We start from the raw sequence: 57,671 nt of genomic DNA, 5'->3' as shown, positions 1-57,671 counted from the left end.
TTGAGTACGTGCCATTGCAATGGTGCCTACATCGTTGCTTAAACCGTTGTCAGCTTCGTTTTCAATCGCATCACGTGTTGCTTTTTCTTTGAAGTTTTCATCCATGCCGCCGCCCTGGATCATGAAACCATCAATAACGCGGTGGAAAATTACGCCGTCATAAAAACCGTCACGTACATATTGCAAGAAGTTAGCTACTGTTTTAGGTGCTTTTTCAGCGTTTAATTCAAGAACAATACGACCTTTATTGGTGTTTAATTCGACTTGAGGAAAACTCATTGTGTAATCTCCTAATCATGGACTAATGCCATGGTTTTTTCTGAATGAAGGAAGCATAAGCAAACTACAATCGACAAGGCAAGCAAAAACATAATTTTCTTTGTTAAAAACATAAAAATCGTATCTTATTTATGCATTGATTTACAAAGTCATTTCTTCTAGATCATGCGTCTTCATAAAGCTTGTCTGACCCTAAGAGCATGCACTGATCTGCTGGCTCAGTCAAAAGCGGATATTTTACGATTTGGTAAGCTATTGTATTTTCCAATTTGAAAATGAACGAATTGAAATCAAATACCTAAGTTAACGGTTGAGAGATCATTCACCTATAGTTAAACTAAAGAACCTTTATTTAGTGAATACAGTTAGACCGCGTGAGCTACTGCATATTCATTAATCCCTTTTTAACTTTAGAAGTGAATGATTAATCATGAAGCCAAATGATGTTGTGACGTCTCTGCCCGACAACCCGACCCAAAATAAGAATGCAGTCGATTCAGCGCAGCAGCAGGAACAACAACCAGGCTTAGACTTTGTACGTCAGGTGATTACTGATGATCTAGCAGCTGGCCGTACCCAGCAAGTGGTCACCCGTTTCCCGCCTGAACCAAATGGTTATTTGCATATTGGTCATGTTAAAGCGATCTGCCTGAATTTCGGTATTGCTGAAGAATTTGGTGGCCTGTGCAACCTGCGTTTTGATGATACCAACCCCGATGCAGAAGAGCAGGAATATGTGGATGGTATTGCCAATGATGTGAAATGGCTGGGCTTCCAGTGGAATGGTGAACCACGCTATGCATCAAGCTATTTTGACCAGTTATATGCATGGGCAATTCAACTGATTGAACAGGGCGATGCCTATGTGGATCTACAAACTCCGGAAGAGATCAAGTTAAACCGCGGTAACTTTGTAGAGCCAGGTAAAAACTCGCCACAACGCGATGCGACGATGGAAGAAAACCTTGAGCGTTTCGAAAAAATGCGTACGGGTGAATATGCTGAAGGCGAAGCGGTATTGCGTGCCAAGATAGATATGAACTCGCCAAATGTGCATATGCGTGATCCGATTCTGTATCGTATTCTGCATTCTGCACATCACCAGACTGGCGATAAATGGAAAATTTATCCAATGTACGACTATGCGCATCCATTATCAGATGCGATTGAAGGCATTACACACTCACTTTGTACACTGGAATTCCAAGATCATCGTCCATTCTATGACTGGGTGGTGGAAAAAGTTAAATCGCCATCTGTGCCACGTCAGTACGAATCTAGCCGCCTGAATGTTGATTACACCATCACTTCTAAACGTAAGCTGCGTAAGCTGGTTGAAGGCGGTTATGTCAATGGGTGGGATGATCCACGTATGCCGACTGTTGTAGGTATGCGCCGTCGCGGTTTCACGCCTGAAGGTCTGCGTGATTTCTGTAAGCGTGTAGGTGTATCTAAAGTCGATGGCAGTATCGTTGATGTAGCAATGCTTGAATATTGCATCCGTCAATCTTTAGAAAATACTGCAGCTCGCGGTATGGCAGTATTGAATCCACTGAAAGTGACTTTAACCAATCTGCCAGCTGATATGGATCTGACTCATTCACGCCATCCAAACGTGGATATGGGCGAACGTATTATTCCGCTCACTTCAGAAATCTATATCGACCGTAAAGACTTTGAGGAAGAGCCACCTAAAGGCTTCAAACGTCTGATTCCGGGCGGTGAAGTGCGTCTTCGTCATGCTTATGTCATCAAATGTGATGAAGTGATTAAAGATGCGAACGGTGAAGTAGTTGAACTGAAGTGCTCAATCGATCCTGAAACTTTAGGTAAAAATCCTGAGGGCCGTAAGGTAAAAGGTGTGGTTCACTGGGTATCTGCATGTAAAGGTGTTCCTGCTGAAGTTCGCATTTACGATCGTCTGTTCACTGAATCTGATCCAGAAACTGGTGATGACTTCCTGGCGAATCTGAATCCTGAATCATTGAAAGTGGTTCAAGCAGTTATTGAGCCTGCACTGGCTCAGGCAAAACCGGAAGATCGTTTCCAATTTGAACGTGAAGGCTATTTTGTAGCGGATCAATATGATCATACAAGCGACAAACCAGTATTCAACCGTATTCTGGATCTGAAAGACAGCTTTAAACCTGGCAAATAATTTAAGCTAAATCTCTAAAAAGCCCAACTCCGGTTGGGCTTTTTCAATCGTGGCAGGGAAGAATGAATGATTGTTCGTGATAAAAGTAATAGCTTTAGTCTACTGTTTGCATGGCATGGCACAATTTTGCCTAAAGTTTTGCCTGCCTTGGGGCTGGTAATTTTTCTTTCAGGCTTGCTAGTTTATCTGCGTCAGGCGCATTTTTTTAGCTTTCCTGCAGTGCCAGCCATTGGCTTTACCATCTTCGGGGTGATTCTGTCGATCTTTCTCAGCTTTCGTAATACCGCCTGTTATGACCGCTGGTGGGAAGGACGCAAGCTGTGGGGAGCGCTGATTGCTACGACACGTCATTTATGTCGTGATAGTTACGTCCTTGATGATCAGTCACGTGAAATCCTGTTGTATCGAATGATGCTGTTCACTCATTTATTACGTGACCGTTTGAGACAGCAACAGCAAAGTATTCAGCATTACCAGACCCACACTGGTTTTGAAGCTGCTACATATGAACAATTGCCCACGCATATCAATGCATCACAATGGGTACTGGAACAGATCCAGAAAGATTTGGTTCTGCTCTATAAACAGGGCAAAATCACAGATATTATTTATAACAACCTGAATCAGCATACAGTGGCTTTAGGCGATATACAGGCGGGTTGTGACCGGATCCTGTCGACGCCGTTACCATTTTCCTATTCGGTGCTGTTGCATCGTGCTGTTTATTCTTTCTGTTTTATCCTGCCATTTAGTCTGGAAGCCAGTCTTGGTTTATGGACTCCGATTCTAGTCGGCCTGATTGCTTATATGCTGTTAGGGTTAGATGAGCTGAGTGCGGAACTGGAAGAGCCTTTTGGGCTTCAGGATAATGATCTGCCTTTAGACTCTATTGTGAGATTGATCGAACGTGAAACCCTGAGTTCTTTAGGACAAGAACTACCTGAAGCGATTAAAGTCCAAAAAGCTTATTTAACTTAGGTTTAAACTGATTTTATTGAAAGGCTAATCATTAAATAAATCAAATGAAAGTCATCTTATTTTTAAATTATTTTTGAATAGCTATCTTAAAAACTTTAATAGCAAGAAACTAAAACCTTAACGATGTTTTAAATGATTACCAAGATCTGGGCTATTGTTTTTGACCTGCTCATGTAGCTCACGATATTGCTCTAAACGTTGTTTGGCCTTGTCACGAAGCTTTTTCTTGATATAGAGGGCTAGAGCGAAACAGGTAGTCGTCAAGGTCAGGAAAAGGCTATTCATAAAGCTCATCATGGAGCTGATATAACCGATCGTCGTTAGGCGATTCATCATCTGAATGACTTGAGGGCTGCTTTCTACGCCAGTGATTGCCCAAGTACAGAGGTGTTCACAATTATTAATAATCAGGTGATAGTTATTTTCATGCATTCTGGAACGCATACGACGCACGACTTTACGGCCTTTATATTTTGCTGAGGCATAATACTGGATCTGAATCAGTTTGCCGTTGCTGAATTTCTCAATTGAGGTGATTTCAATTGGATGCTTCTTAAATAAATGTGCAAAACCGGAATAGTGGATGACACGACCACGCCCGGCATAAATCCCGTGATGAGTATAACCGAAATGTTTAACCATAAGATGCGCACCTATGGGAAACCGTTTAGTTCGCTGCATGTAAAGATTAAGCCATTTAATAACAAGTGTATTTTAAACAGCAAGTGTACTGTTTTTTTGTGAATTAATCGATGTTTTAGGGCTTAATTCTATCCAGAATTCGTTGTCTAGACAGTCATCTTTAAATTTCTCGAACCTTATAAATGTTGTATGTGAACTGATTAAGGCAAATCTAAAATTATAATGTCTAAATAGCCTAAGCAAATATGAAAAGTCATTTATCTGCATATTTGAAAAGAAGTAAAGATATAGACACATAGACACTTAGGTTTAGATATAAGGAGTAGGTTCCATTTGATTGAAAGCAAAGAGGGGTAGGCAAAAATCCAAATGATAGATATAAAAAAAGCATTTGCGTATGCAAATGCTTTTTATCAAGACCTAAGCTGCTTATTGCAGCGGCAGGTGCTGAAGTTCATTGAGTTCTTTACGGCTGTAACCGCGAGAAGCTAGAACTTTTTTGATTCCGATAATGATATCTTCATCAGTTGCTTTAGACAGTGCTTCAAGGAGCTGTTCATTTGTCTTGCAAGAGCAATCATTTTCAACACAAGCAATCTGGTTCTTGTGTTCATTTTGTTGTTCATCTGAAAACAACTTCTGCCAGAAACTCATAGAGCCTTCATACACAACCTAACATAGAGTGAAATATATCCAATTTAATAAATAAAGCAATAGGCCCTATGTGATAAAAGCAGCAGTCAGTATTTTAAATTTTCGATTGTAGAAGAGATTTTGAACGATATTATTTGATTGAAACAAGATAATTCATGGATAAGTTACTAATTTTATGTATAAAAAATGGAGCTAACAAAAGCTCCATTTATGTAACAAAAAAATAAATTGAAACAATATTTTTAGCGTTTTTCCAGCAGTACTCCGGACTCTACATGATGGGTATAAGGGAACTGATCGAATAGGGCAAACTTGGTAATTTTATGGGTTTGGGATAGTTGTTTCAGATTGTCATGTAATGTGTCCGGATTGCAAGAAATGTAGATGATTCGTTCAAAGCGCTGTAGCAGTTTCAGTGTTTCATCATTGATCCCTGCACGTGGGGGATCGACGAATACCGTATCGAAGTCATAAGTTGACAGGTCAATATTGGCTTCTTGTAGACGGCGGAAAGTACGATCACCATTAAACGCTTGTGTAAATTCTTCCGCAGATAGACGTGCTACCTGAATATTGTCGATACCGTTCTGCTCGATATTCCATTCAGCCGCATACACAGATGACTTGGCCAACTCAGTTGCCAATGCACGACGGAAACGGGTAGACAATGGCAGGGTAAAGTTACCATTGCCACAGTAAAGCTCTAACAGGTCTTTATCAGACTGCTGCGCGGCATTACATGCCCATTCCAGCATTTTCTGGCAGACTTGTGCATTCGGCTGGGTGAAGCTACTTTCGATCTGTTTGTACTGATATTTGCGGTCAAATACACTGAGTTCCTCTACGACAAACTCATCGCTCAAGACAAATTTCTGGCCACGGCTACGACCAATCAGCTTGATCTTTAATTTTTCAGCTAGTGCTTTAGCTGCAGGTTCCCAGCTTTCATCCAGCTTGCGGTGATAGATCAGGGAAACCAGTACTTCACCTTTGAGTGTTGCCAGGAAATGCACTTCAAATAGGCGGTGACCCAGAGTTGCATCGGCTTTGAAGGCTTCTAGTAATTGCGGCATTAAGTCATTAATACTGCGGTCAGCCACAGGGAATTCATTAATACGGATCACTTTCTTATTATTGTTCTCATCACGCTCAAACATGGCATAGAACAGGTCATCTTCAGTATGCCAGATCCGGAATTCAGCACGCATGCGATAGTACTGTTCAGGCGACTCAAATACTTCAAGGGCAGGTGGTTGATATTCGGCAAATTGCGCGCTAATGCGTTCAACTTTGGCATCCAGTTGTTGCTGATAAGATGAGGTCATATGCAGTAAAAAATCGCAAATATTTTGAAAGCCAAGATGGTAGCAAAAATTTGCTGTTCTGCCTAAGACTATTCAGGGAAACAGGCTGGAAAAGCAGTTAAAAAAAGGCCAAATCTTCAAAGGGGAGAGATTTGGCCATAAGAGGAAAGGGATTAAAATAATCTCAGTACTAAAGCTTTTTACAGACCTGACATGGTCATGAGACTGGCATTACCACCTGCAGCTGCGGTATTGATACTGATTGCACGTTCAATCACGAAACGCTCCACTGGAATCTCATAATTTCCTGAGCTTAAATGCGTGATACCTACAATAGCTCCTTGTCGTCTTGCAATACGTTGCTGCAAATCCATCAATGCAGAGGTCTCGCCATGATGCAGTACAGCTTCAAAATCACCTGATTCAATATCCTTGATAACTTTAATAGCTTTCACCACACTCGCGGGCATGCTTTGCAGATACTTGAGTATAAAAGTATTGTCTGCGAGTACGGCCGGGCGGCTACCAACCGATAAGATCGCCAAGATTTGCTGAATCTGATCCATATCATTTTCTGCTAGAGAGAGCACACTCTCACGCGGCAGGATCATGTACTGGTTTTCCTCACCCGTTGGACCTTGCAGGCTAAAGCTATGTCCCGTTGCAATCTGAGCAGGAGATTGCAAAGAAACCCGTGGAAAAGTCTTGCTTACCCAATCCTTAAAATCTTGCGACACCGAATTTTTAAGTAGTGCCTGAGCAGACTGCATCGCATAAGGCTGAGCCAGTTTCTTCTCAGACACCTGATGCATTAAACGGTAGATATAAAGTGGACCACCGGCTTTCGGACCAGTCCCAGACAGACCTTCACCACCAAAGGGCTGTACACCCACCACAGCACCGACAATATTGCGGTTGATATACAAGTTCCCGACATGTGCTTTTGAAATTACAGTCTGCATGGTTTCATCGATCCGGGTATGTAGGCCCATAGTCAGGCCATATCCTTTGCTGTTGATCTGATCTAGTAGTTGTGGCAGCTCGCCGGCTTTATAGCTAATCAGATGTAGTACTGGACCAAAGATTTCACGCTCAAGATCATTTAAATTCGGCAGTTCAATCAAGGTCGGTGGAATAAAAGTCCCTTGAGCCAGATCAGAAGCATCTTGATTAAACATCAGCTGATGAACTTGATGACCTTTACTACGCATTTGATCAATATGTTTTTGGATGTTCAGCCGTGCTTCGGCATCAATCACTGGACCAATATCAGTTTTGAGTAGAACCGGATTGCCGACTCGCAATTGCTGCATTGCACCTTTTAGCATCTTACGTACAGTATCCAGATTGTCTTCCTGTACACAGAGCACACGCAGGGCAGAACAGCGCTGACCGGCACTATCAAAGGCTGAGTTAACTACATCCAGTACAACCTGTTCGGTAAGTGCTGATGAATCTACAATCATGGCATTCTGACCGCCAGTTTCGGCAATCAGCGTTACGCTTTCGCCAAACTGATTCAGTCGTTCTGCTACGGTCTTCTGTAGAATTTTCGCTACTTCAGTGGAACCGGTAAACATGATGCCTTGGATACGGGAATCTTGGCTGAGCTGAGCACCAATGGTTTCACCACGACCCGGCAATAGCTGAAGGACATCCTGCGGAATACCTGCTTCCCAGAGAATTTGCACGGCTTGCGCGGCAATTAACGGGGTTTGTTCAGCTGGTTTGGCGATGACTGTATTACCAGCAACCAATGCCGCCGAAATCTGTCCGGTAAAGATCGCTAACGGGAAGTTCCAAGGACTAATGCAGAGTACAGTTCCTAAAGGCTGAATATGTACATCATTAGACAGGTCCAGCATCTGGCCAGCATAGTAGCGTAGGAAGTCAATCGCTTCACGGACTTCCGCAATCGCATTTGCATAAGTTTTACCGGCTTCACGAGACAGTAGAACCATCAGTGGTAACAGACGTTCCTGCATCAGGTCAGCGGCTTTATTGAGACAGGCAGCACGTTCATTCTTTGGCAAGTTGCTCCATAAACTTTGTGCATTTACGGCCTGAGTCAGGGCTATTTCAGCCTGTTCAGTGGTGGCTTCATATACGGTGCCGACCACATCTTGATGTTGGGCAGGATTGATAACCTGTATAGCGTTGCTAGTATTTAGTTCTGAAAATGCAGTACCCATCGCCGCAGCCTGGAATTGGCTATTCGCCAAGTCAGTTGCAACTTCATTTAAGGCTTGCAGGTCTGCGTCATTGGCCAGATCCAAACCAGACGAATTTGATCGTAAAGTACCATATAAATCTTTTGGGTAAGGGATTTGCGGATGTTTAGCACCTAAGGCATTTTCCTGTTGAGCTGCTTTTAAAATGGTTTGACGCGGATTCTCAATCAGGTCTTCGACTTTTAAATTCTTGTCAGCAATGCGATTGACGAAAGAGGTATTCGCGCCATTTTCCAGTAGTCGACGCACTAGATAAGCTAACAGGGTTTCATGGTTCCCGACCGGTGCATAGATCCGGCATGGAATACCAAGTTTACCAGCCGCTTTATCACCTACCACATTTTCATATAGCGGTTCACCCATGCCATGCAGACACTGGAATTCATATTGACCAGCATAATAGCGGTCTGGATTAGCGAGCTGATAAATCGTGGCAACAGTCTGCGCATTATGTGTCGCAAATTGTGGGTAAATATAGTCCGGCTCTGCCAGTAGTTTACGTGCGCAGGCAATATAGGATAGGTCAGTATGCACTTTACGGGTAAATACCGGATAATCAGACATACCTTCGATCTGGGCTTTCTTGATCTCGCTATCCCAATACGCACCTTTCACCAGACGAATCATCAGGCGTTTCTGGCTGCGTTTAGCCAGATCAATGATGTAATCCACGACATAGAAGCAGCGTTTCTGGTAGGCCTGAATCACAAAACCAATGCCTTTCCAGTTATTGAGTTCAGGTTCAAAACAAAGACGTTCTAAAAGCTCTAAGGAAATTTCCAGACGCTCAGTTTCTTCGGCATCAATATTCAGGCCGATATTATAGTTTTTCGCCAGAACTGCCAGATTCAGAACTTTGCTATACAGTTCATCATTGACGCGGTCCATTTGCGAGCGCTGATAACGTGGATGCAGTGCAGACAGTTTGATGGAAATACCGGGACCGTTATAAACATCCTTATCTGTTGATGCCTTGCCGATAGCATGAATGGCGTCTTGATAGTCCTGATAATAACGCTCCGCATCTGGATCGGTCAGCGCTGCTTCACCAAGCATGTCATAAGAATATTGGAAACCTTTATCTTCTAGTCGTTCTGCATTTTTCAGGGCTTCATCAATGGTTTCGCCAGTGACAAACTGCTCACCCATCATGCGCATTGCGACGTCCACCGCTTTACGGATGATGCTACGGCCACTACGTGCTAAAAGACCGGTTAATAAACTCGACAAGCTTTTCTGCTGTGGTGTTTCCATCAGTTTGCCGGTCAGCATCAAACCCCAGGCTGCAGCATTCACGAACATCAGTTGGCTTTGGCCGAGATGTTCTTTCCAGTTGCCCTGATTGATCTTGTCGCGGATCAGCAGGTCACGGGTTGCTGTATCTGGAATACGCAGTAAGGCTTCTGCCAGACACATCAAGGCAATCCCTTCCTGAGAAGAGAGCGAAAATTCCTGAAGCAATCCTTGTACGATACCGGCTTTACCACCAGAGCCTTTACGCTCGCGTAGGGAATGTGCCAGATCAAACGCCAGGCACTGAATTTTATCTGTCAGTTCTGAAGAAATTTCACTATGTTCCAGCAGCGTTTCCATGCACTCGGACTCGGCACGTCGCCATGCGGTATTGATGCGCTGTTCATATTGGTTTTTATCCTTAAATTCAGCAATGTAATTCGATTGCTTCACTGCATTCGAGTGCGAATTCGGGCGTATTGTGGTGGACATAGTGACTTCCTGTACTGCGTCAATCGGTTCTTTGAGTTGAATGAGTTTTAATCTATAATCCCAAAATAATTGACAAATATCTCACTATAGTTTGTATCATTTTTAGAGAATAATTCTAATGAATAGCCCATATTTAAGCCTTGACCGAATAGATATTCGCATCCTTGATTTGCTGCAGTCTGAATCGAAAATTTCCAATATTAAACTGGCAGAGATGGTGAATCTTTCACCAACTGCGGTACTGGCGCGTGTGCAAAAACTGACTAAGGAGGGATTTATTCTCGGTTATGAAGCGCGACTTAATCCAATTATGCTGAATAACGGTTTTGTGGTCTTTGTCGAAATTCTGCTGGATAAAACCACACCGAATGTGTTGGAAGAATTTTCCGAGGCGGTACAGCATATTCCCGATATCGTGGAATGTCATATGATTAGTGGCGGTTTTGATTTTGTGGTGAAAATCCGCTGTGCCAATATGGATGAATTCCGAAAAATCTCCGGTGATATTTTGTGGCAATTACCGGGGGTAAAAGAAACCCGTAGTTATCCAGTAATGGAAGTGATCAAGGAAACCCAGCAGATCAAGCTGAAAATGCCGGCTAAAGCTAAGGTATAAATTCAGACAAAACAAAAGGGACACGAAGTCCCTTTTTAATTTGAAATAGAAAGATTATTTATTCATTTCAGCCATTTCTTTCTGATATTCGGCTTTTGCCAGTTCAAAACGATTAACGACATCGTGACTTGGCGCTTTATCCAATAGGCTCACAATCACGATACTTAGCGCTGCCAGAATAAAGCCCGGGATGATCTCGTACAGACTAGTATCACCCATATAATTTTTCCAGGCAATTACAGTCACGGCGCCCATCACCATTCCGACAATCGCGCCGTTGAGGGTCATACGTTTCCAGAACAGTGAGAAAATGATCAAAGGACCAAAGGCAGCGCCAAAGCCAGCCCAGGCATAAGCCACCAGACCCAGAACTTTACTGTTTGGATTGATGGCCAATGAAATTGCAATCAAGGCAATCACAATCACCATGCCACGACCGACCCAGATCAGTTCTTTTTGTGAAGCATTTTTACGCAGGAAGCCTTTGTATAAATCTTCAGTCAGGGTGGTCGAGCAAACCAGTAACTGACAGCTCAATGTACTCATAATCGCAGCCAGAATTGCCGCTAATATGATGCCTGCAATCCAAGGGTTAAACAGGATTTTGGTCAATTCCATAAACACGGTTTCAGGATTCTGGTTGACGATTGCAGCAGCAGGAAGGTCAGGATTTGCTGCAAAATAAGCAATCCCGATATAGCCCGCCGACATTGCACCCACCAGACACAGAATCATCCAGGTCATGCCGATCCGGCGTGCAGTAGGAATAGTTTTGACCGAATCTGCCGCCATAAAGCGCACCAGAATATGTGGCTGACCAAAATAGCCTAAGCCCCAAGCCAAGCTAGAAATAATCGCGACAAAACTTAGGCCTTCCAGCATATTGGATGCATGTGGACGGGCAGTTTCCAGTAGGGTGCCCACCTGTTGAGCGTTATCACCCAATGCCAGATAGGTAATGATGGGTGTAATAAGCAACGCAAAGATCATTAAGCCAGCCTGAAAGGTATCGGTCCAACTGATTGCCAGGAAGCCGCCAATACACACATACAGAATCGTGGCCACTGCACCGAGCCAAAGTGCTGTCGTGTAATCCCAGCCAAACAGGCTTTCGAACAGACGCGCACCTGCGACCATGCCGGAAGCACAGTAAATTGCAAAGAACACCAGAATCACAATGGCTGATAGTAAGCGTAAGATTCGTTTCTTATCCGCAAAACGGCTGGTGAAATAATCAGGCAGGGTCAGAGCATTGTTCTGAAATTCAGTATGGGCACGCAGACGGCCAGCTACCAGTAACCAGTTCAGCCAGGCGCCAATAATCAGGCCAATCGCAATCCAGACTTCTGACAGACCGGAAAAATAGATGGCTCCGGGTAAGCCCATCAGCAGCCAGCCACTCATGTCGGATGCACCTGCGGAAAGCGCAGTCACTACACTGCCCAGACTTCGCCCACCCAGAATATATTCATCAAAATTGGACGTCGCACGATAGGCATATAAACCGATCCCAATCATGGCGACGATATAAAACATAAAAGTAATCAGTGTTGGGTTAAGCGAGCTCATAGGCAGAGTATCCTTAAATTTTGAACATCATCATCCGGGATGATTTTTGAACTGCATTCACAGGGCAGTGATTCAAACATGGTTTAAAAATTACACTCTGTAACAGTTGAGCAGCTTTTGTGTATATTTTATGTAAATTAAGAATTTTCTCGTATAAATGAAGAATTAGTAGAGGGTTATAAAATACAAAGTTACACATGGTTTTGAAGAAAAATAAATAATTTTAATAAACAGTTAAATTCATTGAACTTTTGTATTTTAATTACACAATTTTACAAAACTAACAACAATCTCGAATTAGACATATTTTGTTTCAAATCCTGCTTAAATCACTTCTATTTGTTTTTAGGGCCTCTCTTCATAGTGAAGGAACACCATTCTGAATGGTGCATCATTGCTTAGAGTAATATGACATGGACAATATGTTGCAAATAGAATCAAGTCGAATTGAACAGGATTTATTGGGGAAAAAACAAATTCCCCAGCACAGCTATTATGGTATTCATACCTTGCGTGCGATTGAGAATTTTCAGATCTCAGGTCTGGCAGTAGGTCAGCAAGCACACTTTATTCGTGCATTGGCGCAAGTTAAAAAAGCAGCAGCACAAACGAATTTACATTTTCAGAAAATATCAGAACAACAAAGTATTGCTATTCAACAAGCATGTGATGAATTGATTCATCAACCTCAGGACTGGCAGGAGGCATTTCCGCTTGATCCTTATCAGGGTGGAGCTGGTACTTCTATCAATATGAATGCGAATGAGGTTATTGCAAATCGGGCGCTAGAATTGCTCGGGCATCGTAAAGGCGATTACCATATCCTGCATCCAAATGATCATGTGAATACTTCACAATCAACCAATGATGTCTATCCCACGGCACTACGTCTAGCGACTTATACACGTCTGGATGAACTGCTTCATGTACAAAAATCGTTGATTGATACTTTATATAGCAAGGCATCAGAGTTTCAGTATGTGATCAAGATGGCGCGTACCCAGTTACAGGATGCGGTTCCAATGACCCTGGAACAGGAATTCCGTGCTTTCGCAACCTTATTAAAAGAAGACCTGAAGCTGATTGAGCAAATGCGTCAGTTATTGCTGGAAGTGAATCTGGGTGCAACCGCCATTGGAACCGGCGTGAATACTCCAGATGGTTATGCCAAACATGCAGTACAAACTTTAACGAAAATTACTGGCCTACCTTTAAAAGGCGCGGAAGATTATGTCGAAGCGACCAGCGATTGTGGCGTGTTTATTATTCTGTCCAGTAGTCTGAAACGTCTGGCTGTTAAGTTGTCCAAAATCTGTAATGACTTGCGTCTTTTAAGTTCTGGCCCGCGTACCGGTCTGGCGGAAATCCGTTTGCCAGAATTACAGGCGGGTTCTTCTATCATGCCAGCTAAGGTCAATCCGGTTATTCCAGAAGTAGTCAATCAGATTGCGTTTCGTGTGATTGGTAATGACCTGACTGTGACAATGGCAGCAGAAGCAGGGCAATTACAGCTTAATGTTATGGAGCCGGTCATTGCAGTATCCTTAAATGAATCCATCCAATTATTAACTCAAGGTATGCAGACCCTACAACAAAAATGTATTGCCGGGATTCAGGCCAATGAACAGAACTGTTTAAATGCAGTGATGCGCAGTATCGGGATTATCACCTTACTGGAACCACTTTTAGGTCATGCCACTTGTGATGAAATTGGCAAGCAATGTATTCGTGAAAATAAAACTGTACCCGAAGTGGTGCTGGAACTGGGTTTGTTAAGTGAAATTCAGCTGGATGAAATTTTTGCCTTTGAAAATCTGGTTTCAGAAGTCCCAATGATGAATCAATGGGAACAGGTATCCTGAAAGTTTAAGGATGAGTCCAATATAGACCTGTACTGATTTTAACCATTTGCCTCAAATCCCGTCTGTGGGTTTCGGGCATTTTCATCTAGACTATATCGATGACACAATGAATTGAGTGCATAGCATGTTTGATAAAATCAGTAACTTATTTAAATCAAATAAACCTGATCCGGCTCAGATTTTTCTGGAAGAGAATCATATCCAATATGTAGAAGGGATCGGCTATATTGTGGATGGGATTAATTTAAATCAGGAGCTGGGTGAGCGACTGGAATATTTGTCTAACCGACGGATGAAAACTTTTGATGATTTAAAAGCGCTATATTCAACTGCAATGATCATTAATGAAAAAATTGATCTGGAAATTGCCAATCAGCGTTTTAATGCAAAATTAGGAAATACTGAAGAAAACCTGCTGCAATTTAAAATGATTGTGAAAAAGTTAAATGACAATTATCGTAACTTTTTACGCGACAAAAAATAACGGAATCATAGGCTGATTTTATCCTGTGCAGTCAATCTGTAACGACTGCATAAAAATAACGAAATAGCACCAGATCATCGTGATAGTATAAGCTTCATGTTGTTTAGACTTTAAAGCTATATACATGTTCCAACAAGAAATTTCCCAACTTAATTTACCCAAGCTCAAGGCAGGCGAGAAACGCTGGTTAGGCAATCTGCAAGGCTCGTCTACTGCATTATTGCTGAAAGAAATTATCAAGCAGCAACAATCGCGTCTATTTGTTATTGTTGCGCGTAATAACCAGCATTTGGGTCAACTGGAAAGTGAACTGGAATTTTATGGGATTAAACCGACCATATTTCCAGATTGGGAAATTTTGCCTTATGACCGTCTGTCACCGCATCAGGATATCGTCTCCGAACGTCTGGCAATTTTATCTAATATGCCCCAAAGCGGCGTATTGTTGCTGGCAGCTTCTACATTGGCACAGCGTGTTGCACCTACTTCATGGGTGCTGGGTGAACACTTCGATATTCGAGTCGGGCAAAAGCTGGATCTGGAACAGCAAAAGAAAAAACTGATTCAGGCTGGTTATCATCTGGTCGACACCGTTTATGATCATGGTGAATTTGCAGTTCGCGGTAGCATTATCGATATATATGCTTCAGGTCAGGATGCACCAATCCGGATTGACCTGTTCGATGATGAAATTGAAACCCTGAAATTTTTTGATCCGGAAACGCAACGTACTACGCAAACTCTAGAACAATTTACCGTATTACCTGCACAAGAATTTCCACTGAAGGAGGGTCGTGCTACTTTCCGTGACCGTTATGCAGAATTTTTCCCCACAGCTAATCCAAAGAAAAATCCAATTTATCAGGATGTAATGGATGGCATTGCTTCACCGGGAATTGAGTTCTACCTGCCTTTATTCTTTAGTCATGAAGCGATGCAAGGGCAAAGTACCTTAATTTCATACTTACCAAAGAATGGCATTGTCATTACAGATAAGGCGTTGGAGCAGAGTTTAGAACAGTTCTGGCAGGACGTAACTCGCCGTTATGAAGATCGCCGTCATAATATTGATCAGCCGATTCTGCCGCCTGAAACACTGTTCTGTCCGACCAATCAGCTTTTAGAACAGCTAAATCAGTTTAGTCGCATCATTGCGGCACAAGAAGCTTTTGATGAGAAAGCCGGCGTGATTAATCTGGATACCCAGTTACCACCACGCTTGCCTGTTGATCCAAAACGTGAAAAGCCCTTTACCGAAGTCAAAAAATATATTGATGCGGCCGATCATCCGGTTTTACTGGTTGCTGAAAGTGCCGGTCGTCGTGAAACCTTAAAAGATGCGCTGCGCCCAAGTCTGGGCGATATTCCGACCGTAGAAAACTTTGATGCTTTTGTCGATTCTCTGCATGCGATTGCGATTACCAGTGCACCATTGGAACGTGGTCTTGTTCTGACAAATCGGATCAGTGTGATCTCGGAAAATCAGCTTTACGAACATCGTGTGGTCCAACGTCGTCGCAAGCGTCAGCAGGAAGTATCAGAAGAATTCCTGATCCGCAGTCTGACCGAGCTAAGCATTGGTGCACCAGTGGTACACATTGATTATGGTGTGGGACGTTATGCAGGCCTAATTACTTTAAGTATCGATGATCAGGATCATGAATTTCTGCAACTGGACTATGCTGAAGGCGCTAAAGTCTATGTCCCGGTGACTAACCTGCATCTGATCAGCCGCTATAGTGGTGGCGATCCAGATCTAGCACCTTTACATAAACTGGGTACAGATGCTTGGAATAAAGCCAAGCGTAAAGCTTTGGAACAGATTCATGATGTCGCAGCCGAGTTATTACATATTCAGGCACGTCGTTCATCTAAGCCGGGGATCAGTTTTGAGGTTGATCAAAGTCTGTATATGCAGTTTGCTAGCGGCTTTGCTTATGAAGAAACACCGGATCAGGCCAATGCGATTGAAGCCACACTATATGATATGCAACTTGCAAAACCAATGGACCGTCTGGTCTGTGGTGATGTCGGTTTTGGTAAAACTGAAGTCGCCATGCGGGCAGCCTTTGTCGCGGTACAAAATAATCGCCAGGTTGCGGTATTAGTACCCACTACTTTGCTGGCACAGCAGCATTATGAATCTTTCAAAGACCGTTTTGCGGATTGGCCAGTACGCATTGAAGTGCTTTCCCGTTTCGGTTCTTCTAAAGCTCATACCAAAACCATTGAAGACCTAGCAGATGGCAAAGTCGATATTGTCATCGGCACCCATAAGCTTTTACAGGAAAATGTCCAGTTCCATAATCTGGGGCTGATGATTGTTGATGAAGAACATCGTTTCGGGGTGCGTGATAAAGAACGTATTAAGGCCTTGCGTGCCGATGTGGATATGCTGACTCTTACCGCAACACCAATTCCACGTACCTTGAATATGGCCTTTAGCGGAATGCGTGATCTGTCGATTATCGCGACGCCACCAGCACGCCGTCTGGCTGTAAAAACTTTTGTGCAGGAACATACCAGCGACACCATTCGGGAGGCGATTCTGCGTGAATTACTGCGTGGTGGTCAGGTCTATTTCCTGCATAATGAAGTCGATACCATTGACCGTGCTGCAGAAAATATCCGGAATCTGGTGCCGGAAGCACGTGTCATTGTGGCCCATGGGCAAATGCGTGAGCGTGAACTGGAGCAGGTGATGCAGCAGTTCTATCACAAGGAATACAATGTTCTGGTGTGCTCGACCATTATTGAGACCGGGATTGATGTACCTAATGCCAATACTATTATTATTGAGCGGGCAGACAAGCTCGGTCTTGCACAGTTACACCAGTTGCGTGGCCGGGTTGGGCGTTCGCATCACCAGGCTTATGCCTATCTGTTAGTGCCATCCCTAAAAGCCTTGAAAGGTGATGCAGAAAAACGTCTGGAAGCGATTCAACGTGCCTCGACTTTGGGTGCAGGCTTTATGCTGGCCACCGAAGATCTGGAAATTCGCGGTGCAGGTGAACTTCTAGGTGAGCAGCAAAGTGGTTCGATGCAGGCGATCGGCTATAGCCTGTATATGGAAATGCTGGAAAAGGCGACTAAAGCGATTCAAAAAGGTAAAACGCCGAATTTTGATGCGCCACTGTCTTTAACTGCGGAAATCAACCTGCATATGCCAGCCCTGATTCCGGACGATTATCTGGGTGATGTACATCAGCGCTTGCTGTTCTATAAACGCATCAGTAATACTGATACTCAGGAAAAACTCGATAATATCCGTATGGAACTGATTGACCGTTTTGGCATTCCGCCGCAACCGGTGAAACAATTATTTGCTGTGCATCAGCTACGTCTTAAAGCCGAGCAATTGAGCATTACCAAAATTGACATTGGTGGGCAGGGTGGCCATATCGAATTTTCACCAGATACACCAGTTCAAGCCATGAGTATTATCCAGATGATGCAGAAACATCCGACATATTTCAGGATGGAAGGCGGCCAGCGATTGAAAGTGATGGTGATGCTGGAAGATTATCAAAAACGAATCCAGTTCATCAGCGATTTACTGGATAGCCTATTAAAAGAGCTAAATTAATATTTTTAGATTTCATGGAATATGAATATTCACACTATATTTCATTTTTATATATATAGTGTGAATATCAGCTTGTTTTCATATGAAATTATTTAAGCTAATAGTTTGCCGTTTTGTCCTTCACAATTCATACAAAATTGCCCTAAAGCGCCCGCTTACAATACTCAGCCGCAATTGTATATGGTAGTATTAGCCATCATTCTAATTTTGCATCATTTATAAAGATATGTTTAGTTTGCATCCACAACTTGCTCAAGATACGTTTTTTGTAGGCGACTTTCCTTTATCAACATGTCGTTTGATGAATGATATGCAATTTCCGTGGTTGATTCTGGTTCCGCGTGTACCAGGCATTACCGAATTATATGAATTGAGCCAAGCTGACCAAGAGCAGTTTTTACGTGAATCAAGCTGGTTATCTAGCCAGTTAGCGCGTGTATTCCGTGCCGACAAAATGAATGTCGCAGCTTTGGGCAATATGGTGCCACAACTGCATTTTCATCATGTGGTTCGTTATCAAAACGATGTGGCATGGCCTAAGCCGGTATGGGGCACTCCAGCAGTTCCTTATAGCAGTGAAGTATTGGCACATATGCGTCAAACCTTGATGCTGGCTTTACGCGGTCAAGGGGATATGCCATTTGACTGGCGTATGGACTAAGCGTTGACATACATTTTATGGTCCATTCAGGATTTTGGACTTTAAGAGAGTAATTGAGTGCAATTAGACGACTGGATTCATCAGGAACCAAAACAGTTTGAATATTTCCATCGGATGATGGGATATATCATGCTGTCTCTGGTTCTGATCGTCTATCACTACACGGAACCGGACACCAATTACCAGATTTTTGTTCCGTTATTTCTGGCACTGGTTTTGGTGATCACACCGAAATTATCCCGGTGGATGATTTATAAATATGACTATAATTTAAAACGTAATTTCTTCTTTGTTCTAGATGTGATTATCGTATCGGTTGTACTTGCAGCTGTGCATCTGGATCTGGTGTTGTCTCTACTGGCAGTAGTTACATTGCTGTATACCGCCATTAATAACAAGATTTCATTCATGATGGTGTCACTGGCTGGCCTGATTGGCACCATGATCTTTTATCTGTCTACCATTGGCATTTTTGGATTTACCAGCTATTTCAGTCCAACCAGTACCGAACTCACCGTACTAGGTTTCATCTGTCTGATTACTTATTTTGGTGTTGGAAATTTCTATCAAAGCGGTCGTATGCAATATATGACCCAGAAGAAAAACCATTATTTCGACCAGATGAACCGTTATATGGAATTCGCCAATCAGCTCAGCCGTTATGCGCCAGTGCAGTTATGGCAATCCATCATGAAAGGCGAATCTGAAGCTAAGATCGAATACAAACGTAAAAAACTCACGATTTTCTTTTCGGATATTCAGGGATTTACAGAGCTTTCTGAAACTCTGATTCCGGATGATTTGGCTTTCCTGTTGAATGACTATTTAAGCCATATGACTGAAATCGCCAAGAAATATGAAGCAACAGTCGATAAGTTCATGGGTGATGCCATCCTGATCTTCTTTGGCGATCCGCATTCAGATGGTGTAGAGCAGGATGCTAAAAACTGTCTGGAAATGGCAATTTCAATGCGTCAGCAAATGAAATTGTTACGCGAACGCTGGATTAAAATGGGTTATCCGCCATTACATATCCGTATGGGGATTTCAACCGGTTATTGCCACGTGGGGAACTATGGTGCCAATCACCGTATGGCCTATACTATTGTTGGTCGTGATGCCAATCTGGCTGCACGCTTACAAAGTGCTGCGGAAGTTGATGAAATCCTGATTTCTGAAGATACCCATAACCTGATCAAAAATGACTATCTATGTGCACCTAAAGAGCCAATTTTCCTGAAAGGGATTAAGGCGCCGGTTCGCACTTGGCAAGTGATGGAAAAATATGCCTTCCAGAAAGTTGAATATCAGCGCTGGTTTGATTATCAATATAAAGGTTTTCATTTACTGTTAAATCTGGATGAAGTGCAAAACTATGATTATCCAGAGTTATTGCATGTACTGGAGAAAATGATTAAACGCATTCAAACCCAGCAGCAACTGACCAACTCTCAAGGAATTGTGAAATTAAAACTTGAAGATGAAGTGATTGAACCTTTATCTGCTGAAGAAGCATTTCGAGCAGCTGAACAATCAAAAGTCATCTAATTTTTATGATTTAAATAAATGATAAAGACCATAAAAAAACCACGCCTAAGCGTGGTTTTTTGATTTCAGAATCTTAGTGATTTTCTGAAGCATGATTAATGGTATATTTTGGAATTTCAACTTCCAGATCTTCATCCACAATCTTCACTTGGCAAGACAGACGGGAATCAGGCTCTAAACCCCAAGCACGATCGAGCAGATCAGCTTCGACATCATTCATTTCTTCAAGGCTGTCGAAACCGCGACGAACAATTACGTGGCAAGTGGTACATGCACATGACATATCACACGCATGTTCAATCTTGATTCCGTTTTTCAGCATGCTTTCACATAGATTGGCATCTTGTTCAACTTCAAACTCAGCGCCTTCAGGGCAAATTTGCGCATGTGGAAGAACTTTAATACGTGGCATAGTCTTTACCTTAAATTAGTTTGAGTTTGACCAATCGTCGAGTTTAGTGCCTTTAAGGGCAGCATCAATATGTTGATTCATGCGCAGAGCAGCAAACGCATCACTATGTATTTTAAGCTGTTCTACTGCAGATTCAATGGCTTTGATATCTGTACCTTGTAGCTCGGACTCAAGTCGTGCTTGCGCAGCAGTCAGTTCTGCCAATTGCTGTTCATTCATCAATTGAGCATCTACTTTCAGTGCCTGAACCAGTGCTTCAAGTTCACGTTGTGCTTCCACCTTGGTTTCCTGCAGATGACGAAGGTTTTTGTCTTCTTCAGCAAACTGATAACCTTCTAACAGCAGACGTTCAGTATCTTCACTCGACAAGCCATAAGATGGTTTGATATCGATTTGTGCCGTCACACCTGAAGTCATTTCTTTGGCAGAAACGGTCAACAAGCCATCTGCATCCACTTGGAAAGTCACTTCAATGCGTGCCTGACCTGCGGTCATTGGCGGAATGCCATGCAGTACAAAACGGCCCAAGCTACGACAATGTTCTACTAGATCACGTTCACCTTGAACTACGTGAATCAGCATAGCGGTTTGGCCATCCTGATAGGTCGTAAATTCCTGGCGGCGTGCGACTGGAATCGCGGTATTGCGTGAAATCAGACGCTCAACCAGACCGCCCATGGTTTCCAGACCAAGAGAAAGTGGAGTCACATCTAATAATAATGATCCATCTTTGCTGTTGCCAATGAGCTGATTCGCTGTAATTGAAGCACCAATCGCAACCACTTCATCCGGGTTAATGGTGCATAGAGGCTCTTGGTTAAACACATCACGTACTGCTTTTTGCACGGCGTACGAGCGGGTAGAACCACCTACAAGCACCACATTCTGAATATCATCAAGTTCCAGCTTGGCATCACGCATGACACGCTTACAAACGCTGATGGTTTTATCCAAAGCAACCTTGATGATTTCTTCAAAAGTCGGGCGATCTAAAGTCAGGCTTTGATCAAGCAGCTTTAATTCAACTGAGTCTGTATCAGATAATGCTTCTTTAGCTTTACGCGCAGCAGTAATGAAATGCGCATATTCAGCATCATCTAGGGTTTCGATATTAAGCTGTTTTTTAGCCCATTTTAAAATCAGACGATCCAGATCGTCACCACCTAGAGCAGTATGGCCCCCAGTCGCCAATACTTCGAACACACCTTGAGAGAAACGCAGAATGGATACGTCAAAGGTACCGCCGCCCAAGTCATAGATCACATAGTTGCGATCTGTGCTCAAGTTAGTTTCCTGATCCAGTCCATAAGCTACCGCAGCAGCCGTTGGTTCATTCAATAAACGCAGAACGTTTAAACCGGCCAGTTGCGCAGCATCACGTGTTGCCTGGCGTTGTGCTTCATCGAAATACGCAGGAACCGTAATCACGGCACCATTAATCTCATTTTTTAAGCTGGCTTCAGCACGTTCTTTAAGCTGCTTTAAAATTTCCGCAGAAATCTCAACTGGCGTTTTACGTCCTTGCGCAGTTTCAAATGCCGGCATTTCATTCGCTTCGCCCACCAAGGCATAAGGATGCTGGAATTTAATATCTGCTTGGGAGCGACCCATAAAACGTTTTACGGATACAATCGTATTTTTAGGATCGGTGGTAATAAAAGGTTTGGCATCATTGCCATATTCAGTGCTTTGTGCTGCATAATGAACGATAGAAGGAAGTAACACACGACCTTGTTCATCTTTGAGTACTTTGGCTTGACCTGAAAGAACCGTGGCAACCAAAGAGTGGGTGGTGCCTAAATCGATACCAATCGCAATGCGGTGTTCATGTGGTGCACTTGATTGACCTGGTTCTGCAATCTGCAAGAGAGCCATAGTGTTACATCCTTTGCACGTTAAAATTAAATAGAAAAATTAAAATTCATCATCAAGATCAAAGCTGTCATCATCTAGGAAACGGTCTTCCGCTTTGTCGATGTCTGCCATGACTTTAACAAAGAAACGCAGTTTACGCACGGTATCGCGAGCTTCACTCCAGTCTTCATCTTCATAGTCGATTTTGAACTCACGAACCAGACCATCAATCCATTGCTGAACTTCAACTTTCAGAGAAGAAAGATCTTCAGCCGATGAAGCTTCATCTAATTGTTCGCGAATTTCCAGCGCATCCTGAAGAAATTCAAAATCGCTAATAGACTGATCCAGATGATAGTCCTGTTTTTTTAAAGACAGTAAATAAGCTGCACGGCTATCAACCGCTGACAAAGCCTTGAATGCCTGATTGATCTCGCTTGATTTAATCAAAGCCTGATCTTTATCTTCAGCTTTATCGGGGTGATATTGTTGCTGCAACTTTAAAAACTCTGCTTTTAAAGTGGCTAAATCAATATCGAGTGCTACAGGAAGATTGAACAACTCAAAATGATTCATGGGAGATAGAGTCCGCGATTAATATGCAAAAATGATTAAGCTTGATGACAATTAAAATAACTGCCTAAATGCAATTAAAACAGTGTATTTCACACTGTTTTAATGCTGAAAAAAGAGAATTATTGCTGCAATCAGACAGTGAATGACTCACCACAACCACATTCGCCTTTTTTATTTGGATTGTTAAATTCGAAGCCTTCGTTCAAGCCGTTTTTTACGTAGTCCATTTCTAGACCTTCGAGATACACCAGACTTTTTGGATCTACGAAAACTTTAACACCAAACTGTTCAAAGACCTGGTCATGAGTATCGACTTCGTCGACAAACTCAAGAACATAAGCAAGACCAGAACAGCCTGAAGTTTTCACACCAACACGAATGCCTTCACCCTTACCGCGACTTTTGAGGTAATTGCTGATATGAGTTGCTGCATTTTCAGTTAAGTGGATCATGAAAACTCCGTGAATCTTTCTTCAAAAAACGAATGATTAAGCTTTAGACTTCTTGTTGCGGTAGTCTTCAACAGCCGCTTTAATTGCATCTTCAGCCAGTACAGAGCAGTGTACTTTTACTGGTGGAAGAGCCAATTCATTTGCGATATCAATGTTTTTGATCGCTTGTGCTTGGTCTAAGGTTTTACCTTTTAACCATTCAGTCACTAATGAACTTGATGCAATTGCAGAACCGCAACCATAAGTTTTAAAACGTGCTTCTTCAATCACGCCTTCATCATTTACTTGGATCTGTAAACGCATTACGTCACCACAAGCAGGTGCACCGACCATACCAGTACCAACGTTTTCTGCATTTTTGTCTAAAACACCAACGTTACGTGGGTTTTCGTAATGATCAATTACTTTTTCGCTATAAGCCATGTTGCTTCTCCAAAACTCGGGGTCAGCCTTAATATAAATATGGGGATTAAAAATTTTTTATCAATGAGATAGCAGTGTAAATACAGCTATCTCAGAGTCAAAAATTAGTGCTCAGCCCATTCAACTGTAGAAAGGTCGATACCTTCTTTGTACATATCCCAAAGCGGAGAAAGTTCACGTAATTTCTCAACAGCAGCTTTAGTGATATTTAAAACGTGATCGATATCTTCTTCAGTGGTGTACTTACCAAAGCTGAAGCGAATCGAACTGTGTGCAAGCTCATCAGAAAGACCTAATGCACGAAGTACATAAGATGGTTCAAGTGTTGCAGATGTACATGCTGAACCTGAAGATACCGCTGCATCTTTCAGTGCCATCATCAATGATTCACCTTCAACAAAGTTGAAACTTACGTTTAAGTAGTTTGCAACGTTTTGAGTTGGGTGACCGTTCAAGAATACCTGTTCAAGATCTTGTAAGCCATTCCAAAGCTTGTCACGAAGTACACGTAAACGAGCTTGTTCAGACTGTAAATTTTTGCCTGCAAGTTCAAATGCTTCACCCATACCAACGATCTGGTGAGTTGCAAGAGTACCTGAACGCATACCACGTTCATGACCGCCACCATGCATTTGTGCTTTTAGACGTACACGTGGTGAACGACGTACGAACAGGGCACCAATACCTTTAGGACCATAGATTTTATGTGCAGAGAAGCTCATCAAATCGACTTTCAATTGAGAAAGATCGATTTCAACTTTACCCGCAGCCTGTGCAGCATCAACGTGGAAGAAAATCTTTTTCGCGCGGGTGATTTCACCAATCGCAGCAACATCAGTTGTCGTACCGATTTCGTTGTTTACCATCATCAGGGAAACAAGAATGGTATCCGGACGAATCGCTGCTTCAACCATTTCTGGGGTAATTAAGCCAGTTTTTGGTTGCGGCTCAAGATAAGTAATCTCAAAACCTTCAGACTCTAGCTCACGACAAGTATCCAAAATTGCTTTATGTTCAATTTTAGAAGTGATGATGTGTTTGCCTTTAGATGCATAGAACTGAGCCACACCTTTTAATGCAAGGTTGTCAGATTCAGTTGCACCTGAAGTCCATACGATTTCACGCGGATCAGCTTTTACTAAATTCGCCACTTGTTCACGGGCGTATTCAACTTTTTCTTCCGCTTGCCAGCCATAAGCATGTGAACGAGATGCTGCATTACCGAAGGTGCCTTCGAAAGTTAAGCATTCCATCATACGTTCTGCAACTTGAGGATCTACCGGAGTTGTTGCTGCATAGTCAAGATAAATCGGACGTTTCATGTCAAATACCTGTAACCGATAAAAGGGCTGAATCAATGTTTGCTGAATTTTGGCGTAATGACACGGTTTGAACGTTGTCACGGGCTACAAGGTCAGCAAGGGTGATTTTTGCGAGATAATCGGCAATGTGGTGGGAGAGTTCTTGCCATAAATCATGAGTCAAGCACATCGCGCCATTTTGGCAGTTGCCTTTATGGTCACAGCGAGTCGCATCGACTGTTTCGTTTACAGCTTCAATAATTGCTAACACAGTAATTTCATCTGCGCTGCGTGCTAAATGGTATCCACCATTGGCACCGCGAACACTCGAAACTAGACCATGACGTTTTAGTTTCGCAAATAACTGCTCGAGATAGGCAACAGAAATAGTTTGACGTGCTGCAATTTCAGCAAGCGTGATCGTTTGTTCAGATGGCTGCAAAGCTAAATCAAGTAGAGCAGTCACTGCGTAGCGACCGCGAGTGGTTAGGCGCATGATTCGATACACATGGTTAGACTAGATGTGTAGATTTTATGAATCCCGACTAAATTAGTCAAGTTATTTTTGTGAATGGCGAGCGTATTTAATTTTCTGAAAATGAAAGAATTACGCGCTGATCCAATTATACACTAATAACGCAATCAAAAGTACTGTGATTATACTAAAGACCATATTGATCCGCTTTTGACGGCGTTCCATACGTTTAATGCGGTTGCGATACTGTTTAACTTCAACTTGCAGGCTATTAATTTTAGAACGTTGATCTTCAATTTTCTTTAATAAAGGCGCAATACGTTTTCTTGATGAAACAATATCGGTCTCATCTGCTGGTGGTTCAGATAACCAGTGCTTCCAGTCGGACAATACTTTAGGTAAGGCAAATAAAGTCAGTAAATCCCGGAACTCGTCTTTTAAAACCTGATTACCGTCAATACGCATCGCACGAATGCTTCTGCGATTACCAAAGATAAAGATCTTAATCAGATCCATTAAAGTGGTACGAACATCCAGATCAATAACTCTGCCTGGTGCTTTATAGTCAAATAACAGCCCGTCTTTGGTAAATTGAACATAGAAATCAAAATAGGGAATATAACTATTGATTTTTATTGTAATATTCTCATCTACAAACTTCTTCGCCTGAAGAGCAACAACACGGTCATGTTTGAGAATGAACGTGAATATTGTTTCTAAAACGATCAAAGTCATCGTAAGCAACAAATGTGGTTGATTTTGACTTTGTTGCGATTCACTCATATATAAAACCAATCCTTACCTGAAAATTAAAATGAAAAAGCATCCTGCTGAGTAAAAGATTTCAGGGTTAAATCAAATTAGACTTGAAATAAAGTGCTTTGTAGAACAGTTTAGCAAATCTATCAAGCCCTTAATTTGCTATTATGCGGTGATTTTGTAGATAATTTTATGATATTTGCATAGAAAATAAGCAGGAGTCGTGTACATGGATAAAACAAAAACGACACAAGATACAGATCAGGAATTGATTGAAAAACCAGTGAAGAGTAAGTCAAAGTCTGCTTCAGAGCGACGTTCAATGCTGGACTTTCGTAAATATACCAAGCAGATCTGGTTGGCTGGTCTTGGGGCATTTTCCCGGGCAGAGGAAGAAGGCAATAAACTGTTTGACTCGCTGGTCAAGGTCGGAGAAGAGCTAGAATCCAAAACAGTCGATATTGCAGATCAAACTGTGGAAAAAGTCTCCGAAAAAGCACGCGAATCTGTGACAGATACCAAAGATAAGGTTGAAAAACTGATCGACAACTCTGTTCATCATTCCTTGAATCGTATAGGATTAGTCACACTGAAGGATGTACAACATTTGGAGCGTTTAATTCTTCAGTTGCATGCCAAGGTTGATGAATTGACCTTGCAGCAAGAAAAAATACAGAAAGAATTATCGGAAAAAATACACACAAAATGATTTTCTTCATAATTCAATGTTTTTTTCGCATATATTTTGAAAAAAAAGAGGTTTATAAGTATTGCGTTTATACCTAAAGCATTGCTATAAAGGCGTTATGGTAGTTTAAACAAATTCTTGGACCTTAAATAAACGATATTAAGAGGACGTAGTTTTCATGAATAAATCAGAATTAATTGATGCAATTGCAGAGAAAGGGGGATTATCTAAGGCTGACGCAGGTAAAGCTTTAGATGCTACAATTGCTTCTGTTACTGAAGCTTTAAAAGCGGGTGATACAGTAACTCTAGTTGGTTTCGGTACTTTCGGCGTTAAAGAGCGTGCTGCACGTACTGGCCGTAATCCACAAACTGGTGCTACTCTTGAAATTAAAGCAAGCAAAGTACCTAGCTTCAAAGCAGGTAAAGGCTTAAAAGACGCTGTTGCTTAAGCTGCTTCAATCCTAAAACGCGCCTTCTTTGGCGCGTTTTTTATTGATAGATTTAATTGTTTTGATTAACACATTCATTCAATGGGTTTTTTCGGTTAAAATCCTCTGCAAATAAAATATTGGAATACTTATGGAATCTTTTCGTAAAGTTATTAAGGGTTGGTTGGGCAAGGTCTTGCTCGTTCTGTTTTTAACCCCTTTAGCGCTTGTAGGTATTGAAGGATATTTTAGCGGCGGGAATTCTGATGCAGCAAAATCAGTCAATGGAACTGATATCTCTAAACAAGAATTAGAGTCACTGACAAAATCATTCAAACAACAATACTTAAGTTATGCCAATGGTGATGAAACCTTATTAAATCAAAGCTTCATCGATCAAAAAGCGATGGATACTCTGGTTGCGCGTACCTTGCTCTTGCAACAGGCTGAAAAACTGGGGATTAGCCTGAGTGACCAGCAAATTGCACAAATGATTTCACAGCAGCCTTCTTTTCAGGAGAATGGCAAATTTTCTAATGCTTTATATGAAAATTACCTGAAATCAATTGGCATGACCAACAATGCTTTAGTAGAAAGTTTACGTAAAGACCATGCATTGAAAATGCTGTCTTCTACTTTTATGGATTATCCACTAGTTAGTCCGGTTGAAATGCAGCAAATTGCAGATCTGCAAACTGAACAGCGTCATATTCATATCGCTAGCGTGAATCTGGACAGCTATAAAAAAGCAGTAAAAGTATCAGAAGCTGATATTGCAGCATATTATGAAAAGCACAAATCCCAATTCAAGCAACCAAGTAGCGTTGATGTGGATTATGTGGTGATCAAGCCGAGCAATATTGATACTGCCAATGTAGCGGTCACTGATGCAGAATTGCAGGAAGCCTATAATAAATTTGTGGCTGACCAGAAGCAGAATGTAAAACCAGAGGTTAAACATATTCTGGTGACTGCAGATAGTCGTAGCGATGCTGAGGCCAAAAAATTGGCAAGCGAAATTGCAGCTAAAATCAAAGCCGGTACCACTTTTGCACAAGCAGCAGCTCAATACTCTGAGGATCCTGAATCTAAATCTAAAGGCGGTGCTATTGCTGTCTATGAAAAAGGCGTGTTCGGTACTACATTTGATCAGACTGTTGCATCCTTAAAATCTGGTCAAGTTTCAGCGCCTGTTAAAACAGATTATGGCTACCATATTATTTCAGTCCAATTGCCTGATGTAGCAGTTCCATCTTTTGAATCTCAAAAAGCACGTTTATCTGAAGAAGTATTGGCAGCGAAAAAATCTAATGCATTCTCTGATACGGTAAACAGTCTGAATGACATGGTCGTAAGTGCGGACTCGCTAGATGTCGTTGCTCAGGAAGTGAAGGGTATTCAGGTTCAGAAAGCAAATGGTGTGACACTTGCGACACGTGATCCATTGCTAAGTGATGCAGCTGTCAAAATTAAACTGTTTAATGATGACGTGAAAAATGGCGACCGTAATGCATCTTCAAGCATTCAGTTAGCCAATGGTGATGTGGCTTGGGTAAAAGTTCGCAATTATCATGCAGCGGGTGAGCAGACACTGGCAGAAGCTAAACCAGCAGTAAAAGCGGAACTGATTCAAGATAAAGCATTTGCTGCGGCCAAAGCTGAAGTTCAAACTGCATTGAATGAGTTTAAAACCAAGCCTGCAGCATCCGTTGCGAAAGGTAAACTGGTATTTGAAGATGCAGGCATCTATACACGCGCAGAAGGTCTGCTTAAGCGTGATGTACAACGTGCAGCATTTAGCGTGCCAGCGCCTAAAGCAGGTCACTGGTCAGTAACGACAGTAAATATGCCAAATGAATTGGTGGTTGTGGCAGTTTCTGAAGTGAAGAAAAATCCGATCGATGTTTTAAGTGCAGAGCAACGTAGTGAGCTGGTGAAATTGTATCAACAGCTTCGTGGTCAACAAGAATTTGATGATTATACGCGTTACTTAAAATCTCACGCAAAAATCAAATAAGATTCGCTTTTAAAAAACCAGCCTACGGGCTGGTTTTTTATTTTCTTAAGTAAGAAATAATATCCAAAATAAGAAGAGAGCATATAACTCTCTTCTGAAATCCGGTCATTTTATTCCGCTCTAAAAATTAGCTCATAACCTGTATATTTACGGATATTAATCACACCAGTATCCAGAATCAGATATTGGCCTTTAATCCCTTGTAGTTTGCCTCGGATCACTGGAGTTTTATCTAAATTGTGAGATTTGATTTTTTCTGGATATTGCTCTATCGGATAGATGAACTCACGTGGTAATTCCTTATCCAAAACTTCAATATTCTCATTAAACTGCAAATTCTGATTAAACTCTTCACGGATAGTTTGGATTTTCGGTGCAAATTCTTCAATCAGCTGATCGCGAACCTCAATCAGATTTAAAGGTTCCGCTTCACTTTTGAGTAATTTACGCCAGTCGGTTTTATCTGCGACCTGAGTACCAAACATCACTTCCAGTTTACCGGAAAGACGGCGAGAACCCACTTTCATGATAGGAAGGGCTTGAGTTGCACCCTGATCCAGCCAGCGAGTCGGCATTTGATTGATCCGGGTAATTCCGACTTTCAATGCACTAGAATTGGCCAGATAAACAATATGTGGCTGGAAGCAGACATTCTGTGCAAACTCATCTTCCCGGCAAGTGCCTAAATGATAATGGCAGGTTTCCGGTTTCATGATACACATATCACATGAAGCTTTAGTTTTAAAACATTTAAAACAGTGGCCTTGTGAGAATGATTTAGAAGTTTTTTTGCCGCAAGAAACACAATAGATATTTCCTGTCCATTCAATCTCGATTTCCTGACCTAACTGGAATGGAAGGTTAATTTCTGATCCATCTAATATTAATTTGTATTCAACATTTGCCCGCTGGGTATTTTGATCAGTTACACTAAGGTCTGTAAGACCGACGTGCATTTTATGGCAAATGCCCTGAAGTTCCATAAAAAATTACTCACTTAAATCATAAGGATGCAGTCATGGCTGAACAGAATGTCATCACTTCAATGCTAGACGATTTCGCCAAGGAACAGCCAATTCATACTGCTATTTGTATCGGGCAGGATTTGACCCAATCTCAGTTTCAGCAATCTATTCAATGGCACTATTTTAACGTATCTGAGGTTTTAAATCTGCCTTTTCAACAGCGTTATGACCTGGCAGTAATGATGCTGGACACTCCTGAAACCTTAGCATTGTCAGAACAGCAGAAGAGTCAAATTCTGGTTAAAATGCGTGATTTATTTGCAAAACGTCTGGTTGTGGTGAGTCGCTTGCAGGATGAAAAACTGCTCAGGTCTCTAGGTCTGACCCAGTTGATTGACAAGACAGTTCATGAGGCAGATTTTGCACTCTGGCAATTCAATATTTTGACTTATAAACATGTGCCAGACTGGTTTAACTCTAAATTCTGGGCTAACCCTGAAAACTGGGATAAATATCGCTGGTAAAATTGGAAAGCTAGGAAGGACTTATATCAGTATTGCAAATATTAACAAAATCCTGCATGGAAAATATAAGCCCAGACTCTATTCTGTAGAGAAGGCGTATACAGGAATGAGTTATGACCAATCTTAGTAGTATTGTGGAAATGCTGGCCAAGCAAGCCTTGGGAAATAACCAGTCGCAATCCCAGCAGCGTTCATCCCAGCAAGGGGGATTGGCAGATATTCTGGGATCAGTATTGGGTCATATCAATAATGCCAGTCAGCAAAACCAGAATCCAAATCAGCAGCATCAAAACTCACAACAGCAAAACAAGCAAAATGGTCTAGGTGCAATTTTAGGTTCTGTACTCAGTCAGCTCGGAGGTGGGAGCCAATCTTCCGCTCGACCGAGTTCTGGACCGGGTGGCAGTTCAACGACAAAGACTTTATTGATTGCTGTCTTGCCCCTGGTCTTGGCCTGGATTCAGAAACAGGGCGGTTTGCAAGGAGCCTTGGACAAACTCAAAGGACAAGGTTTAAATAGCCAGGTCGATGACTGGGTCTCTACTGGCCCGGGTGAAAATGCCAATGTTGATCCGCAGCAGGTACAAAACCTGTTTGATGACCAGGAAGTAGAACAGGTCGCAGAACAGACCCATGTGCCTAAACAGGATGTCTATAGCGCCATTTCTCAGGTCTTGCCGCAGATTATTGATTCACTGACACCACAAGGTGAGCAAACCAGCAAGCAGGAAGCCAATAATGATATTCAGAATGTATTGAATATGGTCTCAGGCTTGTTTAAAAAATAAATAAATCTATCCAATAAAAAATCCCGACTTTTAGCCGGGATTTTTTCTATTGAATTCTTTAAGCTTCTTCCAGATTCAAGCTAAAGAGTCGGTTGGATTTACAGATCTTCTTGGCCACATAATGCGATTTTCTAAGACGGATTAAAATAATCTGAGACTGAAATTCCAGTTCGCCAAATTCAGGTTCGACCTGAACATAATGCAATTGACCATACTCATCCCGAACTCGCGCTTGGGCAGAAAAACCGGGACGGGCATTGCCGCTCGAAATTGTGGCTAAACGGCCTAGCAGGTTTACATCATTCTTTTTATATTTAGGTGGAATAACCTGATCCAGACAATGAATCATAAATACGGTAAAGAAAATCGCAATGATCAATGCCGGTAGAATGATGTAATAGGCAGGTAAGAAATGATATTCCTGTGAATAGATCAGAAACTGAAGAAAATAGCCGGAAAAGCTAAAATTCATCAGGAAGAAAAAAACAATCAGGGTTTTGGAAAATTTGACATTTAGCCATTCAACATTCTGAAAGTCATATGGAGAAATGCGTTCCAGGAGTTGACTGGGTTTAAGCTTAAAATAGAAGGCAACTGTTTTTGCCACGCCAAGCAGAATGATGAACAATAAACTGAGATGAAATGGCATCAGGTTATAGTCAAGTAAAAACTCAGGCATGGCAAAATCCGTTTTAGCTATTATTCTGAAAGATAAATTCCGCCATCAGAATGCACGGTAATATCAACTTTTTCAAGTGATTGGCCTTGACAAGGTCCAGAAATACATTCACCGCTTTCGACTACGAACAGCGCGCCATGAGTAGAGCATTCAATAAATTCCTGATCACGGTCCAGAAACTGGTTTTCCAGAAATTCCAGTTCTACCTGTAAATGTGGACAAATATTTTGGTAAGCATAAAACGAACCATCACGCTGGGTAATAAAAATTGTATCCCCATTCGGAAGTTCAAAAGAGCGTGCTTCACGCTCTGGAATATCGTCAGTCATGCAAATTTTAAACATTAAGCACATTCCTTAAGAACATCTTTTAATAATGCGGTGTATTCTGAAACCGCCAGTCGTGGCCCAAATTGCGCTACCACTTGACTAGACACCAAAATTGCCAGTTCTGCTGCTGTTTTTAAGCCAAGACCCGCATTAAGCGCATATAAAAAAGCACCCGCGAAAGCATCGCCAGCCCCATTGGCATCCACTGCAGTTACAGCACGGCCCGGCACAGTAAAGGTTTCACCATTATTGGAAATAAGCGCACCATCAGCTGACATTGTAATGACAACGTATTGACTTAATTCCTTGAGTTTAGCCAGAGCTGCTTCGATGGTATCTGTTTCGGTATACATCAATGCTTCTTGCTGGTTGCAGAACAAGAGATCAACGCCATCTGCAATCATTTCATCCAGACCGGCACAGGCATATTGCACCATGGCAGGATCAGAAAGGGTAAATGCGATTTTAACCCCATTGGCTCTGGCAATTTCACGCGCCTGTTTTACGGCCTGACGTGCTGTTTCTGAAGTGGACAGATAACCTTCGATATAGAGCCATTTAGCAGTTGTTAAAGGCTGGAAGTCAATCTGTTCATCTGTCAGTTCAGCAGTAATACCTAAATAGGTATGCATGGTACGTTCAGAATCTGGGCTGACCAGAACCATACAGGTGCCGGTTACGCCTTCACTAATCGATTGGGTTGTAGTTTTAATGCCAGCTTCATTTAAGCCATGCAGATAGATATGACCCAAATCATCATTACCGACACGGCAGGCATAGAATGCAGAGCCGCCCAAAGCTGCAAATGCAACTGTAGTATTGGCTGCTGAACCGCCTGAAGCCTGACCTTTATAAGTTTGAGTTGCTTTTAAGTTTTGATACAGAGTAGCCTGAGCTTCACCATCCGCAAGTTGCATGGTGCCTTTTTGCAAGTGATGTGCAGTTAAAAACTCATCAGAAACTTTAAATTCCTGGTCAATCAGCGCATTGCCAATCGCAAAAAGGTCAACAGTAGACATATCCAAATATCACATTAAAAATGAAAGTGCTAAGTTTACACGATTGCTCGGGTTTGCTGTAGTTCACTGAAACATTTTCAGAATACTTTAAAAAATACTGTAACTTATTCAGCTTGAATCTTTGGTCTAAGAATTGGTTTATTTTTAAACGGTAGCGAGTGCAGCCATTGATTTAAAGGTTGGATTTTATTTATAAGATTAGAGTACCAAGCAGTTATACTGGTGCGACATTTGAACAATCATCTAAAACAGTGTGGGTATATGGATATTAAGATTGTAACAGCCGAGCAGCTCCCTGATCAGATTGACACTTTAGCGACACTGGCGCGTAAAGAAGGTTATGACCTGATTGATAAGTTAATTGAAGAATACCGCACTGGAAAAAACTGTTTCAGTCAAAATAATGAATTTCTGGCCTGTGCCTATGATGGCAATAAACTGATTGCCTGTGGCGGCTTAAACCAGCAATGGGGCGATAACGGCATTGAAGAAAGAATTGGCCGGGTACGTCGCTTCTATGTGCATCCAAAATATCGTCAACATGGTGTAGGTAAGCAGCTTCTGGCTTATCTGGAGCAGTTGGCACGACCATTTTATTCAGCACTTTGTTTACAGACCGATACCAAACTGGCCGCCAGTTTCTATCAAAAACAGAACTATGTCTTTGTTGAAAACCACCCGAGTTATAACTATTTCAAGTATATGATCTAGAGATCATTGCCAAACCTGATCATTTAAAAATCAGATGATCAGGTTTACTTAATTCGATCAAAATCCTCGGTTTTCTGCGTGAATAATTCAAACAACTACAGCTATAATGCGAATAATAATTTTTTAATTTAAGCATTAGGAGATCGCATGACTGTAGATGTCACTGAAACCATTTCTCAAACTGTACATCCTGCGTTTCAGTTGGTACGTCAACAACATGTTGAAGCTTTAGACATTTTAGTGTCTGAATATAAGCATAAAGTGACTGGCGCCACCCATTATCATCTGGCGACCAATCATGATGAAAATGTTTTTCTTGTTGCGTTTCGCACCCAGCCAATGGATTCGAAAGGTGAAGCGCACATTCTGGAACATACTGCACTGTGCGGCTCAGAAAAATTCCCGGTACGTGATCCGTTCTTCTTGATGATTCGCCGTTCGCTTAATACTTTTATGAATGCCTTTACAGCGGCAGACTGGACGGCTTATCCATTCGCAACTCAAAATGATAAAGACTTCCAGAACTTATTAGAAGTTTATATGGATGCGGCCTTTGCTGCGAACCTGAATCCGCTGGATTTTGCTCAGGAAGGTATCCGTATTGAGCTGGAAAATGGCGAGCCAGTGTATAAAGGCGTGGTATTTAATGAAATGAAAGGGGCAATGAGTTCACCTTCAGATCAGCTTTATCATACTTTGGCGCATCACTTATTCCCGGACACCACTTATCACTACAACTCAGGCGGCGATCCTAAAGATATTCCAGACCTGACTTATGAAGAGCTGGTGAACTTCTATAAAACGCATTATCACCCAAGTAATGCAGTATTTATGACCTTTGGTAATAAATCTGCTGCTGAGTTACAGGAACAGTTTGAAAATCTGGCACTGTCTAAATTTGGAAAAGGTGAAACACTTTATTCAACGCCAGAAACCCGTTTAACTGCGCCACTCAATGTAACAGAAACCTATGCAGTTGATGGGGAAGATCTGAAGGACAAGACTTATCACGTATTGTCATGGTTATTGCCAGAAGCGAGTGATATCAAGTTACGTTTAGGCTTGCGTCTCGTAGAAGGGATTTTGCTGGAAGATTCAGCATCTCCCTTACGTCATTACTTGGAAACCTGTGGTTATGCACAGTCAACTGGCCCATTCATGGGCGTAGATGATTCCAACTTTGAAATGACCTTCTACTGCGCGGTTCAAGGTTCAAACCCTGAACATGCTGAAGAATTCAAAAACGGAGTTTTCAAAGTTCTGGAAGAAGTTGCCTCTAAACCTGTTGATCAACAGGCAGTAGATGCGATCCTACATCAGATCGAATTGCATCAGCGTGAAATCAATGGTGATGGTACACCGTATGGTCTAAGCCTGATTTTAAGCGGCTTAAGCAGTGCAATTCACCATCGTGATCCAGTTGAAGTCTGGGATGTGGACTCTGCAATTGCTTCAGTAAAAGAAGAGTTGCAAGATCCAATGTGGCTGTCGAATCTGATTAAAGATCATCTTTTAGATAACCCGCACCGTGTTCAACTGACTCTGGTTCCGGATGCAAGCAAATCTACCAAAGAAGCGGAAGAAGAAAAAGCACGTCTAGCTGAAATTGGTAAAGCTTTAACTGAAGAACAAAAAGCAGAGATCAATGCCCAAACTGAAGCATTAAAGATCCGTCAAGATACCCCAGACGATTTGAATCTGTTACCTAAAGTTGGTCTGGAAGATGTGCCTGCGGAATTGCAGATTGTTCAAGGCCAGTTGCGTGAGATTATCTGTAACCGCGTAGATACGCCGTTGAATCTTTATCATGCAGGTACTAATGGGATTTATTACCAACAGGTATTGGTGAAAATTCCAGATGAAGTGGTGCAATCACCGTATTTCAACCTGTTGTCTATTTTAATGGGTGAAGTTGGTGCGGGTGAATATGATTACCTGCAATTCCAGCAACTGCAAACAGCAGTCAGTGGTGGTCTGGGCATGGGCGCTTCATTGCGTTCTAAAGTGGATGACAAAAACAAGATCAGTGCGTGGTTAACTTTAACGACTAAATCTTTGGCTAGCCATCTGGATGCGATCCGTCTGTTAAAGATCGGTTTTGAGCAGCTACGCTTTGATGAAAAAGGCCGTATTATTGAGTTATTACAACAGCGTAAAACTCGCTGGCAATCACGTATTTCCGGTTCGGGTCATAGCTATGCGATGCAAGTGGCATCACGTCAGCATAGCGCTCTAGCCTTGCGTGATTATCATAATACCGGTCTGGGTGCTTTGAACTGGCTGATTAACTTGGTCAATCAGGCTGAAAAAGATCCAGCAGCTTATGACGCCATGATTGATGAATTAAAACGCATTCATGCAGTCTTGCTGCAAGCACCAAAACAATTCCTGTTGGTGTGTGAAGAACAGCAGTCTGAGCGTCTGATTGAAGAAATTCAAAATGTCTGGGATAAGCTGGAAGTGAATACTGCACCTGCAGAATTGACTCAGGTTGAAAAAGTTAATCACAGCAATGATGAAGCCTGGTTGATTCAGACCAATGTGCAGTTCTGTGCAGCAGCTTATCCTGCGGTAGAAGTTTCACATCCTGATGCTGCTGCCTTGATGGTATTGGCAGGCTACTTGCGTAATGGTTATCTGCATAGCGCAATCCGTGAAAAAGGCGGTGCTTATGGTGGTGGCGCAAGCTATGACGGAAATGCATGTTCTTTCCGCTTCTATAGTTATCGCGATCCACGCTTAGCAGAGACTTTCCAGGACTTTGATGCAAGTATCCAATGGTTGCTTAACGCACCTCAACAACCGCATCAGCTGGAAGAAGCCATCTTGGGTTTAATTGCCAGTATGGACAAACCGGGGTCACCAGCAGGTGAAGCGATTACTGCCTGTTATGCCTACCTGCATCAACGTACGCCAGCATTCCGTAAACAGCTTCGGGAACGTTTGTTGCATGTCACTCTAGATGATTTGAAACGTGTCGCACAGACTTATCTGGTTGAACAGCAAGCTTCAAAAGCGGTGGTTGCGCCATTTGCCAAACGAGAAACTTTAGAACAACTCGGCTTTACAATTCAGCAAGTTCAATAAATAAAAACAATGAGGATAGAGGATGGCGCTTAATTCTATTAAGCGCTCAACTTTGCAGCTGGGCGTTTTGCTTGGCTGTGTAGTTGGGACGCAAGTTAATGCGGAAGATAAAACTGTAGCGAGTAGTCCGATGCCGGCAACGGCGGAGGCTTGCTCTGCGGTTGAAACCAATTCAGAACGCTTGGCCTGTTATGATGCGGTATTTAAAATACCGGCCGATAGTAAGCCAGATATTGTTTCTGAACGGCGTGCAGCCATAGAAATTGCGCCCGAACCTGATAACCTCAAAGCAAAAATTGAACAAACCGTTTCCAATATCTATGCTTCAGAAGGATCAAAGCTGACTCCGACTTTATCCTTGCTGGATAGTCGTTGGGAATTGTCGCCGGAAAGTAAACTGGGTACCTGGAATATCCGTTCCTATCAGCCGATTTATCTGATGCCAGGATTCTGGACTTCCAAGAAAAACGAGTTTCCGCAAAGCGAAAACCCAAATAACACGGTTAAAGAAGACCAGAATTTGACCTCGATTGAAGGGAAATTCCAGTTATCTTTAAAAACCAAGGCGGTTGAAAATATTCTGGGTGATAACGGTGATCTCTGGCTGGGTTATACCCAGTCTTCACGCTGGCAGGTATATAACTCGGAAGAGTCCAGACCATTTCGTGAAACCAATTATGAGCCTGAAGCAAGCCTGATCTTCCGTACCAATTATGATCTGTTTGGTTTGAACTGGCGTATGCTGGGACTAACCCTGAATCATCAATCTAATGGCCGTTCCGATCCATTATCTCGTAGCTGGAACCGGGTAATGCTGAATCTCGGTTTCGAAAAAGACAACTTCGCCATAATGCTGCGCCCTTGGTATCGTATCGAAGAAGATCGTGCAGATGACAATAATCCCGAGATTAAAAACTATATCGGGCGTGGAGATTTAACTGCATTTTATCGTCATAATGCCCACGATTTTTCCCTGATGTTGCGTCATACACTTAAAGGTGGTGATGATAACCGTGGTGCGGTACAGTTCGACTGGTCATTTCCGATCAGTGGGCGTCTACGCGGTCAATTCCAGCTCTTTGATGGTTATGGTGAAAGTCTGATTGATTATAATCACCGTGCAACTTATGTGGGCTTGGGTGTATCCTTAATGAATTGGTACTAATCTGTTTCATGTAAAAAACCACGCTTATGCGTGGTTTTTTGCTTATGTGAATTCATTTAAATCTTAACCAATCTGAATTTCTGAAGGCGGATGTTTAAGACGGCTCTTTTTCGGTGTTGCAATTAAATAGGCAAGGGTCAAAGGTCCTAGACGACCCGCATACATCATCAGCATCAGAATGATTAAACTCGCTGGTTGCAATTCTCCAGTAACACCACGCGTTAATCCGACCGTACAGGCGGCAGAAACCGCCTCAAACAGTAAATCTAAAAAATCATGATCGGGTTCTAGAATGAGTAAACTCATAAAACCGGTCATGACCAGACCTGCGGTAATACACACAACCGCTAAAGCCTTAAAAGTGGTTTTTTCAGAAATAGAATGATTGAACAAGCGAATTTCATCTTCACGGCGTAGAAAACTGATTACGCTGATCACCACAATAATAAAGGTGCCAACTTTAATTCCACCCGCCGTACTTAAGGAGCCGCCACCAATAAACATTAAAAAAATGGTGACTAGACTAGAGGCATCGCTCATCTGGTCCATGGGCAGACTATAAAAACCCGAAGAGCGGGGAACTGTGGCATGGAACCAGGCATTGAGTGCCTGATCACCCACGCTCATCAGCGCTAAAGTTTGTGGATTAGAGGCCTCTAATAGCCAGAGTACAATAAAAGCACTCAGGTTAAGACCCATAATCGTAGTCAGAATCAGCTTGCTATTCGGACTGAGTTTGCGCCAGCTTTTATTCTGTTTTACATCCATCAGAACCAGAAAACCGATCCCGCCAATGATATACAGCATACTGATCGTAAAGGTCACAAAATACTGGCCGGAAAAGCTCATCAAGCTATTGGGGAAAAGGGAAAATCCGCCATTATTAAACGCAGAAACACTATAGAAAGCCGCATAAAACAGTGCTTCACCAAAAGGATAATCTTCCAGCCAAGCCAAGGTTAAAATCAGGGTGCCAATCGCTTCGAAAAACAGGGAATATAGGAAAACTGCTTTAATGGTAAAACTGACTTTCTTCAAACTGGTCTGGCCAATAGCTTCCTGTGCCATCACTTGCTGTCTTAAACCAAGTTTAGGAGACAGGCTCATGAAGGCGAGTATGGCAAAGGTCATAAAACCGAGACCACCACATTGCAGCAGGAACATAATCACGACCTGCCCAAAGGGTGTATAAGCTTCACCAACATTGACCACAGACAGTCCGGTAATTGTCACTGCAGAAGTCGCTGTAAAAATCGCCTCTAACCAGCTGATTTCAGTTTGATGGGCAAAGGGCAGCATCAGTAATAAAGAACCAATAAAAATCAGTCCGAGAAAACCTAAGGCCAGCAGACTCGGTGGACTGAGATTAACAATCCTATTCTGGTTTAAATTTGAGCTTTTCATATGGCCTTAAAATGCTTGGACAAACGGCGTAGAGGCTCCAGCAATCCTTCCACTACCAGAATGTCACCTTCTTTAAGTAACAGCTCAAGATCTACGATATGCTGTATTTCAGTGCCGCGTTTATGCAAAAGAACTTTAATTTCGGGAACCTGGTTCATTAACTGGCGTAAAGGAGTGTCATGATGATCGGCATGAATCTCAATTTTGACAATATAGTGATCATCTTCAAGTGACATATAACGGCTAACCATCGGATAGCTGAGTGATTGTGCCACACGGACGCCCATATCTTCTTCAGGATGAATAATTTTTTCGACATTCAGATGAGTCAAAATCATATGGTGGGCTTTGGATTTGGCTTTGGCCCAGATTTTCTTTACACCCATATTTTTCAGATGCAGTACACACAGAATACTGGCTTCAATATCTTCACCAATTGCGACTACGACTGCTTCACAGCGCTGGATATCCAGTTCATCCAGAACATGCTCATCGGTTGCATCGGCAATGACCGCATGGGTGAGCTGATCGGAAATATTTTCCACATATTTTTTATCGAGGTCGATTCCAATCACATCATGTTTCAGGCTGATCAGTTGAGTCGCTACTGTTGCACCGAAGCTGCCCAGCCCAATGACTGCAAATAAAGCCATGCATATTTCCCTAAATCTTTTTATTTCAAATCAGTTCATGTCTAAGTACGTATCTTAAAGATTTTTATAGTTTTCAGCTATCTGGTCTTACATAAATACTTCACACATTTTTTTAGCTGGACATAAAAAAACCGCCTCGAAAGGCGGTTTATATTAAACTGATTATTTCAAGAAACGCTGATAACCCAGGTTATTGGTGATTTCTTCATATGGATAAGTGATACTCTCCAGAGTTTCGATCAAACCGTCTGGATTCTGTTTTGCATCTTCCGCTTCCAAGCCGACCAGTACGCGACCTTCTGCAGCGCCGTGGTTACGGTAATGGAACAGGGTGATGTTATGCGTTGGGCCAAGACGTTCTAGGAACATTAGCAGGGCACCTGGACGTTCCGGGAATTCCACACGGAACAGACGTTCATTTTCAATATCAGCATGACCGCCAATCAGGTAACGGATATGCAATTTTGCAACTTCATCATCAGACAGATCATCAACATCGTAGTCGAATTTCAGGTTTTCATAGATTTCCTGACGTTCTTTTTCACCATTTTTCAGGCTGATACCGACAAAGACCTGAGCTGCAGAAGCATCACTTGAACGGTAGTTAAACTCTGTGATATTACGGCCTTGTAGTGCACGGCAGAATTTCAGGAATGAACCTTTTTCTTCTGGAATAGTTACGGCAAAGATAGCTTCTTTGCGTTCGCCGAGTTCTGTACGTTCGGCAATATAGCGCAGACGGTCGAAGTTCATGTTAGCACCGCAAACAATGGAAACGATATTTTTGCCTTGAATGCCGTGTTCAGCGACATATTTTTTAATCCCTGCCAACGCCATTGCACCAGATGGTTCTACAATACTACGGCATTCGTCATAGGTATCTTTAATTGCTGCACAGACTTCATCGGTATTGACCAGTACGACTTCTGGTTCTACGAGCGGGCCAGAGTTATCTGATTTTTGTAAACGGATCACATCAAATGGTTTTTCACCAATTTGGGCTACGGCTGTACCATCAGCAAATAAACCTACAGATGGAAGAATCACACGCTCATTGGCTTCTAAAGCAGCTTTTAAACAGGCAGACTCATCGTATTCCACCGGAATGACTTTCACATGCGGTGCGACATCACCTAAATACGCTGCAACACCGGCAATCAGGCCACCACCACCAACAGCAACGAAGACATATTCCACATCACGCCATTGACGCAAAATTTCATTGGCAATGGTGCCTTGACCGGCCATCACCAGTTCATCATCATAAGGCGGAATGAAGGTCATGCCATCTTCTTGGGCACGTTGAATCGCATACTTGTTGGCGACATCAAATGAATCACCATGCAAAACCACTTCTCCACCGAGACGTTTAACCGCCTGTACCTTGATATCCGGTGTGGTTTTAGGCATCACAATAATCGCGCGAATACCCAGCTTTTTCCCTGAGAGTGCCACGCCTTGTGCATGGTTGCCTGCTGAAGCTGTGATAACGCCACGTTCGAGTTGTGATTTCGGTAATTGACTAATACGGTTATAGGCACCGCGTAGTTTGAATGAAAAGACCGGTTGTAAATCTTCACGTTTAAAGCGAATATTATTATTTAAGCGTTCGCTAATTCGTGGCGCTGCTTCGAGTGGGGTTTCGATTGCAACATCGTAGACCGTTGCTTGTAAAATTTGTCGAACCAAACGAGACAGCATGTTAATTTTCCATCTAACAGTTTAAAATAAGACTCTATTGTAACAAACCACACGGCTTTGCGGTTTAAAATTACTGCAAAAGTCCAAATTAGTTGAGTGATGTCATGAGTCTATATGCAACCCAAGATGAGAAAAAACAAGCTGCAGCCAAAGCGGCTTTAAAACACTTACCAAAAGGGGGCATTTTAGGCGTAGGTACAGGTAGTACCGTTAACTTTTTAATTGACCTTTTACCAGAACTGCAATTGGAAGCTGCTGTTGCAAGTTCTGAAGCGACTGCACAGCGTCTGAAAAAATTAGGCATTGAAGTGGTTGATATGAATAGCGTGGGCGGTTTAGATGCCTATGTCGATGGTGCTGATGAAATTGACCGTCATATGCACATGATTAAAGGAGGTGGTGCTGCGCTTACACGTGAAAAAATCGTGGCGTCGATTGCGAAAAAATTCGTATGTATCGTCGATGATTCGAAATGGGTAGAGCAGTTGGGTCGTGATTTCCCATTACCTGTTGAAGTGATTCCAATGGCACGTTCAGCAGTCGCACGTAAGTTGGTGGCATTAGGTGGTGATCCTGCTTACCGTGAAGGTGTAGTGACTGATAATGGAAATGTTATTTTGGATGTGCATAACCTGAATATTCTGAATGCGCTTGAGCTGGAAAAAACGATTAATGACATTCCAGGCGTCGTATGTAACGGTATTTTCGCGATCAATAAAGCGGATATTGCGATTGTTGCGACCAATAATGGTATTGAAGAGCGTACAGCGATTTAAGAAATCCTCCCTGACCCTCCTTTTTCAAAGGAGGGAAAAGTCTTTAATTTGATAAAGCTCCTCGAAACTTCTATAAGTTTGAACTTCCCCCTTTATTAAAGGGGGATCGAGGGGGATTAGTAAAATAACGATTAAATATAAAAAATGACCCTAAACGACCTGCCCGAAATCCAAATCACCCGAAATGTTCGCTCAACACGTCTCAGACTGCGTGTAGAGGGTGATCAAATCCGTTTAACCGCACCTGTATTTTGTAGCAAAAAACAGATTCAGAATTTTATTGACCAAGCGGAAAGCTGGCTACTGAAAACATGGAAATTGCAGCAGGAAAAAAATCAAAGTATTGATAGATCTTTACCAGCAGAATTGCAGCTTTTTAATCAGACTTCACCCATTCAGATTGTTTATCAAAGTCAGAAGCAGAACTTCCTTTTTGATGCTGAAATATTACAGTTGTCGATTAGTGATCGAAATCCTGAAGGATATTTAAAAGCTTTTATTATTTCTTATGCCAAAGAACAGTTGCCTGTTTATCTGAACAAAGTAAGCCAAGAAACAGGATTATCATTTAACATTTGTAATGTTCGCCAACCGAAAACACGATGGGGCAGTTGTTCTGCCAAACATGACATCATGCTAAATAGCGGCATCATTCTGTTTCCTGAAAATATCGTGCGTTATTTATGTGTGCATGAACTGGCCCATACCCGGCATTTTGACCATAGTCCTCGTTTCTGGGCGGAAGTGGCAAAGCATGATCCAAACTATTTAACTCACCGCAAAATTCTGAAAAATACCGTAATACCATATTGGTGGACAGCTTAAGAATATCTTTAGAGGAACTCGGATAGTATTTATTCACTTTCAAATAGCCTAAGCAATAGACATAATTCTCTCAAAGTTTTTAAAAACACTCAAAATAAAAGGGTAAATAAAAAACCATCAATCCCTAGTGAAACAGTTTAGAAAACCTCAAGTTCCTGTCATACTACAGCCCATAAAGGAAACATCTAGTTTGAGGTAATCATCGTGATTTCAGTGGGTATTGTGGGTGGTACAGGTTATACAGGCGTTGAACTTTTACGTCTATTACTGCGACATCCGAATGTAGAGGTTAAAGCACTGACATCACGTACTGAAGCAGGCCGCCGTGTCGATGACATGTTCCCGAGTCTGCGTGGACATACGGATCTTCAGTTTTCTGACCTCAGCCTTGATCTTTTAAAAGCATGTGATGTGGTATTTTTCGCGACACCACATGGGGTTGCCATGAAACATGCTGAAGAACTTGTCGCAGCCAATACCAAGGTAATTGACCTTGCAGCTGATTTCCGTTTGCAAAATCTGGCACAGTTCGAAAAATGGTATGGCATGGAACATGCTTGCCCAGAAGTGTTAAAAGATTCTGTTTATGGTCTGTCTGAACTTAACCGTGACCAGATCAAACAGGCGAGTGTGATTGGTAATCCGGGCTGTTATCCAACGACGGTTCAGCTTGGTCTGGCACCAGTATTAAAATCAAGTGAGGCCTTGGTAAAACCAGAAAGTATTATTATCGATGCAAAATCAGGTGTATCAGGTGCAGGTCGTAAAGCCAGCCTGGGCATGATCTATTCTGAAAATGCTGATAACTTTAAGGCTTATGGCGTTGCGGGCCACCGTCACCATCCTGAAATCGTAGAAGCATTAGAAAACATTTCAGGTCAAAAAGGCGTGTTTGACCATATCCTGTTTGTGCCGCATCTGGTGCCCATGATTCGTGGAATGTTATCAACGATTTATATCGACTTGACTGAAGCAGGCCAGGCAGCTGACTTGCAGTCACTGTACGAGCAGTTCTATGCCAATGAACAGTTTGTTGATGTGATGCCAGCAGGCAGTTCGCCAGAAACCCGTTCGGTACGCGGTGCCAACCAGTTGCGTATCGCACTGTATAAGCCACAACCAGCCAAACTGGTGATTCTGGTGGCTCAGGACAATCTGGTCAAAGGTGCAGCTGGTCAGGCAGTACAGAACATGAACCTGATGTTCGGCTTTGCAGAAAATGCAGGCTTGAATAATATTGGTTTATTACCATAAAAAACGTATTAGAACTTCACACACATTTAGATTTGGATTTAAATGTGTGTCTTGAACAAAGTATACAGAGATCAAAATGCCGAATAATGAGTCAAACATGACGATCCAGGAACCATCTACAAAGAAACCATTGATGAAAGGCAATACACCTTTGGTAATCGGTGCTGCTGTGTTGATTCTGGGTAGTGGCTTGCTGGGCTATACGGTCGGGCATCGGCAAGGTTTGACTGCGGTGGGCTTTGAGGCGGATGCAGAACAATTGGTTGAAGTAGTACAAAAACAGAAAACCAGTCTGGAAACACTGAATAAATCTCTGAATACAGCGGTACAGGAACGTGATCTGGCCGTTAGCAATGCTAATGATCTTTATCTGGCTGCAAATAAGGCGCGTGATGCTCAAGAGCAGGCTGAAAGTGTTGGTACGATCTATCGTGAGATTTTGCGTCAACGCGGTGGTCTGGCGCTGACAGTTCAACATCTGGGGATTAAAGCCTTGCCTGATAATGCCTTCGAATACCAGATTGATCTGATTCAGGTCAGCCCGGGCAAAAATCGCGCCTCTGGTACAGTGGAGCTACGTTTGATTAAGGGTACTGAAATTCTGGTCGTGCCGCTTGAAGATAAAAACTTTAATTTTGACAATTACGAACGTTTGACTGGTCGCTGGACCATGCCTAAAGGTTTTAAACCAGAATTTATTGAAGTGCGTCTCTCAGGGGCTAAGCCTGTGATTCGCCGTTTTAGCTGGGATCAGGGGAAAGCTGTTGAAAGCCAGTCAACAGTCCTGTCAGAGATTCCAAAAACTGAAGCAAATGCAAATTAAGTGTGAAATAGAAATCGTATGCCAAGCAATAAACGTCCAAAATGTTTAAGTGAGATCAAAAATTCTTTTTACGAGTCCGGCATGGTTGATTGGCATATTAGCCCGCGTTTAACAGACGAGCCTTTTCACGATGATGACGCTGATCTTGCAGTCCAGACTGCACCTCCTGAACTGAAGCGCCCACCGATGTATGCAGTGGTGTTATTGAATGACGACTATACTCCAATGGAGTTTGTAATTGAAATTTTACAACAATACTTTGCAATGAATCTTGACCAAGCTACACAAGTGATGCTAACTGTACATTATGAAGGAAAAGGTGTAGCTGGGGTCTATCCTCGAGACATTGCGGAAACCAAAGCGAACCAAGTCAATAATTACGCTCGATCTCAAGGTCATCCTTTACTTTGCCAGATTGAGCCGAAAGATTAAGGGGGTTGCATGCTCAGTCGTCAATTAGAAGTATCACTACGTTTGGCTGTCAGCATGGCTCGTCAAAAGAGACATGAGTTCCTGACCGTAGAACATTTATTATTAGCTTTACTCGACAATGATTCTGCCGTGAATGCCTTAAAAGCATGTGGTGCAGATATTATCGTTTTGCGTAAAGAATTAGAAGAGTACGTAGAACAACATACCCCTAAACTCGGTGAAAATAGTGATCAGGCACCTCATCCTACAGAAAGTTTTGACCGGATTTTGCAACGTGCAATTTTCCATGTTCAATCCAGTGGCGGTGATCGTACTGTAGAAGGCGCCGATATTCTGGTTGCGATGTATTCTGAGCGTGATTCTTTTGCAGTTTATCTGCTTAAACGTCATCAGATTAACCGTCTGACTTTAACCCAGTATCTTTCTCATGGTACGCGTAAAGACGAAGTACAGTCTGAAGAAGAAATCGAAGAACTGGACGGTGAATCAGCTTCTTCCAATAATTCTGGCCCACTAGAGTTATATACGACAAACCTGAATCAGGAAGCTCAACGCGGCAAGACAGATCCATTGATTGGCCGTGAAAAAGAAATTGAGCGTGCAGCGCAAATTCTTTGCCGCCGTCGTAAAAATAATCCCTTACTTGTTGGTGATCCAGGTGTGGGTAAAACGTCGATTGCTGAAGGTCTGGCCTGGTTAATCGTTAACGGTAAGGCACCAAAACCGCTAGAAAATGCTGAAATCTATAGCCTAGACATCGGTGCACTGGTGGCAGGAACTAAATACCGGGGTGATTTCGAAAAGCGTTTAAAACAACTGTTAAATGCTTTGAAGAAAAAACCGGATGCAGTGCTGTTCATTGATGAAATTCATATGATCATCGGTGCAGGTTCAAGCATGGGCAGTACCATGGATGCATCGAATCTAATCAAGCCTGCATTGGCAAATGGTTCATTGCGTTGCATCGGTTCAACCACATTCCAGGAATACCGTCAGGTCTTTGAAAAAGATCATGCCTTGTCACGTCGGTTCCAAAAAATAGATGTGAATGAGCCTTCGATTACAGAAACGATTGATATCTTGCGTGGCCTGAAATCTAAATTTGAAGATTTTCACCATGTACATTATGATGATCAGGCACTGGTTTCTGCGGTTGAGCTGTCAGCGAAATTTATTAATGACCGTTTTTTGCCAGATAAAGCAATTGACGTGATTGATGAAGCCGGTGCACAACGCCGTTTGAAAGCTGAGCAAGATGACAGCCTGATTACGGTTGAAAACATCGAAGACATTGTGTCCAAGATTGCCCGTATTCCACCGAAAACGGTTTCTACAGATGACAAGTCTGTGCTGGAAAACCTTGAGCGTGATCTGAAACGTGTGGTCTTCGGCCAGGATGAAGCAATTGAAGCTTTAGCTTCTGCGATCAAACTGTCTCGTGCAGGTTTGAAATCGCCTGATAAGCCAGTCGGTAGTTTTGTCTTCGCTGGTCCTACCGGTGTGGGTAAAACTGAAGTCACCAAGCAATTGGCGAAAATTCTGGGTGTAGAGCTGGTACGTTTCGATATGTCGGAATACATGGAGCGTCACGCAGTCTCTCGTCTGATTGGTGCGCCTCCAGGTTATGTCGGTTTTGACCAAGGCGGTTTACTGACCGATGCGATTCACAAAAATCCGCATTGTGTATTACTTCTAGATGAGATTGAAAAAGCGCATCCAGATGTATTCAACCTGTTATTACAAATCATGGATCATGGTTCATTAACGGATAATAATGGTCGTAAGTCCGATTTCCGTAATGTGGTACTGGTTCTAACGACTAATATTGGTGCGGAAAGTATTTCCCGTGTCAGCATTGGTTTCATGGAGCAGGACAATAGTAATGACAATCAGGAAGCGATGAAGAAAGCCTTCTCGCCAGAATTCCGTAACCGTCTGGACGGCGTGATTCAGTTTAAGGCATTGCCGAATACCATTATTGAAAATGTCGTGGATAAATTCCTGACTGAACTTCAGGCACAACTGGATGAGAAGAAAGTAGTGCTGGAGGTGGATCAAAGCGCACGTGAGTGGATGGCTGAAAATGGCTATGATCGCTTGATGGGTGCTCGACCGATGCAACGTCTGATTCAGGAACATCTGAAAAAACCACTGGCTGAAATGATTCTGTTTGGTGAACTGGCCGAAAATGGTGGTAACGTTTCAGTTTCTGTGAAGAAAGAAAATGGTAAATCTGTCGGTCTGAAACTTGAAGTCTTCGAAGATCAGACTGCTGAACCAGCTTAATCATTGAATAGATCATCATCAGACCCGTGTTCGCACGGGTTTTGTTGTTTTATTTGCCCTTAATTTATGTACTCTTGGTTTAAAGAGTTTCTGATTTAGCGAAATATATGGATATCCAGATTAGCAAGCTTTTAACTACGTTTTTTCTATTTTTATTAACAGCATTGATGGAAATTTTGGGCTGTTATTTTCCTTACCTGATTTTAAATCAGGCGAAGAGCCAGTGGTTATGGGTTCCGACGGCATTAGCTTTAGCTGCTTTTGTCTGGCTTTTGACTTTGCATCCAGCCGCTTCTGGGCGTATTTATGCCGCCTATGGGGGAATTTATATTTTCTCAGCATTGATGTGGCTGAGATTCGTTGATCAGATCAGCCTTTCACGTTGGGATCTGCTTGGGGGAATCGTGGTCATTCTAGGTGCATTAATTATTATTTTACAGCCACAAGGTTTGATCCGTTGACCGTCTGTTTATATTTACCAAAATAGAATTTATCAAAAGGCAGCTAAAGCTGCCTTTATTGATTTTAGACAAGATTATTTTACATTACAGTCTTTCTGGGAGAGATCTACATTATAAGTATGCGTTTGGGAACTGAGACTAAGTTCGATTTTATAAGGATTGGCGATCTGATAGCGATGTTCAAAAAAGATCTGGCAGTTATTTAAAAGATTATTACGAATCACCTTAAGGACTTCTTTACGGCCTAGGTCCTTCTCAAACTGACTAAAGTCGGGTGTCGTGATCATGCCTTTAAGTGTGGTTTTATTGGCAGTAAGTTGTAACTGCTCTATGATCGTATTCTGATCGATCTGTAGCGGCAAAGTCTTGGAATCTTCCGCACTCAGCACGGCAAGCAGTTCGTTCAATTCAGCTTTTTTCTCAATTTTAAACTTGCTGTCCAGAATGCCTTTTCCTTGGAGATATTGGTCGAATTCAGAAGCATACACCGGTAAAGCAGCACTACTAAAACCTGCCAGGAGTGCCAAAGCCCAATATTTTTTTTGCATTGTATCGCATCACACTTTTTATGTCGTTTCAATTCTGATTATAAGAGCTGAAACAAAAAAAGCACCAGAGATTGGTGCTTAATTTGTGAAGATTTTTGAAGAAATCAGTCTTTTTTCAGGTTTTCATTCAACAGAAATTCAACCAGTGCTTTTTGTGCATGAAGGCGGTTTTCTGCTTCATCCCAAACCACAGCATTTTTGTGGTCCAGCATATTTTCAGAAATTTCTTCACCACGATGCGCAGGTAAGCAATGCATGAACAAGCAGTCTGGGTGTGCAAGATCCATTAGGCGTTCATTCACCTGATAGTCCGCAAAAGCTTTTTCACGGATTTTCTGTTCTTCTTCCTGGCCCATACTTGCCCAAACGTCAGTGACGATCAGGTCAGCATTGACTGCTGCATCTTCAGCAGTATCGACCAGTTCTACACAGTGTGCGAATTCAGATAGGAACTGTTCTTGAGGCTCATAGCCTTTCGGTGCTGCAACTTTTAGCTTGAAGCCCCACATGTGCGCTGCTTCGATATAAGAGTTACACATATTATTGCCATCGCCGATCCAGGCAACAGTTTTACCTTCGATCGAACCGCGATGTTCCAGATAAGTCTGCATGTCAGCAAGTAACTGGCAAGGGTGATGATCATCAGTCAAAGCGTTGATCACTGGAACTTTTGAATAAGAAGCAAAACGTTCTACGATATCGTGACCGAAAGTGCGGATCATCACAATATCCAGCATGCTGGAAATCACACGTGCAGAATCTTCAATTGGCTCACCGCGACCCAGTTGGGTATCGCGTGAAGACAGGAAAATTGCGCTACCACCAAATTGGCTCATGCCAGCTTCAAACGAAACACGCGTACGGGTACTCGATTTTTCAAAAATCATGCCCATCACTTTACCAACAAATGGTTGGAACACTTCATTGTTATGCTGTTTGCGCTTAAGCTCAATTGCGCGTTGCAAAATCTGGTTAAGTTCTAAAGTTGATAAATCGCGTAAGGTGAGAAAGTGACGGAGAGCCATTCGTTACTCCACAATAATTGCCGAAAAACTCGATCAACAATCAGTTGTTGGTTAGTTTAAGAAAAAATACGGAATCGGCTAATATACTATAAGCAATGAAAAATGCAAAAAAACTAGACTTTTTGATGACCGTCTAAAAATCGATCCACACAATAACTGATGTATTTGTCGATTTCCTGATCATCTTCCTTTACCGGAATTCCCATCAGAATCCGCCATTCCAGATTACGCAAGATGCCAAAATATAACTGGGCCGAATATTGCGGATTCTCGCAATGCAATAAACCTTGCGCATCTGCTTGTTCTAAAGCCGTGGCAATCGCACTTTGTACATGTACTGGGCCTCGTTCATGAATATGCTGCGCGAGTTCCGGATTACGCTGACTCTGTTCCAGCACCAGACGCATAAAGGCTGAATTTTCCGGTTGCATGATCTGATGGTAAAAATTAAGCAGCGTATGTACCAGATAACTACGAAAATCCAGAGCCATCAGCTCGATCGGAATACTGATATCTTCAAAAAACTTGATACGACGATAATCGCAAATGGCCTTAAACAAGCCTTCTTTGTTGCCAAAGTACTTGTAAATAGAAGCCTTGGAACCGCCTGCATGCTGGACAATATCATCTAGAGAAACTGCATCATAACCATGTTCCAGAAACAGTTCGGTCGCAGAGACCAGCAGCGCAACGCAGCGCTCATGACCACGTTTGGTTTGTGGCAGATCTTTGGCGAGTGGTTCCAGATGAACAAGGTTTTGCATAGAGGATGGTATATCAACAGGTTATATAAACTTGGTAGTTCATCATAACAAATATATCCGCAGATTTCACAATCGGACCGGATGAAGACGGAATTTATTCAATGAGTCAAGTAAAACTTAAAAGTTTGACTAAAGTTTTAGAGTTTTTATTCTATTGGCTTGTAGCATCATGGTTCCAAATCGGTATACTCAAATCTCAATAATTATAGCCAAGACTGTGGAAGGGAAGATGACAGAACAAATGTCTGCAGGTTTAAAGTTTAGACAAGCGCTTGAAGTCGAAAAGCCATTACAAATTATGGGCACAGTGAATGCCTATGCTGCCATGATGGCCAAACAGGTCGGTTATAAAGCCATTTATCTCTCTGGTGCCGGTGTTGCAAACTATTCTTATGGTCTACCCGATCTAGGCATGACCAGCCTGGATAATGTTCTGGAAGATGTGCGTCGCATTACTGAACGTGTAGATACACCATTACTGGTTGATATTGATACAGGCTGGGGCGGTGCATTTAATATCGCGCGCAGCATCAAGCAGATGATTGCTGCTGGCGCTGCAGCTGTGCATATCGAAGACCAGGTTGCGCAAAAGCGTTGTGGTCATCGTCCGAATAAGGAAATTGTGACCCAACAGGAAATGGTTGACCGGATCAAGGCGGCAGTCGATGCTAAAACCGATTCAAACTTTGTGGTGATGGCACGTACCGATGCATTACAGAAAGAAGGTCTGCAGGCAGTGATTGACCGTGCTTGTGCCTGTGTCGAAGCAGGTGCAGATGCCATTTTTGCTGAGGCAATGACGGATATTACGATGTATCGCACCGTATGTGATGCAGTTGGTGTCCCAGTATTGGCCAATATTACCGAATTTGGTGATACCCCATATTACACCACTGAAGAACTGGCTGAGCAGGGTATTCGCATGGTACTTTACCCGCTATCAGCCACCCGTGCGATGCAAAAAGCGGCACTGGAAGTGATGCGCTCAGTGCGTGAAAATGGTACACAGGTGCATGTTCTGGATAAAATGCAACCGCGTAAAGAATTATACGAATTTTTAGATTATCACAGCTTCGAAAACACATTAGATAAACTGTTCAAGCAGGAGAATTAAAACAATGGCTGAAGGAAAAGTACTCACTGGCGCAGGATTGCGCGGACAAGTCGCAGGCAAAACTGCACTTTCAACAGTAGGCAAAAGTGGTGCAGGCCTGACCTATCGCGGCTATGACGTACAGGATCTGGCAGAAAACTGTCAGTTTGAAGAAGTCGCTTACCTGATTTTCTTTGGTGAATTACCAACTTCAGAACAGTTGGCAGCCTATAAAGCAAAACTGAAATCTTTGCGTGTACTGCCACAAGCATTGAAAGAAGTACTTGAGCGCATTCCAGCGGACTCACATCCAATGGATGTGATGCGTACTGGCGTATCGATGCTGGGCAACCTTGAAACTGAACAGTCTTTTGATCAGCAACAGGATGTTGCAGACCGTATTCTGGCGACGTTGCCAGCAATTATCTGCTATTGGTATCGCTATAGCCATGACGGCGTACGCATTGATGAAAATACCGATGATGATTCAATCGGTGCTCAGTTCCTTCATTTGCTACATGGCAAGAAGCCAAATCAGCTGCATGAACAGGTGATGAATGTATCCCTGATTCTGTATGCAGAGCATGAATTTAATGCTTCAACCTTCACAGCGCGTGTTTGTGCATCAACTTTGTCTGACCTGCATTCATGTATTACCGGCGCAATTGGTTCACTACGGGGTCCATTACACGGCGGTGCCAACGAAGCGGCAATGGACATGATTGAAAACTGGAAATCTCCAGAAGAAGCCGAGCGCGAAATGCTGGGCATGCTGGAGCGTAAAGAAAAAATCATGGGCTTTGGTCATGCGATTTATAAGGACAATGATCCGCGTAATGGCATTATCAAGCAGTGGTCAGAGAAACTGGCAAAAGACGTGGGCGATACTGTACTGTATCCAGTTTCAGTGCGTTGTGAAGAAGTGATGTGGCGCGAGAAAAAACTGTTCTGTAACGCAGACTTTTTCCATGCTTCTGCTTATCACTTCATGGGTATTCCAACCAAACTGTTTACGCCAATCTTTGTGATGTCACGTGTCACAGGTTGGGCAGCGCATGTGATGGAACAACGTGCAGATAACCGGATTATCCGTCCAAGCGCGGATTATACTGGTCCAGAATTGCGTAAAGTGGTTCCAATTGCTGAGCGCACTTCTGCTGCGTAAGCCAGAAATATTCTAAATAAAAAATAAGGTCTCTATGAGGCCTTATTTTTTGCTGATCGTTTATTGAAATTGGTTTAGCGACTTAATAATGCCGGATCTTCAATGTGATAACCGGTTTCAAATGGGATGCCTAAGTATTTTACTGTCACCAGTATTTTATTCTGTTTCGGTACTTTGTAAGCTTGGCTTAATCTTAAATCTGCTTTATAGCTGACTGCTTGCTGAACAGGACTTTTATACTGGCCAGATTGCACTCGATATTGATAAGTCCATTTTGGAACTTTCTGTTTAGGGTCATGCCATGCAGGGGCAGTACCTTTGCTGGTCTTTAATAGCTTGAGCTGGATATTTTGCTTTTGCAGAGGTACTAACGGAATCAGACGCTTTTTAATTTTGGCAATTTCCTGTTCAAACTTACGGCTGTCCTGATCATAGTCAATCTGCTTGGTTTTCGGATTGATATACAGGGAATTTACCTGAATTAGCTGATTCGGGGTTTTGGATTTAAAATGATAATAATACAGTTGAGGTAGGCGTCCGCGACCATCGAGATAATGCCGCAACAGATAAAGTTTCTGGTCTTTGACTTCATAACCCAAAACTTCAATATTCTGTGGGCCACCGACAGTGGCGAAAGCGGATACAGGAATGCCAAGGGCGAGCAAAAGGGCTGCAATTCTTATTTTCATCACTGATCAGGCCTCATTAAAAAAACGTGCTTTTATAGAAATAATTTAACTATAAATACAGTAGAAATAATGAAGTTTGATCAGCATTCATATAAACAGTTTTGGCTTTAGGTGTTGAGTAGATTAATCATGTCATGTGCAATGACGGCTGCCAGTTTATTGAGACGTTCCTGTGGTGTGCCTTTAATATAATACTGGAACTGGTGAGTCTGAAGACCATCATAAACAGCAGCGAAGAAAGTACCTTCCGGTTTATCAGGTGTCGCGCTACCGCCTGGTTTAAGCAAGCCTGTACAAGCAATAATCCAGTCCGCCTCCTGAAACATTTTTTTGCCTGCCTCAGCCAGAGCAACCGTTACTGGCATGGATTCAGCTGAATGCGTACTAATCAGATTCGGAGAAATTCCCAAAACATTGATCTTCACTGACGGGTCATAGCATACCAGACCACCCAACAAGATTTCAGCACCTTCATTTTTGCAAATTGAGAACTGACTGGTTAAATAACCAGAACTTGCACTTTCGATAAAAGCAATCTTGATGTTTCTTTGTTCCAGCAGGCCACAACATGTTTTAATCATAATGTCTATTTTGTCTTAGTTAGAAGGTAATCTTTATTCCAATGTAGTCCCATTTTGCTTTTGTATCAACTGTGAGATTATTTCTTTATTATGATGAAAGGTAAAATATTTTTGTAATTTTAGTATTCCAAATGTAAGTTTAGCAGTTGTTGAACTGATTGTTTAATGCTTGGTCAATATTTGAAATTAATGGTTTTAACTTGCTCTGATCAGTGGTAAAAATAAAAATAAAGTGCGTAAGGAAAGTAGGTTGTAAGAATGAAAACCACAGTGAAGTATTCCGTATTAAAAAGTCTAGATTATCAACTGGGTACTCCTTTATTTCAGGAAGAAATTGAGGCAGATGGTCAATATTTTGATCAGATCCCAAGCATCATTCATTACCAGAATTTAAAGTTTAAAGTCAAAAGCAAAGAATTAAAGCGTTTATATCTGGCCGAAGAGCAGGAAGAAAGCCAAACCATTATTGTAAAAGTGGTCGCAATCTAAAAATAAGCCTCTTAAAATAAGAGGCTTATTTATTGGATAAAGATTGTTAAAATAAAATTTGATTAGATTTAATAAAAAATTTAATAATAGGCTTCTTTCATAAATCATTTTTTACACAGTTCTAAATTGTATATTCTAGCGATTAAATTGAATCTCAAACCAAGTCTTTTCCCTCTGTTTCTATAACGTTCTGCAAGGATTTTGAAAGTTTTCAAACTGCCAAATACATGCTCAATGCCAATTTTTCTTTTATTGATTTCCTGATTACAAATCTTTAGTTCGGGATCTAGTTTGCAATGCTTCTTTGCTTTTAGAGGCAATAGGCTATTTGAATATACTGCATAAATCCTTTGATAACTCTTGTCTGCAAGGACAAATGCCTCGAAGGGAATTTGATTCAAGTTCCTTTTAAAGAGTTCAAAATCATGTACAGCACCACGACTAGTGCATAAACTCAGAATTTGCTGAGTTCTATAATGAATGATGCCTGTACTTTGAAAGTATGTACCTTCTTCTTGCCACTATAGCTTTTCTTCTGTTTTTTTAGGTCTTTGTATTGGAATTTCTGTGGCATCTACAATCACAACATTCCAGTCTATGCCTTCACCTTCAGGCAAATTCTTTAGTAAATTAAATAAATTAGACTGGATCAGGCAGTCCTCTACATGACGGACAATTCTTGAAGCAGTTGGCTCTGACACACCATAACTTATTGCAACATGGAACAATGTTCGATATTCACGCTAGTAACTTAAACACAGAAGGATTTGATCTTCTATACTTAATTTGGACGGTCTGCCTTTAGCAGGGATATGCATTTTAAGTTGTTCAACCATTAAATTCAAAGGTTAACCATGAGATGCCTATATATCGCTTGAACTGTGTTTCAGAACGCTTCTTTGAATCGGTATATTTCATTCGCAGATTATGCATGATTATTTAAAATTGTTTAGTACAAATAATAAGCAAAATATTGATCGTTTTTTGATTTATGAAAGAGATCTAATGTCAGAAAGTGATATGAAAGAAACTCAAGGCGGTGTAACTGGACCATATGTGTGTGCGGAATATAGTGGCAGACATGGTGGTATCTACTCACCAAATTACTGTCAGTATTGTTACATTAAGCTACAATAGTAATTTAACAAAGATAGGAGTTTAAATCTTATCCCTATCTTTTATTCTAGAGACAAATATATGACTAGCAATCCTAAAATTGGACCACACGAAGAAATAGAACTTGAGTTAATGAGAGTAAATCAAAAAAAAATTGCATTATTTGATTTTTTTCCAGAAGAATTCAGAGAACCTTGTGACAATGGTGAGATAAATTTAATTTCTAGTAAGATTAAATCTAGACTGAAAGACTTAGAGATTGATGTATATATTTTTTATATACCTAATGAAAAAGATAATGCTTATAGATTATTAGACTTAATTAATAAACAATTAAATATCAAAAAAATAAATTTTGATTTAGAACGAGAAATTGGGCATCTTTTAGGCTACGAAGAAAAAGATATTGATTTTTATATTGATAAAATTCAAAAAGCAAAATAGGTAAATTATGAAAAATTTGTATATTAACTCTAATTCCCATTAATACTTTCGTACAACCATTTATATCGTTAGATGATGAGTTCAATAAAACAGGTAAAGTCTCAACCTTCATTTACTCTTCACTTTTCATAGATAAATCATCAGATTTTTTATTCCGAAACCCGGGTTACCAATAGATCTCTTGCGAAAGT

At 42.0% G+C, this 57,671-nt stretch carries 54 protein-coding genes and 1 pseudogene (1 of these 55 running past the window's edge); 27 read left to right on the top strand and 28 right to left on the bottom strand.

The window, feature by feature from the left end; translation table 11 throughout:
* Positions 1–279: the 5' portion of a peptidylprolyl isomerase gene (locus B3Q46_RS06960; protein WP_004786097.1), read on the bottom strand. The gene continues 231 nt to the left of window position 1, outside the view; 279 of the gene's 510 nt are visible here — the first part of the coding sequence; its start codon is at positions 277–279; its stop codon lies beyond the left edge, outside the window.
* 430 nt (positions 280–709) lie between these two features.
* Here B3Q46_RS06960 and B3Q46_RS06955 point away from each other — a divergent pair, with 430 nt between their 5' ends.
* Both B3Q46_RS06955 and B3Q46_RS06950 read left to right on the top strand, forming a co-directional pair.
* Positions 710–2,437 (top strand): glutamine--tRNA ligase/YqeY domain fusion protein, encoded by a 1,728-nt coding sequence (locus tag B3Q46_RS06955; protein ID WP_104426182.1) that lies wholly within the window; start codon positions 710–712, stop codon positions 2,435–2,437.
* 66 nt (positions 2,438–2,503) lie between these two features.
* Positions 2,504–3,415, top strand: a complete 912-nt coding sequence (locus B3Q46_RS06950) for a bestrophin family protein (protein ID WP_104426181.1) — start codon at positions 2,504–2,506, stop codon at positions 3,413–3,415.
* Between the two features lie 117 nt (positions 3,416–3,532).
* Here the strand turns inward: B3Q46_RS06950 and B3Q46_RS06945 are convergent, their stop codons facing one another.
* From B3Q46_RS06945 to putA, 4 genes are all read right to left on the bottom strand, one after another.
* A complete protein-coding gene (locus tag B3Q46_RS06945; protein WP_104426180.1) occupies positions 3,533–4,096 on the bottom strand; it encodes a lecithin retinol acyltransferase family protein in 564 nt (187 codons plus the stop codon).
* 390 nt (positions 4,097–4,486) lie between these two features.
* Entirely contained in the window at positions 4,487–4,711 is a 225-nt protein-coding gene (locus B3Q46_RS06940) for a hypothetical protein (protein WP_004786091.1), read from the bottom strand.
* 242 nt (positions 4,712–4,953) lie between these two features.
* The gene (gene trmA / locus B3Q46_RS06935; protein ID WP_104426179.1) at positions 4,954–6,036 is read right to left on the bottom strand and encodes a tRNA (uridine(54)-C5)-methyltransferase TrmA; all 1,083 of its coding nucleotides are present in this window, start codon (positions 6,034–6,036) and stop codon (positions 4,954–4,956) included.
* A gap of 179 nt (positions 6,037–6,215) precedes the next feature.
* A complete protein-coding gene (gene putA, locus B3Q46_RS06930) occupies positions 6,216–9,971 on the bottom strand; it encodes a trifunctional transcriptional regulator/proline dehydrogenase/L-glutamate gamma-semialdehyde dehydrogenase (protein ID WP_104426178.1) in 3,756 nt (1,251 codons plus the stop codon).
* A 118-nt stretch (positions 9,972–10,089) separates the two neighbouring features.
* On the opposite strand from putA, the gene B3Q46_RS06925 reads away from it, so the two are divergent.
* Positions 10,090–10,587, top strand: a complete 498-nt coding sequence (locus B3Q46_RS06925) for an Lrp/AsnC ligand binding domain-containing protein (protein WP_004786082.1) — start codon at positions 10,090–10,092, stop codon at positions 10,585–10,587.
* 54 nt (positions 10,588–10,641) lie between these two features.
* On the opposite strand, the gene putP is transcribed toward B3Q46_RS06925, so the two are convergent.
* On the bottom strand, positions 10,642–12,156 hold the full coding sequence (gene putP / locus B3Q46_RS06920; RefSeq protein WP_104426176.1) for a sodium/proline symporter PutP: 1,515 nt from the start codon (positions 12,154–12,156) through the stop codon (positions 10,642–10,644).
* 413 nt (positions 12,157–12,569) lie between these two features.
* On the opposite strand from putP, the gene aspA reads away from it, so the two are divergent.
* The 5 genes from aspA to B3Q46_RS06895 all read left to right on the top strand — a co-directional run bounded on the left by aspA (position 12,570) and on the right by B3Q46_RS06895 (position 20,297).
* On the top strand, positions 12,570–14,018 hold the full coding sequence (gene aspA, locus B3Q46_RS06915) for an aspartate ammonia-lyase (RefSeq protein ID WP_286714030.1): 1,449 nt from the start codon (positions 12,570–12,572) through the stop codon (positions 14,016–14,018).
* 124 nt (positions 14,019–14,142) lie between these two features.
* Complete coding sequence (locus tag B3Q46_RS06910; RefSeq protein WP_104426174.1) at positions 14,143–14,502, top strand: hypothetical protein; 360 nt, start codon at positions 14,143–14,145, stop codon at positions 14,500–14,502.
* A gap of 124 nt (positions 14,503–14,626) precedes the next feature.
* Complete coding sequence (gene mfd / locus B3Q46_RS06905; RefSeq protein ID WP_104426173.1) at positions 14,627–18,088, top strand: transcription-repair coupling factor; 3,462 nt, start codon at positions 14,627–14,629, stop codon at positions 18,086–18,088.
* 226 nt (positions 18,089–18,314) lie between these two features.
* Positions 18,315–18,749, top strand: a complete 435-nt coding sequence (locus B3Q46_RS06900; protein ID WP_004786072.1) for an HIT domain-containing protein — start codon at positions 18,315–18,317, stop codon at positions 18,747–18,749.
* A gap of 57 nt (positions 18,750–18,806) precedes the next feature.
* Positions 18,807–20,297: an adenylate/guanylate cyclase domain-containing protein gene (locus tag B3Q46_RS06895; protein WP_104426172.1), complete on the top strand. Its 1,491-nt coding sequence runs from the start codon at positions 18,807–18,809 to the stop codon at positions 20,295–20,297.
* Positions 20,298–20,370: 73 nt separating this feature from the next.
* Here the strand turns inward: B3Q46_RS06895 and fdx are convergent, their stop codons facing one another.
* From fdx to B3Q46_RS06855, 8 genes are all read right to left on the bottom strand, one after another.
* On the bottom strand, positions 20,371–20,709 hold the full coding sequence (gene fdx / locus B3Q46_RS06890; RefSeq protein WP_034702567.1) for an ISC system 2Fe-2S type ferredoxin: 339 nt from the start codon (positions 20,707–20,709) through the stop codon (positions 20,371–20,373).
* Positions 20,710–20,724: 15 nt separating this feature from the next.
* Positions 20,725–22,584, bottom strand: a complete 1,860-nt coding sequence (hscA, locus tag B3Q46_RS06885) for a Fe-S protein assembly chaperone HscA (RefSeq protein ID WP_104426171.1) — start codon at positions 22,582–22,584, stop codon at positions 20,725–20,727.
* Positions 22,585–22,623: 39 nt separating this feature from the next.
* Positions 22,624–23,139, bottom strand: coding sequence for a Fe-S protein assembly co-chaperone HscB (hscB, locus tag B3Q46_RS06880; RefSeq protein WP_104426170.1), 516 nt, complete (start codon positions 23,137–23,139; stop codon positions 22,624–22,626).
* Positions 23,140–23,270: 131 nt separating this feature from the next.
* Positions 23,271–23,591, bottom strand: coding sequence for an iron-sulfur cluster assembly protein IscA (gene iscA / locus B3Q46_RS06875; RefSeq protein WP_004786063.1), 321 nt, complete (start codon positions 23,589–23,591; stop codon positions 23,271–23,273).
* A gap of 36 nt (positions 23,592–23,627) precedes the next feature.
* Positions 23,628–24,014: a Fe-S cluster assembly scaffold IscU gene (iscU, locus tag B3Q46_RS06870; protein WP_004786061.1), complete on the bottom strand. Its 387-nt coding sequence runs from the start codon at positions 24,012–24,014 to the stop codon at positions 23,628–23,630.
* Between the two features lie 104 nt (positions 24,015–24,118).
* Positions 24,119–25,336, bottom strand: coding sequence for an IscS subfamily cysteine desulfurase (locus B3Q46_RS06865; protein WP_104426169.1), 1,218 nt, complete (start codon positions 25,334–25,336; stop codon positions 24,119–24,121).
* Between the two features lies 1 nt (position 25,337).
* Entirely contained in the window at positions 25,338–25,811 is a 474-nt protein-coding gene (locus B3Q46_RS06860; protein WP_004786058.1) for an Rrf2 family transcriptional regulator, read from the bottom strand.
* A 111-nt stretch (positions 25,812–25,922) separates the two neighbouring features.
* Positions 25,923–26,573 carry a hypothetical protein gene (locus B3Q46_RS06855; RefSeq protein WP_104426168.1) on the bottom strand — a complete coding sequence of 217 codons (651 nt, stop codon included), beginning with the start codon at positions 26,571–26,573 and terminating at the stop codon, positions 25,923–25,925.
* A gap of 205 nt (positions 26,574–26,778) precedes the next feature.
* On the opposite strand from B3Q46_RS06855, the gene B3Q46_RS06850 reads away from it, so the two are divergent.
* The 3 genes from B3Q46_RS06850 to B3Q46_RS06840 all read left to right on the top strand — a co-directional run bounded on the left by B3Q46_RS06850 (position 26,779) and on the right by B3Q46_RS06840 (position 29,684).
* Positions 26,779–27,258 carry a phasin family protein gene (locus B3Q46_RS06850; protein ID WP_034170344.1) on the top strand — a complete coding sequence of 160 codons (480 nt, stop codon included), beginning with the start codon at positions 26,779–26,781 and terminating at the stop codon, positions 27,256–27,258.
* A gap of 157 nt (positions 27,259–27,415) precedes the next feature.
* The gene (locus tag B3Q46_RS06845) at positions 27,416–27,688 is read left to right on the top strand and encodes an HU family DNA-binding protein (RefSeq protein ID WP_004786051.1); all 273 of its coding nucleotides are present in this window, start codon (positions 27,416–27,418) and stop codon (positions 27,686–27,688) included.
* Positions 27,689–27,818: 130 nt separating this feature from the next.
* On the top strand, positions 27,819–29,684 hold the full coding sequence (locus B3Q46_RS06840; RefSeq protein ID WP_104426167.1) for a SurA N-terminal domain-containing protein: 1,866 nt from the start codon (positions 27,819–27,821) through the stop codon (positions 29,682–29,684).
* A 110-nt stretch (positions 29,685–29,794) separates the two neighbouring features.
* Here the strand turns inward: B3Q46_RS06840 and B3Q46_RS06835 are convergent, their stop codons facing one another.
* Entirely contained in the window at positions 29,795–30,667 is an 873-nt protein-coding gene (locus tag B3Q46_RS06835; protein ID WP_104426166.1) for a DUF2797 domain-containing protein, read from the bottom strand.
* 35 nt (positions 30,668–30,702) lie between these two features.
* Between B3Q46_RS06835 and B3Q46_RS06830 the strand changes: the two genes are divergently transcribed.
* On the top strand, positions 30,703–31,173 hold the full coding sequence (locus B3Q46_RS06830; protein WP_104426165.1) for a DUF6231 family protein: 471 nt from the start codon (positions 30,703–30,705) through the stop codon (positions 31,171–31,173).
* Positions 31,174–31,286: 113 nt separating this feature from the next.
* The gene (locus B3Q46_RS06825) at positions 31,287–31,961 is read left to right on the top strand and encodes a YidB family protein (protein WP_104426164.1); all 675 of its coding nucleotides are present in this window, start codon (positions 31,287–31,289) and stop codon (positions 31,959–31,961) included.
* A gap of 58 nt (positions 31,962–32,019) precedes the next feature.
* Here the strand turns inward: B3Q46_RS06825 and B3Q46_RS06820 are convergent, their stop codons facing one another.
* Genes B3Q46_RS06820 through B3Q46_RS06810 form a run of 3 tightly spaced genes read right to left on the bottom strand, consistent with a single transcriptional unit; the run spans position 32,020 to position 33,988 of the window.
* On the bottom strand, positions 32,020–32,640 hold the full coding sequence (locus B3Q46_RS06820; protein WP_034702547.1) for an OB-fold-containig protein: 621 nt from the start codon (positions 32,638–32,640) through the stop codon (positions 32,020–32,022).
* A gap of 20 nt (positions 32,641–32,660) precedes the next feature.
* On the bottom strand, positions 32,661–32,969 hold the full coding sequence (locus B3Q46_RS06815; RefSeq protein WP_373684488.1) for a Rieske (2Fe-2S) protein: 309 nt from the start codon (positions 32,967–32,969) through the stop codon (positions 32,661–32,663).
* A gap of 14 nt (positions 32,970–32,983) precedes the next feature.
* Positions 32,984–33,988 (bottom strand): adenosine kinase, encoded by a 1,005-nt coding sequence (locus B3Q46_RS06810; RefSeq protein WP_286714029.1) that lies wholly within the window; start codon positions 33,986–33,988, stop codon positions 32,984–32,986.
* A 261-nt stretch (positions 33,989–34,249) separates the two neighbouring features.
* Here B3Q46_RS06810 and B3Q46_RS06805 point away from each other — a divergent pair, with 261 nt between their 5' ends.
* The 3 genes from B3Q46_RS06805 (at position 34,250) to B3Q46_RS06795 (ending at position 38,951) form a co-directional block, all read left to right on the top strand.
* Complete coding sequence (locus B3Q46_RS06805; RefSeq protein WP_034170350.1) at positions 34,250–34,699, top strand: GNAT family N-acetyltransferase; 450 nt, start codon at positions 34,250–34,252, stop codon at positions 34,697–34,699.
* A gap of 147 nt (positions 34,700–34,846) precedes the next feature.
* Complete coding sequence (locus tag B3Q46_RS06800) at positions 34,847–37,786, top strand: insulinase family protein (RefSeq protein WP_104426162.1); 2,940 nt, start codon at positions 34,847–34,849, stop codon at positions 37,784–37,786.
* 22 nt (positions 37,787–37,808) lie between these two features.
* Entirely contained in the window at positions 37,809–38,951 is a 1,143-nt protein-coding gene (locus tag B3Q46_RS06795) for a phospholipase A (protein ID WP_104426161.1), read from the top strand.
* A 63-nt stretch (positions 38,952–39,014) separates the two neighbouring features.
* Here B3Q46_RS06795 and B3Q46_RS06790 read toward each other — a convergent pair whose 3' ends face one another.
* From B3Q46_RS06790 to ilvA, 3 genes are all read right to left on the bottom strand, one after another.
* Positions 39,015–40,355, bottom strand: a complete 1,341-nt coding sequence (locus tag B3Q46_RS06790) for a TrkH family potassium uptake protein (RefSeq protein ID WP_034170353.1) — start codon at positions 40,353–40,355, stop codon at positions 39,015–39,017.
* On the bottom strand, positions 40,352–41,008 hold the full coding sequence (locus B3Q46_RS06785; protein WP_208461706.1) for a potassium channel family protein: 657 nt from the start codon (positions 41,006–41,008) through the stop codon (positions 40,352–40,354). The genes B3Q46_RS06790 and B3Q46_RS06785 overlap by 4 nt, the downstream gene beginning before the upstream one ends.
* Before the next feature lie 162 nt (positions 41,009–41,170).
* Complete coding sequence (gene ilvA, locus B3Q46_RS06780; RefSeq protein WP_286714028.1) at positions 41,171–42,709, bottom strand: threonine ammonia-lyase, biosynthetic; 1,539 nt, start codon at positions 42,707–42,709, stop codon at positions 41,171–41,173.
* Between the two features lie 104 nt (positions 42,710–42,813).
* On the opposite strand from ilvA, the gene rpiA reads away from it, so the two are divergent.
* From rpiA to B3Q46_RS06745, 7 genes are all read left to right on the top strand, one after another.
* Positions 42,814–43,485 carry a ribose-5-phosphate isomerase RpiA gene (gene rpiA, locus B3Q46_RS06775; RefSeq protein WP_159122734.1) on the top strand — a complete coding sequence of 224 codons (672 nt, stop codon included), beginning with the start codon at positions 42,814–42,816 and terminating at the stop codon, positions 43,483–43,485.
* A 144-nt stretch (positions 43,486–43,629) separates the two neighbouring features.
* Positions 43,630–44,310: a M48 family metallopeptidase gene (locus tag B3Q46_RS06770; protein ID WP_286714027.1), complete on the top strand. Its 681-nt coding sequence runs from the start codon at positions 43,630–43,632 to the stop codon at positions 44,308–44,310.
* A gap of 198 nt (positions 44,311–44,508) precedes the next feature.
* Positions 44,509–45,564 (top strand): N-acetyl-gamma-glutamyl-phosphate reductase, encoded by a 1,056-nt coding sequence (gene argC, locus B3Q46_RS06765; RefSeq protein WP_180104380.1) that lies wholly within the window; start codon positions 44,509–44,511, stop codon positions 45,562–45,564.
* Positions 45,565–45,640: 76 nt separating this feature from the next.
* A complete protein-coding gene (locus B3Q46_RS06760) occupies positions 45,641–46,387 on the top strand; it encodes a DUF6776 family protein (RefSeq protein ID WP_175967514.1) in 747 nt (248 codons plus the stop codon).
* 18 nt (positions 46,388–46,405) lie between these two features.
* Positions 46,406–46,819 (top strand): ATP-dependent Clp protease adapter ClpS, encoded by a 414-nt coding sequence (gene clpS, locus B3Q46_RS06755; protein ID WP_034170359.1) that lies wholly within the window; start codon positions 46,406–46,408, stop codon positions 46,817–46,819.
* A gap of 9 nt (positions 46,820–46,828) precedes the next feature.
* Positions 46,829–49,105, top strand: coding sequence for an ATP-dependent Clp protease ATP-binding subunit ClpA (gene clpA, locus B3Q46_RS06750; protein ID WP_286714026.1), 2,277 nt, complete (start codon positions 46,829–46,831; stop codon positions 49,103–49,105).
* Between the two features lie 107 nt (positions 49,106–49,212).
* The gene (locus tag B3Q46_RS06745) at positions 49,213–49,566 is read left to right on the top strand and encodes a YnfA family protein (protein WP_175967520.1); all 354 of its coding nucleotides are present in this window, start codon (positions 49,213–49,215) and stop codon (positions 49,564–49,566) included.
* A 74-nt stretch (positions 49,567–49,640) separates the two neighbouring features.
* On the opposite strand, the gene B3Q46_RS06740 is transcribed toward B3Q46_RS06745, so the two are convergent.
* The 3 genes from B3Q46_RS06740 to B3Q46_RS06730 form a co-directional block, all read right to left on the bottom strand.
* Complete coding sequence (locus B3Q46_RS06740) at positions 49,641–50,114, bottom strand: hypothetical protein (RefSeq protein WP_284879932.1); 474 nt, start codon at positions 50,112–50,114, stop codon at positions 49,641–49,643.
* 104 nt (positions 50,115–50,218) lie between these two features.
* A complete protein-coding gene (argF, locus tag B3Q46_RS06735) occupies positions 50,219–51,139 on the bottom strand; it encodes an ornithine carbamoyltransferase (RefSeq protein ID WP_004786004.1) in 921 nt (306 codons plus the stop codon).
* Between the two features lie 113 nt (positions 51,140–51,252).
* Positions 51,253–51,903, bottom strand: coding sequence for a TetR/AcrR family transcriptional regulator (locus B3Q46_RS06730; protein WP_286714025.1), 651 nt, complete (start codon positions 51,901–51,903; stop codon positions 51,253–51,255).
* A 229-nt stretch (positions 51,904–52,132) separates the two neighbouring features.
* Here B3Q46_RS06730 and prpB point away from each other — a divergent pair, with 229 nt between their 5' ends.
* Positions 52,133–53,017, top strand: a complete 885-nt coding sequence (gene prpB / locus B3Q46_RS06725) for a methylisocitrate lyase (RefSeq protein ID WP_004785998.1) — start codon at positions 52,133–52,135, stop codon at positions 53,015–53,017.
* A gap of 4 nt (positions 53,018–53,021) precedes the next feature.
* Positions 53,022–54,161 carry a bifunctional 2-methylcitrate synthase/citrate synthase gene (gene prpC, locus B3Q46_RS06720; RefSeq protein WP_005235399.1) on the top strand — a complete coding sequence of 380 codons (1,140 nt, stop codon included), beginning with the start codon at positions 53,022–53,024 and terminating at the stop codon, positions 54,159–54,161.
* Positions 54,162–54,235: 74 nt separating this feature from the next.
* Here prpC and B3Q46_RS06715 read toward each other — a convergent pair whose 3' ends face one another.
* Together B3Q46_RS06715 and B3Q46_RS06710 are read right to left on the bottom strand one after the other, a co-directional pair.
* The gene (locus B3Q46_RS06715) at positions 54,236–54,850 is read right to left on the bottom strand and encodes an aminotransferase (protein WP_286714033.1); all 615 of its coding nucleotides are present in this window, start codon (positions 54,848–54,850) and stop codon (positions 54,236–54,238) included.
* Positions 54,851–54,957: 107 nt separating this feature from the next.
* Positions 54,958–55,431: a CinA family protein gene (locus B3Q46_RS06710; protein ID WP_034702490.1), complete on the bottom strand. Its 474-nt coding sequence runs from the start codon at positions 55,429–55,431 to the stop codon at positions 54,958–54,960.
* Between the two features lie 258 nt (positions 55,432–55,689).
* On the opposite strand from B3Q46_RS06710, the gene B3Q46_RS06705 reads away from it, so the two are divergent.
* Complete coding sequence (locus B3Q46_RS06705; RefSeq protein ID WP_034702487.1) at positions 55,690–55,920, top strand: hypothetical protein; 231 nt, start codon at positions 55,690–55,692, stop codon at positions 55,918–55,920.
* Positions 55,921–56,024: 104 nt separating this feature from the next.
* Here the strand turns inward: B3Q46_RS06705 and B3Q46_RS06700 are convergent, their stop codons facing one another.
* Both B3Q46_RS06700 and B3Q46_RS06695 read right to left on the bottom strand, forming a co-directional pair.
* Positions 56,025–56,402, bottom strand: coding sequence for a transposase (locus B3Q46_RS06700; protein WP_286714032.1), 378 nt, complete (start codon positions 56,400–56,402; stop codon positions 56,025–56,027).
* A 39-nt stretch (positions 56,403–56,441) separates the two neighbouring features.
* A pseudogene (locus B3Q46_RS06695) lies at positions 56,442–56,651 on the bottom strand (transposase family protein); the annotation flags it as partial.
* Positions 56,652–57,117: 466 nt separating this feature from the next.
* Here B3Q46_RS06695 and B3Q46_RS06690 point away from each other — a divergent pair.
* On the top strand, positions 57,118–57,480 hold the full coding sequence (locus B3Q46_RS06690; protein ID WP_286714024.1) for a hypothetical protein: 363 nt from the start codon (positions 57,118–57,120) through the stop codon (positions 57,478–57,480).
* Positions 57,481–57,671 lie beyond the last annotated feature (191 nt).

It is taken from the genome of Acinetobacter sp. UBA2581 (genome assembly GCF_002339435.1).
Taxonomy (GTDB): domain Bacteria; phylum Pseudomonadota; class Gammaproteobacteria; order Pseudomonadales; family Moraxellaceae; genus Acinetobacter; species Acinetobacter variabilis.
Note: the sequence above shows the minus strand (reverse complement) of the source record. Positions and strands in the feature narration are given on the sequence as shown.

Coding starts and splice junctions, on each gene's coding strand:
- B3Q46_RS06940 (WP_004786091.1), bottom strand. CDS start 4,711: ATGAGTTTCTGGCAGAAGTTGTTTTCAGATGAACAACAAAATGAACAC.
- putP (WP_104426176.1), bottom strand. CDS start 12,156: ATGAGCTCGCTTAACCCAACACTGATTACTTTTATGTTTTATATCGTC.
- B3Q46_RS06690 (WP_286714024.1), top strand. CDS start 57,118: ATGACTAGCAATCCTAAAATTGGACCACACGAAGAAATAGAACTTGAG.
- B3Q46_RS06800 (WP_104426162.1), top strand. CDS start 34,847: ATGACTGTAGATGTCACTGAAACCATTTCTCAAACTGTACATCCTGCG.
- B3Q46_RS06740 (WP_284879932.1), bottom strand. CDS start 50,114: ATGCAAAAAAAATATTGGGCTTTGGCACTCCTGGCAGGTTTTAGTAGT.
- B3Q46_RS06820 (WP_034702547.1), bottom strand. CDS start 32,640: ATGCCTGAGTTTTTACTTGACTATAACCTGATGCCATTTCATCTCAGT.
- B3Q46_RS06925 (WP_004786082.1), top strand. CDS start 10,090: ATGAATAGCCCATATTTAAGCCTTGACCGAATAGATATTCGCATCCTT.
- B3Q46_RS06830 (WP_104426165.1), top strand. CDS start 30,703: ATGGCTGAACAGAATGTCATCACTTCAATGCTAGACGATTTCGCCAAG.
- B3Q46_RS06710 (WP_034702490.1), bottom strand. CDS start 55,431: ATGATTAAAACATGTTGTGGCCTGCTGGAACAAAGAAACATCAAGATT.
- B3Q46_RS06845 (WP_004786051.1), top strand. CDS start 27,416: ATGAATAAATCAGAATTAATTGATGCAATTGCAGAGAAAGGGGGATTA.
- prpB (WP_004785998.1), top strand. CDS start 52,133: ATGACAGAACAAATGTCTGCAGGTTTAAAGTTTAGACAAGCGCTTGAA.
- iscU (WP_004786061.1), bottom strand. CDS start 24,014: ATGGCTTATAGCGAAAAAGTAATTGATCATTACGAAAACCCACGTAAC.
- hscB (WP_104426170.1), bottom strand. CDS start 23,139: ATGAATCATTTTGAGTTGTTCAATCTTCCTGTAGCACTCGATATTGAT.
- B3Q46_RS06790 (WP_034170353.1), bottom strand. CDS start 40,355: ATGAAAAGCTCAAATTTAAACCAGAATAGGATTGTTAATCTCAGTCCA.
- B3Q46_RS06945 (WP_104426180.1), bottom strand. CDS start 4,096: ATGCAGCGAACTAAACGGTTTCCCATAGGTGCGCATCTTATGGTTAAA.
- B3Q46_RS06900 (WP_004786072.1), top strand. CDS start 18,315: ATGTTTAGTTTGCATCCACAACTTGCTCAAGATACGTTTTTTGTAGGC.
- B3Q46_RS06865 (WP_104426169.1), bottom strand. CDS start 25,336: ATGAAACGTCCGATTTATCTTGACTATGCAGCAACAACTCCGGTAGAT.
- B3Q46_RS06825 (WP_104426164.1), top strand. CDS start 31,287: ATGACCAATCTTAGTAGTATTGTGGAAATGCTGGCCAAGCAAGCCTTG.
- B3Q46_RS06745 (WP_175967520.1), top strand. CDS start 49,213: ATGGATATCCAGATTAGCAAGCTTTTAACTACGTTTTTTCTATTTTTA.
- argF (WP_004786004.1), bottom strand. CDS start 51,139: ATGGCTCTCCGTCACTTTCTCACCTTACGCGATTTATCAACTTTAGAA.
- clpS (WP_034170359.1), top strand. CDS start 46,406: ATGCCAAGCAATAAACGTCCAAAATGTTTAAGTGAGATCAAAAATTCT.
- rpiA (WP_159122734.1), top strand. CDS start 42,814: ATGAGTCTATATGCAACCCAAGATGAGAAAAAACAAGCTGCAGCCAAA.
- B3Q46_RS06860 (WP_004786058.1), bottom strand. CDS start 25,811: ATGCGCCTAACCACTCGCGGTCGCTACGCAGTGACTGCTCTACTTGAT.
- B3Q46_RS06805 (WP_034170350.1), top strand. CDS start 34,250: ATGGATATTAAGATTGTAACAGCCGAGCAGCTCCCTGATCAGATTGAC.
- iscA (WP_004786063.1), bottom strand. CDS start 23,591: ATGATCCACTTAACTGAAAATGCAGCAACTCATATCAGCAATTACCTC.
- B3Q46_RS06910 (WP_104426174.1), top strand. CDS start 14,143: ATGTTTGATAAAATCAGTAACTTATTTAAATCAAATAAACCTGATCCG.
- B3Q46_RS06730 (WP_286714025.1), bottom strand. CDS start 51,903: ATGCAAAACCTTGTTCATCTGGAACCACTCGCCAAAGATCTGCCACAA.
- putA (WP_104426178.1), bottom strand. CDS start 9,971: ATGTCCACCACAATACGCCCGAATTCGCACTCGAATGCAGTGAAGCAA.
- B3Q46_RS06705 (WP_034702487.1), top strand. CDS start 55,690: ATGAAAACCACAGTGAAGTATTCCGTATTAAAAAGTCTAGATTATCAA.
- B3Q46_RS06950 (WP_104426181.1), top strand. CDS start 2,504: ATGATTGTTCGTGATAAAAGTAATAGCTTTAGTCTACTGTTTGCATGG.
- B3Q46_RS06795 (WP_104426161.1), top strand. CDS start 37,809: ATGGCGCTTAATTCTATTAAGCGCTCAACTTTGCAGCTGGGCGTTTTG.
- clpA (WP_286714026.1), top strand. CDS start 46,829: ATGCTCAGTCGTCAATTAGAAGTATCACTACGTTTGGCTGTCAGCATG.
- fdx (WP_034702567.1), bottom strand. CDS start 20,709: ATGCCACGTATTAAAGTTCTTCCACATGCGCAAATTTGCCCTGAAGGC.
- ilvA (WP_286714028.1), bottom strand. CDS start 42,709: ATGCTGTCTCGTTTGGTTCGACAAATTTTACAAGCAACGGTCTACGAT.
- B3Q46_RS06815 (WP_373684488.1), bottom strand. CDS start 32,969: ATGACTGACGATATTCCAGAGCGTGAAGCACGCTCTTTTGAACTTCCG.
- prpC (WP_005235399.1), top strand. CDS start 53,022: ATGGCTGAAGGAAAAGTACTCACTGGCGCAGGATTGCGCGGACAAGTC.
- hscA (WP_104426171.1), bottom strand. CDS start 22,584: ATGGCTCTCTTGCAGATTGCAGAACCAGGTCAATCAAGTGCACCACAT.
- trmA (WP_104426179.1), bottom strand. CDS start 6,036: ATGACCTCATCTTATCAGCAACAACTGGATGCCAAAGTTGAACGCATT.
- B3Q46_RS06810 (WP_286714029.1), bottom strand. CDS start 33,988: ATGTCTACTGTTGACCTTTTTGCGATTGGCAATGCGCTGATTGACCAG.
- B3Q46_RS06715 (WP_286714033.1), bottom strand. CDS start 54,850: ATGAAAATAAGAATTGCAGCCCTTTTGCTCGCCCTTGGCATTCCTGTA.
- aspA (WP_286714030.1), top strand. CDS start 12,570: ATGGACAATATGTTGCAAATAGAATCAAGTCGAATTGAACAGGATTTA.
- B3Q46_RS06855 (WP_104426168.1), bottom strand. CDS start 26,573: ATGAGTGAATCGCAACAAAGTCAAAATCAACCACATTTGTTGCTTACG.
- B3Q46_RS06760 (WP_175967514.1), top strand. CDS start 45,641: ATGCCGAATAATGAGTCAAACATGACGATCCAGGAACCATCTACAAAG.
- B3Q46_RS06785 (WP_208461706.1), bottom strand. CDS start 41,008: ATGGCTTTATTTGCAGTCATTGGGCTGGGCAGCTTCGGTGCAACAGTA.
- B3Q46_RS06770 (WP_286714027.1), top strand. CDS start 43,630: ATGACCCTAAACGACCTGCCCGAAATCCAAATCACCCGAAATGTTCGC.
- B3Q46_RS06840 (WP_104426167.1), top strand. CDS start 27,819: ATGGAATCTTTTCGTAAAGTTATTAAGGGTTGGTTGGGCAAGGTCTTG.
- mfd (WP_104426173.1), top strand. CDS start 14,627: ATGTTCCAACAAGAAATTTCCCAACTTAATTTACCCAAGCTCAAGGCA.
- B3Q46_RS06835 (WP_104426166.1), bottom strand. CDS start 30,667: ATGGAACTTCAGGGCATTTGCCATAAAATGCACGTCGGTCTTACAGAC.
- B3Q46_RS06850 (WP_034170344.1), top strand. CDS start 26,779: ATGGATAAAACAAAAACGACACAAGATACAGATCAGGAATTGATTGAA.
- B3Q46_RS06955 (WP_104426182.1), top strand. CDS start 710: ATGAAGCCAAATGATGTTGTGACGTCTCTGCCCGACAACCCGACCCAA.